This is a genomic window from Curtobacterium sp. VKM Ac-1376 (assembly GCF_015351025.1).
Taxonomy (GTDB): Bacteria; Actinomycetota; Actinomycetes; order Actinomycetales; family Microbacteriaceae; genus Curtobacterium.
Map to the genome: position 1 here is coordinate 223,043 of NZ_JADKRV010000004.1, position 57,671 is coordinate 280,713.

47 protein-coding genes and 1 other RNA gene (2 of these 48 running past the window's edge) are annotated in these 57,671 nt (G+C 71.0%); 20 read left to right on the plus strand and 28 right to left on the minus strand.

Translation table 11 applies throughout. From position 1 onward, the window contains the following. A protein-coding gene (locus ITJ56_RS07810; RefSeq protein ID WP_017886098.1) for a DUF4193 domain-containing protein crosses the window boundary here: on the minus strand, positions 1-285 show its 5' portion. 15 nt of this gene lie to the left of the window's left edge; the window shows 285 of its 300 coding nt (coding positions 1-285); it begins with the start codon at positions 283-285; its stop codon lies beyond the left edge, outside the window. A 296-nt stretch (positions 286-581) separates the two neighbouring features. Here ITJ56_RS07810 and sepH point away from each other — a divergent pair, with 296 nt between their 5' ends. Beyond that, complete coding sequence (sepH, locus tag ITJ56_RS07815) at positions 582-1,610, plus strand: septation protein SepH (RefSeq protein WP_323749752.1); 1,029 nt, start codon at positions 582-584, stop codon at positions 1,608-1,610. 33 nt (positions 1,611-1,643) lie between these two features. Here the strand turns inward: sepH and ITJ56_RS07820 are convergent, their stop codons facing one another. Next, on the minus strand, positions 1,644-2,810 hold the full coding sequence (locus ITJ56_RS07820; protein ID WP_194629370.1) for an alkaline phosphatase family protein: 1,167 nt from the start codon (positions 2,808-2,810) through the stop codon (positions 1,644-1,646). Positions 2,811-2,871: 61 nt separating this feature from the next. On the opposite strand from ITJ56_RS07820, the gene ITJ56_RS07825 reads away from it, so the two are divergent. Continuing rightward, positions 2,872-5,358, plus strand: coding sequence for a DNA gyrase/topoisomerase IV subunit A (locus ITJ56_RS07825; RefSeq protein WP_194629372.1), 2,487 nt, complete (start codon positions 2,872-2,874; stop codon positions 5,356-5,358). A 106-nt stretch (positions 5,359-5,464) separates the two neighbouring features. Here ITJ56_RS07825 and ITJ56_RS07830 read toward each other — a convergent pair whose 3' ends face one another. Next, positions 5,465-7,591 carry a DNA gyrase/topoisomerase IV subunit B gene (locus tag ITJ56_RS07830; RefSeq protein ID WP_194629374.1) on the minus strand — a complete coding sequence of 709 codons (2,127 nt, stop codon included), beginning with the start codon at positions 7,589-7,591 and terminating at the stop codon, positions 5,465-5,467. Positions 7,592-7,758: 167 nt separating this feature from the next. Here ITJ56_RS07830 and ITJ56_RS07835 point away from each other — a divergent pair, with 167 nt between their 5' ends. Then, positions 7,759-7,983, plus strand: coding sequence for a hypothetical protein (locus tag ITJ56_RS07835; RefSeq protein WP_111235923.1), 225 nt, complete (start codon positions 7,759-7,761; stop codon positions 7,981-7,983). Between the two features lie 93 nt (positions 7,984-8,076). On the opposite strand, the gene ITJ56_RS07840 is transcribed toward ITJ56_RS07835, so the two are convergent. From ITJ56_RS07840 to ITJ56_RS07860, 5 genes are all read right to left on the minus strand, one after another. Beyond that, the gene (locus tag ITJ56_RS07840; protein ID WP_194629376.1) at positions 8,077-8,850 is read right to left on the minus strand and encodes a type 1 glutamine amidotransferase; all 774 of its coding nucleotides are present in this window, start codon (positions 8,848-8,850) and stop codon (positions 8,077-8,079) included. Beyond that, positions 8,847-10,106 carry a MurT ligase domain-containing protein gene (locus ITJ56_RS07845; protein ID WP_194629378.1) on the minus strand — a complete coding sequence of 420 codons (1,260 nt, stop codon included), beginning with the start codon at positions 10,104-10,106 and terminating at the stop codon, positions 8,847-8,849. Before ITJ56_RS07845 ends, ITJ56_RS07840 begins: the two co-directional genes overlap by 4 nt. Positions 10,107-10,110: 4 nt before the next feature. After that, the gene (locus ITJ56_RS07850; RefSeq protein ID WP_194629380.1) at positions 10,111-11,370 is read right to left on the minus strand and encodes an RNA polymerase sigma factor; all 1,260 of its coding nucleotides are present in this window, start codon (positions 11,368-11,370) and stop codon (positions 10,111-10,113) included. A 195-nt stretch (positions 11,371-11,565) separates the two neighbouring features. Then, positions 11,566-12,885: an MFS transporter gene (locus ITJ56_RS07855; protein ID WP_194629382.1), complete on the minus strand. Its 1,320-nt coding sequence runs from the start codon at positions 12,883-12,885 to the stop codon at positions 11,566-11,568. A 157-nt stretch (positions 12,886-13,042) separates the two neighbouring features. Next, positions 13,043-13,972, minus strand: coding sequence for a proteasome assembly chaperone family protein (locus tag ITJ56_RS07860; RefSeq protein ID WP_194629384.1), 930 nt, complete (start codon positions 13,970-13,972; stop codon positions 13,043-13,045). Between the two features lie 76 nt (positions 13,973-14,048). Here ITJ56_RS07860 and ITJ56_RS07865 point away from each other — a divergent pair, with 76 nt between their 5' ends. The 3 genes from ITJ56_RS07865 (at position 14,049) to sucB (ending at position 18,675) form a co-directional block, all read left to right on the plus strand. Next, the gene (locus tag ITJ56_RS07865) at positions 14,049-15,563 is read left to right on the plus strand and encodes a leucyl aminopeptidase (protein WP_194629386.1); all 1,515 of its coding nucleotides are present in this window, start codon (positions 14,049-14,051) and stop codon (positions 15,561-15,563) included. Positions 15,564-15,716: 153 nt separating this feature from the next. Next, a complete protein-coding gene (lpdA, locus tag ITJ56_RS07870) occupies positions 15,717-17,090 on the plus strand; it encodes a dihydrolipoyl dehydrogenase (protein ID WP_194629388.1) in 1,374 nt (457 codons plus the stop codon). A 73-nt stretch (positions 17,091-17,163) separates the two neighbouring features. Continuing rightward, positions 17,164-18,675, plus strand: a complete 1,512-nt coding sequence (sucB, locus tag ITJ56_RS07875; RefSeq protein WP_194629389.1) for a 2-oxoglutarate dehydrogenase, E2 component, dihydrolipoamide succinyltransferase — start codon at positions 17,164-17,166, stop codon at positions 18,673-18,675. A gap of 101 nt (positions 18,676-18,776) precedes the next feature. On the opposite strand, the gene ITJ56_RS07880 is transcribed toward sucB, so the two are convergent. Then, positions 18,777-19,565 (minus strand): hypothetical protein, encoded by a 789-nt coding sequence (locus ITJ56_RS07880; RefSeq protein ID WP_194629390.1) that lies wholly within the window; start codon positions 19,563-19,565, stop codon positions 18,777-18,779. A 128-nt stretch (positions 19,566-19,693) separates the two neighbouring features. Between ITJ56_RS07880 and ITJ56_RS07885 the strand changes: the two genes are divergently transcribed. Next, positions 19,694-20,410 carry a DUF4191 domain-containing protein gene (locus ITJ56_RS07885; protein ID WP_194629392.1) on the plus strand — a complete coding sequence of 239 codons (717 nt, stop codon included), beginning with the start codon at positions 19,694-19,696 and terminating at the stop codon, positions 20,408-20,410. A gap of 254 nt (positions 20,411-20,664) precedes the next feature. On the opposite strand, the gene ITJ56_RS07890 is transcribed toward ITJ56_RS07885, so the two are convergent. Then, positions 20,665-21,120, minus strand: a complete 456-nt coding sequence (locus ITJ56_RS07890) for an RDD family protein (protein ID WP_194629394.1) — start codon at positions 21,118-21,120, stop codon at positions 20,665-20,667. A 142-nt stretch (positions 21,121-21,262) separates the two neighbouring features. Here ITJ56_RS07890 and glnA (ITJ56_RS07895) point away from each other — a divergent pair, with 142 nt between their 5' ends. Next, entirely contained in the window at positions 21,263-22,687 is a 1,425-nt protein-coding gene (glnA, locus tag ITJ56_RS07895; RefSeq protein WP_194629396.1) for a type I glutamate--ammonia ligase, read from the plus strand. Positions 22,688-23,037: 350 nt separating this feature from the next. Here the strand turns inward: glnA (ITJ56_RS07895) and ITJ56_RS07900 are convergent, their stop codons facing one another. The 6 genes from ITJ56_RS07900 to ITJ56_RS07925 all read right to left on the minus strand — a co-directional run bounded on the left by ITJ56_RS07900 (position 23,038) and on the right by ITJ56_RS07925 (position 32,781). Beyond that, positions 23,038-24,465: a UDP-glucose dehydrogenase family protein gene (locus ITJ56_RS07900; protein WP_194629398.1), complete on the minus strand. Its 1,428-nt coding sequence runs from the start codon at positions 24,463-24,465 to the stop codon at positions 23,038-23,040. Then, the gene (locus ITJ56_RS07905; protein WP_194629400.1) at positions 24,462-26,030 is read right to left on the minus strand and encodes a glycoside hydrolase family 26 protein; all 1,569 of its coding nucleotides are present in this window, start codon (positions 26,028-26,030) and stop codon (positions 24,462-24,464) included. The genes ITJ56_RS07900 and ITJ56_RS07905 overlap by 4 nt, the downstream gene beginning before the upstream one ends. Next, positions 26,023-27,645, minus strand: a complete 1,623-nt coding sequence (locus ITJ56_RS07910) for a glycosyltransferase family 2 protein (RefSeq protein ID WP_194629402.1) — start codon at positions 27,643-27,645, stop codon at positions 26,023-26,025. The genes ITJ56_RS07905 and ITJ56_RS07910 overlap by 8 nt, the downstream gene beginning before the upstream one ends. A gap of 526 nt (positions 27,646-28,171) precedes the next feature. After that, on the minus strand, positions 28,172-31,123 hold the full coding sequence (locus tag ITJ56_RS07915) for a bifunctional [glutamine synthetase] adenylyltransferase/[glutamine synthetase]-adenylyl-L-tyrosine phosphorylase (RefSeq protein WP_194629404.1): 2,952 nt from the start codon (positions 31,121-31,123) through the stop codon (positions 28,172-28,174). Positions 31,124-31,159: 36 nt separating this feature from the next. After that, positions 31,160-32,497, minus strand: a complete 1,338-nt coding sequence (gene glnA / locus ITJ56_RS07920) for a type I glutamate--ammonia ligase (RefSeq protein WP_194629406.1) — start codon at positions 32,495-32,497, stop codon at positions 31,160-31,162. A 104-nt stretch (positions 32,498-32,601) separates the two neighbouring features. Beyond that, positions 32,602-32,781 (minus strand): SPOR domain-containing protein, encoded by a 180-nt coding sequence (locus ITJ56_RS07925; protein WP_111023013.1) that lies wholly within the window; start codon positions 32,779-32,781, stop codon positions 32,602-32,604. 150 nt (positions 32,782-32,931) lie between these two features. Between ITJ56_RS07925 and map the strand changes: the two genes are divergently transcribed. The 3 genes from map to rnpB all read left to right on the plus strand — a co-directional run bounded on the left by map (position 32,932) and on the right by rnpB (position 35,128). Then, entirely contained in the window at positions 32,932-33,795 is an 864-nt protein-coding gene (map, locus tag ITJ56_RS07930; RefSeq protein WP_194629408.1) for a type I methionyl aminopeptidase, read from the plus strand. A 76-nt stretch (positions 33,796-33,871) separates the two neighbouring features. After that, positions 33,872-34,621, plus strand: a complete 750-nt coding sequence (gene ppgK / locus ITJ56_RS07935; protein WP_194629410.1) for a polyphosphate--glucose phosphotransferase — start codon at positions 33,872-33,874, stop codon at positions 34,619-34,621. Positions 34,622-34,767: 146 nt separating this feature from the next. Further along, an RNA gene (gene rnpB / locus ITJ56_RS07940) (RNase P RNA component class A) lies at positions 34,768-35,128 on the plus strand. Between the two features lie 252 nt (positions 35,129-35,380). Here rnpB and ITJ56_RS07945 read toward each other — a convergent pair. Beyond that, positions 35,381-35,812 carry a hypothetical protein gene (locus ITJ56_RS07945; RefSeq protein ID WP_194629412.1) on the minus strand — a complete coding sequence of 144 codons (432 nt, stop codon included), beginning with the start codon at positions 35,810-35,812 and terminating at the stop codon, positions 35,381-35,383. Positions 35,813-36,074: 262 nt separating this feature from the next. On the opposite strand from ITJ56_RS07945, the gene ITJ56_RS07950 reads away from it, so the two are divergent. Continuing rightward, positions 36,075-36,323, plus strand: a complete 249-nt coding sequence (locus ITJ56_RS07950; RefSeq protein ID WP_194629414.1) for a WhiB family transcriptional regulator — start codon at positions 36,075-36,077, stop codon at positions 36,321-36,323. A gap of 176 nt (positions 36,324-36,499) precedes the next feature. Here the strand turns inward: ITJ56_RS07950 and ITJ56_RS07955 are convergent, their stop codons facing one another. Next, positions 36,500-38,017: a sensor histidine kinase gene (locus ITJ56_RS07955; protein WP_194629416.1), complete on the minus strand. Its 1,518-nt coding sequence runs from the start codon at positions 38,015-38,017 to the stop codon at positions 36,500-36,502. A 118-nt stretch (positions 38,018-38,135) separates the two neighbouring features. Here ITJ56_RS07955 and ITJ56_RS07960 point away from each other — a divergent pair, with 118 nt between their 5' ends. Continuing rightward, positions 38,136-38,576 carry an Rv3235 family protein gene (locus ITJ56_RS07960; protein ID WP_194629418.1) on the plus strand — a complete coding sequence of 147 codons (441 nt, stop codon included), beginning with the start codon at positions 38,136-38,138 and terminating at the stop codon, positions 38,574-38,576. Between the two features lie 135 nt (positions 38,577-38,711). Here ITJ56_RS07960 and secA read toward each other — a convergent pair whose 3' ends face one another. The 6 genes from secA to mtrA all read right to left on the minus strand — a co-directional run bounded on the left by secA (position 38,712) and on the right by mtrA (position 47,390). After that, positions 38,712-41,492, minus strand: a complete 2,781-nt coding sequence (secA, locus tag ITJ56_RS07965) for a preprotein translocase subunit SecA (RefSeq protein ID WP_194629425.1) — start codon at positions 41,490-41,492, stop codon at positions 38,712-38,714. Positions 41,493-41,663: 171 nt separating this feature from the next. Continuing rightward, positions 41,664-42,362: a ribosome hibernation-promoting factor, HPF/YfiA family gene (gene hpf / locus ITJ56_RS07970; RefSeq protein ID WP_194629432.1), complete on the minus strand. Its 699-nt coding sequence runs from the start codon at positions 42,360-42,362 to the stop codon at positions 41,664-41,666. A 160-nt stretch (positions 42,363-42,522) separates the two neighbouring features. Next, a complete protein-coding gene (locus ITJ56_RS07975) occupies positions 42,523-43,185 on the minus strand; it encodes a ComF family protein (RefSeq protein ID WP_194629434.1) in 663 nt (220 codons plus the stop codon). Between the two features lie 154 nt (positions 43,186-43,339). Next, positions 43,340-45,022, minus strand: coding sequence for a GerMN domain-containing protein (locus ITJ56_RS07980; RefSeq protein WP_194629436.1), 1,683 nt, complete (start codon positions 45,020-45,022; stop codon positions 43,340-43,342). After that, on the minus strand, positions 45,022-46,710 hold the full coding sequence (mtrB, locus tag ITJ56_RS18725; RefSeq protein WP_323749753.1) for an MtrAB system histidine kinase MtrB: 1,689 nt from the start codon (positions 46,708-46,710) through the stop codon (positions 45,022-45,024). The genes ITJ56_RS07980 and mtrB overlap by 1 nt, the downstream gene beginning before the upstream one ends. A 5-nt stretch (positions 46,711-46,715) precedes the next feature. After that, the gene (gene mtrA, locus ITJ56_RS07990) at positions 46,716-47,390 is read right to left on the minus strand and encodes an MtrAB system response regulator MtrA (protein ID WP_194629438.1); all 675 of its coding nucleotides are present in this window, start codon (positions 47,388-47,390) and stop codon (positions 46,716-46,718) included. A 342-nt stretch (positions 47,391-47,732) separates the two neighbouring features. Between mtrA and ITJ56_RS07995 the strand changes: the two genes are divergently transcribed. The 5 genes from ITJ56_RS07995 to ITJ56_RS08015 are packed head-to-tail and all read left to right on the plus strand — an operon-like array spanning position 47,733 to position 53,215. Further along, positions 47,733-48,983 carry a glycerophosphoryl diester phosphodiesterase membrane domain-containing protein gene (locus ITJ56_RS07995; RefSeq protein ID WP_194629440.1) on the plus strand — a complete coding sequence of 417 codons (1,251 nt, stop codon included), beginning with the start codon at positions 47,733-47,735 and terminating at the stop codon, positions 48,981-48,983. After that, positions 48,980-49,621: a DUF4129 domain-containing protein gene (locus ITJ56_RS18905; protein ID WP_194629442.1), complete on the plus strand. Its 642-nt coding sequence runs from the start codon at positions 48,980-48,982 to the stop codon at positions 49,619-49,621. The genes ITJ56_RS07995 and ITJ56_RS18905 overlap by 4 nt, the downstream gene beginning before the upstream one ends. Further along, entirely contained in the window at positions 49,618-50,835 is a 1,218-nt protein-coding gene (locus ITJ56_RS08005) for a DUF4350 domain-containing protein (protein ID WP_194629444.1), read from the plus strand. Before ITJ56_RS18905 ends, ITJ56_RS08005 begins: the two co-directional genes overlap by 4 nt. Positions 50,836-50,894: 59 nt before the next feature. Beyond that, a complete protein-coding gene (locus ITJ56_RS08010; protein ID WP_194629503.1) occupies positions 50,895-51,863 on the plus strand; it encodes an AAA family ATPase in 969 nt (322 codons plus the stop codon). Then, positions 51,863-53,215 (plus strand): DUF58 domain-containing protein, encoded by a 1,353-nt coding sequence (locus tag ITJ56_RS08015; protein ID WP_194629446.1) that lies wholly within the window; start codon positions 51,863-51,865, stop codon positions 53,213-53,215. The genes ITJ56_RS08010 and ITJ56_RS08015 overlap by 1 nt, the downstream gene beginning before the upstream one ends. 13 nt (positions 53,216-53,228) lie before the next feature. Here the strand turns inward: ITJ56_RS08015 and ITJ56_RS08020 are convergent, their stop codons facing one another. Then, entirely contained in the window at positions 53,229-54,227 is a 999-nt protein-coding gene (locus ITJ56_RS08020) for a stage II sporulation protein M (protein ID WP_194629447.1), read from the minus strand. Positions 54,228-54,269: 42 nt separating this feature from the next. Here ITJ56_RS08020 and ITJ56_RS08025 point away from each other — a divergent pair, with 42 nt between their 5' ends. Beyond that, positions 54,270-55,139: an RDD family protein gene (locus ITJ56_RS08025; protein WP_194629449.1), complete on the plus strand. Its 870-nt coding sequence runs from the start codon at positions 54,270-54,272 to the stop codon at positions 55,137-55,139. 46 nt (positions 55,140-55,185) lie between these two features. On the opposite strand, the gene ahcY is transcribed toward ITJ56_RS08025, so the two are convergent. Next, positions 55,186-56,664, minus strand: coding sequence for an adenosylhomocysteinase (gene ahcY / locus ITJ56_RS08030; RefSeq protein WP_194629451.1), 1,479 nt, complete (start codon positions 56,662-56,664; stop codon positions 55,186-55,188). A 105-nt stretch (positions 56,665-56,769) separates the two neighbouring features. Continuing rightward, on the minus strand, positions 56,770-56,985 hold the full coding sequence (locus ITJ56_RS08035; RefSeq protein WP_194629453.1) for a DUF3499 family protein: 216 nt from the start codon (positions 56,983-56,985) through the stop codon (positions 56,770-56,772). Between the two features lie 59 nt (positions 56,986-57,044). On the opposite strand from ITJ56_RS08035, the gene ITJ56_RS08040 reads away from it, so the two are divergent. Continuing rightward, a complete protein-coding gene (locus ITJ56_RS08040) occupies positions 57,045-57,485 on the plus strand; it encodes a metallopeptidase family protein (RefSeq protein WP_194629455.1) in 441 nt (146 codons plus the stop codon). 46 nt (positions 57,486-57,531) lie between these two features. Here the strand turns inward: ITJ56_RS08040 and ITJ56_RS08045 are convergent, their stop codons facing one another. Then, positions 57,532-57,671: the 3' end of a DUF5719 family protein gene (locus ITJ56_RS08045; RefSeq protein ID WP_194629457.1), read on the minus strand. 1,264 nt of this gene lie beyond the right edge of the window; only the last 140 of its 1,404 coding nucleotides appear in the window; its start codon lies off the right edge, out of view; its stop codon occupies positions 57,532-57,534.

Below are 57,671 nucleotides of genomic sequence, written 5' to 3' on the forward strand. Positions count from 1 at the left end.
CTCCGCGCAGACCGGTCCGAGCTTCGACTCGTGGTCGAGCTGGGAGCGGTGCTTCACGAGGAAGCACTCGACGCAGGTGAACTCATCGACCTGCGGGGGCAGCACGACGACGTCGAGGTCGACGTCGCTGAGGTCCTGCCCGGCGAGTTCGAAGCTGCCGGGGTTGTCGGAATCATCGTCGACGACCCCCGACATCTTGTCGGGAACGCGCTCCTTGAGGGCCTCGATCGACTCCGAGTCGGAGTTGTCGTCGGTCTTCCGGGGGGCGTCGTAATCGGTGGCCATGCCCATCCATTTCTCGTATCGAGAGGTCGTCGCCGGGTGATCGGCGGCGACAGTTTGCACCACGCCCCGCCAGAGCGCAAACCGAGCACCGCGGCGGGTCGTCCTGGCGCTGCAACCCGCGACCGCATCCGGACATTCCCGACACCCGTTGCCGGCCCGCGCGGCCCGGGACGCCGGGCTCGGGGAGTCCGCGGCACGCCCGTGCGCCTCCCGGCAAACGGTCCGCGCTCACTGCATACTCACGGGGTACGACGCACGACCGTACGAAACGCTGGGAAGGCGGAACCATGCAAGACGTGAGAGTCATCGGAGTCGAGTCCGGCGCACTCCTCCTGGCGACCGACGGCGGCACCGAGTTCCGGTTGCCCGTCACGTCGTCGCTGGCGGGCCAGGTGCGCCAGGCGAACCCGGACGCCGGTCCGCAGAAGCGTGTCTCCCCCAAGGACGTCCAGGCACGCATCCGCGGTGGCGCCGATGCCGCCGAGGTGGCGGCCGCCCTGGACGTCGACGTCGAGTACGTCCGCCGCTTCGAGGGCCCGGTCCTCGCCGAGCGCGCATTCATCCTCGACGCCTCGCACCGCGTCCCGGTCACCCCGGTCGACGACGAGTCCCCTGACACCTTCGGCCCGGCGATCACTGCCAAGCTCGAGGCCGGCGAGGCCACCGCGATCGCCTGGGGCTCCTGGAAGCACCCGGAGAACGGCTGGCAGGTCCGCGTCCGGTACACCGCCGGCGAGGTCGAGCACGACGCCCAGTGGCGCTTCGACCCGAAGACCTCGACGCTCGCCCCGGACAACGGCGACGCGCACCGCCTGTCGCACACGGACGACGAGGGCATCGCCCCGCGTCTGCGAGCGGTGGAGTTCGACCAGCAGGACGACGACGACACCCGCTTCGACTCCGGCGCGTTCCGGGTCGACGAGCCGGACGAGGCCAGCACGAACCCGGAGGTCGCGGACCGCGCCCCGCTCCGCGCGCCGCTGCCCCGGATCGGGCAGGCGCAGGTCGAGGAGCGCGCGCCGGGGAACGAGACCGCGGACCTGCTCGAAGCCCTCCGTCGGCGCCGAGGGGAGCGCGAGGCAGCGTCCTTCGGCGAACAGCGCGACGAGCCTGCCCGTGGGACCTCGATCAGTGTGGTCGACATCCCGCTGCACGGCTTCGACGAGGGAGCCGACGGGGACACCGCGCCGCAGGCGGCCGACTCGGGTCCGGCTTCGGCGCCCGAGCCCGAGAGCCGCGGGGAGCGCAAGAAGCGCAACCGTCGCTCGATGCCCAGCTGGGACGAGATCGTCTTCGGCACCCGTCCGGACGACGACCCGGCCTGATCCGCCGGACCACCGCTCGTCGGCGCTCGCCCCCTAGTGGGCGAACGCGCCGGCGAGCCGGAGCGGGACGATCGTCTCCTCGTCGGTCATCGCGCCGTGCTGGCCGATCATGCGCTTCGGCACCTCGTCGTCACCGAGCGCCCGGTCGTCGTTGAACGCCCACGACCCGCGTGCCACCACGATGACGTCCCCGATGCGGGGGACCACCCGCGCGTCGACCGCGCCGAACCAGCCGGCCTCGATCGCCTCGTCGCGGCTGGCGACGAACGCCTTCTTGCCGTAGCGCGCTCGGAACGCGCCGACCAGGCCCCGGACGTCGGTACCGGGGGCGACCGTCAGCTGGCGGCAGCGCGGATCACCAGCGACCCCGACGACGTCGGTCAGCAGCAGCGGGTCGATGGCGATGTTCGCGTGGTCCGGCACGTCGAGCACGCCGTGGTCCGCCGTGACCAGGACACCGACGTCCGCGGCGGCGCTGGCATCGAGGCGCGCGAGCTCCCCGTCGAGCAGTTCGAGCGCCGCGGTCCACCGGTCGGACTGCCAGCCGTGCTTGTGCCCGATCGAGTCGAGCTCCGGAACGTACAGGTACACGAGCGACCGACCGGCGGCGGTCTCGGCCAGCGCTGCGTCGACCCGCTGCGGGATCGTGTCCGCGGAGACGTACCGGGCACCACCGAGGACGTTCGCCGTCATGCCGGAGGTGCGGTAACGGTCGGGGCCGACGACGACCGGGTCGAGGCCGAGCGACGCGGCCCGCGTGAACAGGGTGTCGGCCAGGAACCAGTCGGCGGGCACCTCGGTGTCCCAGCCACCGAGCAGGTTCATCACGGCGCGGGTGTCCGGGTTCCAGCCGCTGTACCCGACGACGCCGTGGGTGCCGGGCGAGCGACCGGTGGTCAGGGTGCTGAGCGCCGCCGCGGTCGTGGTCGGGAAGCCGCTGCGCAGCTTCTTCGCCGTGCCGGTCCCCTTCGCTGCGGTGAGCCATCGCGCATGCCCGGCGCGGGCCGCCAGCGGGCCGGAACCGAGGCCGTCGACCAGCACGACGATCGCGGAACGGGCGGGGCGGAGGGCGATCCGGGCCTCCAGGCCGTTGTCACGCAACCACGGTGCGTCCGCAGCGCCGAGCGCGACGAGGCAACTCGGGAAGACGTCGGCGAGGTTCGCGACGCCGTCGGGGGCCGTCGGTACGCTTGTTCCCATCCCATGAGTCTTCCAGACGGCTCCGGTCTTCCGGACGACTCCGCTCTCCCAGAAAGGTGCCATGGCACGCACGGACGCAGTCGGCCTCCCCGACGGTGAGCGCATCGAGGACGTCGACGTCTCCGAGGAGATGCAGGGCTCCTTCCTCGAGTACGCGTACTCCGTCATCTACTCGCGGGCGCTGCCCGACGCCCGCGACGGCCTGAAGCCGGTGCAGCGTCGGATCCTGTACCAGATGGCCGAGATGGGCCTGCGACCAGACCGCGGACACGTCAAGAGTGCCCGCGTCACGGGCGAGGTCATGGGCAAGCTGCACCCGCACGGCGACGGCGCGATCTACGACGCGCTGGTCCGGATGGCGCAGCCCTTCACGATGCGCGTGCCGCTCGTCGACGGCCACGGCAACTTCGGCTCCCTCGACGACGGCCCCGCCGCAGCCCGGTACACCGAAGCACGGCTGGCCGAGCCGTCGATGGCGATGACCGAGGGCCTGGGCGAGGACGTCGTCGACTTCGTCCCGAACTACGACAACCAGATCATGCAGCCCGGTGTGCTGCCGGCGGCCTTCCCCAACCTGCTCGTCAACGGCGCCTCCGGCATCGCGGTCGGCATGGCGACGAACATGGCGCCGCACAACCTGGGCGAGGTCATCGAGGCAGCGAAGCACCTGCTCATGAACCCGCAGGCCACCCTCGACGAGCTCATGGAGTTCGTGCCGGGGCCGGACCTGCCCTCCGGCGGCACCATCGTCGGGCTCTCCGGGGTCCGCGATGCCTACGCGACCGGACGCGGCTCGTTCCGCACCCGCTCGAAGGTCAGCGTCGAGAACCTCACTCCGCGCAAGGTCGGACTCGTCGTCACCGAGCTGCCGTACCTGGTCGGCCCCGAGCGCGTGATCGAGAAGATCAAGGACGGCGTCCAGTCCAAGAAGCTCGTCGGCATCTCGGACGTCAACGACCTGACCGACCGCAACCACGGGCTCCGGCTCGTCATCGGCATCAAGAGCGGGTTCAACCCCACCGCCGTGCTCGAGCAGCTCTACAAGCACACCCCGCTCGAGGACGGCTTCGGCATCAACAACGTCGCCCTCGTCGGTGGGTCGCCCCGCACCCTCGGCCTGCGCGAGCTGCTCGACGTCTACGTGCAGCACCGCCTCGACGTGGTCACCCGCCGATCGCAGTACCGCCTGGCACGTCGCAAGGAGCGGCTGCACCTGGTCGAGGGGCTGCTCATCGCGATCCTCGACATCGACGAGGTCATCCAGGTCATCCGGACCTCGGACGACTCCGAGGCGGCGCGCAACCGGCTCCGGGACGTGTTCGACCTGTCCGAGGTGCAGGCCGAGTACATCCTCGAGCTGCGCCTGCGCCGCCTGACGAAGTTCTCGCGGATGGAGCTCGAGGCCGAGCGCGACCAGCTGCTCGCCGACATCGCCGCCCTCGAAGAGCTGCTGGCGTCCGACGAGCGGCTCCGTGCGCAGGTCGCCCTCGAACTGACCGAGGTGTCGGACAAGTTCGCCACCCCGCGCCGCACCCTGCTCACCGAGGCCGACGCCCCCGTCAAGGGTGGCCGGAAGGCCGCGGTCGACCCGGAGTCCCTGCAGGTCGCCGACTCCCCGTGCCGGGTGCTGCTCTCCACCACCGGCCGACTGATCCGCGTCGACATCCCCACTTCGGAGCTCGGCATCGTCCGGGTGCCGAAGCGCTCGAAGCACGACGCCGTCCGGTCCGCGGTGGTGAGCACCGTCCGCGGCCAGGTCGGGGCGCTGACCTCGACCGGCCGGGTGCTCCGCCTCTCCCCCGTCGACGTCCCCGCCGTGCCGCCCGCAGCGGTCCGCCTCGATGCCGGGGTCCGGGTCACCGACTTCCTGGCGCTGACCAAGGGCGAGACCGTCGTCGCACTCGTCGACCTCTCCGGCGCATCGTCGGACTCCCTCGCCATCGGCACCGCGCAGGGCATCGTGAAGCGCGTCGTGCCGGGTGCGTGGCCCGACAAGCCGGAGTTCGTCGCCATCGGCCTCAAGCCAGGCGACACGGTCGTCGGAGCAGCCCAGGCGTCCGAGTCGGACGATCTGGTGTTCATCAGCTCGAACGCCCAGCTGCTGCGCTTCCCGGCGTCCGGCGTCCGTGCGCAGGGGCTCCCCGCCGGTGGTGTAGCCGGCATAGCCCTCGCAGACGGCGCCTCGGTGATCTGGTTCGGGTCGGTCGCACGCTCCGACGACGCCGTGGTCGCCACCGTGTCCACCACCTCGACCGCCCTGCCCGGCACCGACGCGGGCCGCGCGAAGGTCTCCGCGCTGTCGGAGTTCCCGGTGAAGGGTCGCGCGACCCAGGGTGTCCGGGCGCACGCGTTCCTGAAGGGCGAGGACGGCCTGACCGTGGGCTGGGCCGGCATCGCGCCACCGCACGCGGTCGGCACGGACGGCGCGGCCCGCACCCTGCCCGACTGGCTGTCGAAGCGCGACGGTTCGGGGGCACCGCTCGAGGCCGTCATCGGCTCGATCGGCGGCAGCGCCGCAGCGCTCGACGGCACCGCCGGCGACGCGTAGGCGCGCGCTGGTTTCGCGCCTGGCGACACCTCACGCACTTCGGGGCCCGTGAGGTGTCGCCCAGCGCGTGACGTCGCGCAGCGCGAAAGGCCGCGTGGCTACGCGGCTACGCGTCGATGCGGTCGCGGTCCAGGCCCTCGCCGGCGAGGATGAACTCCTTGCGCGGCGCCACGTCGTTGCCCATGAGCAGCTCGAAGACCTTCGCCGCACCCTCGGCATCCGAGACGTTCACCCGGCGCAGGGTCCGGTGCGTCCGGTCCATCGTCGTCTCGGCCAGCTGGTCCGCGTCCATCTCGCCGAGGCCCTTGTACCGCTGGATCGGCTCCAGGTACTTCTTGCCCGACTTCTCGAGCTTCTTGAGCACCCGCTGCAGCTCCTGCTCGGAGTACGTGTACAGCGTGTCGTTCGGCTTGCCGCGGTTGACCACGACGACCCGGTGCAGCGGCGGCACAGCGGCGAACACCCGGCCCTGCTCAATCATCGGCCGCATGTACCGGAAGAACAGCGTGAGCAGCAGCGTGCGGATGTGGGCGCCGTCGACGTCTGCGTCGGACATGATGATGATCTTGCCGTAGCGGGCCTGGTCGATGTCGAACGTGCGGCCGGACCCCGCGCCGATGACCTGGATGATCGAAGCGCACTCGACGTTCGAGAGCATGTCCGACACGGACGCCTTCTGCACGTTGAGGATCTTCCCGCGGATCGGCAGCAGCGCCTGGTACTCGCTGTTGCGAGCGAGCTTTGCGGTGCCCAGGGCCGAGTCGCCCTCGACGATGAAGAGCTCCGTGCCCTCGGTCTCCTGCGACCGGCAGTCGGCGAGCTTCGTCGGCAGCGAGGAGTTCTCGAGCGCGTTCTTGCGTCGCTGGGTCTCCTTGTGGGCACGGGCCGAGATCCGTGTCTTCATCTCTGACACGACCTTCTCGAGCAGGGCGGCGGACTGCGCCTTCTCGGTGCGCTGCGTCGAGGTGAGGATCTCGGTGATCCGCTTCGAAACGACCTGGTCGACGATCTTCCGGACCGCCGGCGTGCCGAGGATCTCCTTCGTCTGTCCCTCGAACTGCGGCTCCGGCAGGCGGACGGTGAGCACGGCGGTCATGCCGGCGAGCACGTCGTCCTTGTCGAGCTTGTCCTGCCCGACCTTGAGCTTGCGGGCGTTCGCCTCGACCTGGGCTCGGACGGCCTTCACGACGCCGGACTCGAATCCGGCCTGGTGGGTCCCACCCTTCGGCGTGGCGATGATGTTCACGAAGCTGCGGAACACGGTCTCGTAGCCGCTGCCCCAGCGGAGCGCCAGGTCGACCTCGCACTCGCGCTCGACCGAGGTGGACACCATGTGCCCCTTGTCGTCGAGCATGGGGACGGTCTCGGTGAAGGTCCCCGTGCCCTGGACTCGCCAGACGTCGGTGAGGGGACTGTCCACGGCGAGGTGCTCGACGAACTCGGCGATGCCACCCTCGTACCGGAAACGCTCCACGACCGGGCCCGCGGCCACGGTGGTGCCGGTCGCCTCGGCCCGGGTCGCCGCGGCCTCGATCGAGGCAGCACGCTCATCGGTGATGGTGAGACCGAGGCCGGGCACGAGGAACGCCGTCTGGCGCGCGCGGGTGACCAGGTCGTCGGTGCTGAACCGGGCGTCGGCGGTGAAGATCTGCCGGTCCGCCCAGTAGCGGATGCGCGAGCCGGTCACGCCCTTCTTCACCTTGCCGATCACACTGAGCTCACTGCCCGAGGTGAAGGGTGCGAACGGCGCGTCCGGGCCGATGCCCTGCGCGTCGTCGAAGATGCCGGGCTCGCCGCGGTGGAACGACATCGCGTAGGTCTTGCCGCCGCGGTCGACCTCGACGTCGAGGCGCTCGGACAGCGCGTTCACGACCGAGGCGCCCACGCCGTGCAGCCCGCCGGAGGCCGCGTACGACCCCGAACCGAACTTCCCGCCGGCGTGCAGCTTGGTGAACACGACCTCGACCCCCGTCAGGCCGGTCTTCGGTTCGACGTCGACGGGGATGCCACGAGCGGTGTCGCGGACCTCGACCGAACCGTCGGCGTGCAGCACCACGCCGATCTCGTCCCCGTGCCCCGCCAGGGCTTCATCGACCGAGTTGTCGATGATCTCCCACAGGCAGTGCATCAGCCCGCGGGAGTCGGTCGACCCGATGTACATGCCGGGACGCTTCCGGACCGCCTCGAGCCCTTCGAGGACGGAGAGATGGCGTGCGGAGTAGTCGGAGCTCACCGTCGGAGTTTACCGAGCGGCACCGACAGCACCGCGTGGACACTCGCACTGGGGCCAAGCGATCCGCGCTGAGCGAAACAGGCCCGGACAATGCGTCGCTCTCAGGCATCACGTGTTGAAATGGTGCAACCACCCGGCACAACCTGCGATCCGTGAGGAGCACAGCAATGACCCAGACCGTGCAGGACCCCTCCATCGACGAAGTCAGCAACCACCAGCTGACCGCCGCTGACCGTTGCGACAGCTGCGGGGCGCAGGCCTACATCCGAGCCACCATGGCCAGCGGCGAACTCTACTTCTGCGCCCACCACGGCGCCGAGTTCAAGGACAAGCTCGCAGCGACCGCCATCGAGTGGCACGACGAGAGCAGCCGACTCTACGAGTCGAAGTAGACCCCACCACCAGCAGACGGGAGGCGCGGTGCCATTTGGCACCGCGCCTCCCGTCTTTGCGTGGTCACGTCCGACGTCCGCAGCGCGCGGGCGTCACGCGATGCGCTTGAACGCCTTGTCGACGTAGCGATCGACCGTGGCGCGCGCCTCGCGGGCGTAGCGGTCGATGGTGGCCGTGCGATCGGGGTCCGGCGCGTACTCGCGGCCGAGCCGTGCCGTCGCGGCGGCCAGGACACCGTCGGTGAGCTGCGGGTTGAGCGGCAGGATCGGGCCTTGCGTGTGGGTCCCGAACGAGGTGCCCACGATGGCCCCCTCCACCGGCGAGCCGGCCTGGTTGCCGCCACCGGAGACGACGTCCGCGAAGGGCGTGACCTCCGGCGGCAGTTCGATGCGGGTCGCGTGGTCCTCGAAACCTGCGAGACGGGTCGGAGCGCCGGCCAGCAGCGGGTACCGGGTCTCGAGCACGAAGTAGTTCACCCGGCGCTCAGCACCACGGACGGCACGGGCGTCGAACACTCCGAAGCCCGCCAGCGGAGCACCGTCCGTGGGCACCACCTCGTTCGTGGCGAGGTCGAAGCCGCCACCGACCGCGACGACCGGCACGCCGTCCGCCGCGAACGCGCGGATCGGTGCGCCGAGGCGCGTGACGTCGTCGGCGAGCGACCGCATCGCGCTGAGCGGTCCGTTGCCGATGACGACGATGTCGGCAGTCGTCGGCAGCTCGCCGCCGGGCGCGTACTCGAGCACCTCGGTGTCGATGTCCGCGGCGGCCGCACGGCGCACCAGAGCGGCGACGTTGCCACGGTCACCCGAGACGCCCATCTGGCGGGGGTAGACGTGCAGGATGGTCAGCCGATCGGCCGTCATGCGGTCTTCTCCATGTCCGGGTGGCCCAGGGCCTTGCGGGCGATCATCATGATCTCGTAGTTGACGATGAAGTTCTTCGTCCCGCGGTTCGTCGAGCCGAGCTGCTCCATGTGCTTGATCGCTGCATCGACGTCGGGCTCGACCCGGCCGATGCGGACGCCGGCGTGCTCGAGCGCGATCGCGATCTGCCAGGCCTTGTCGCCGGAGACGACGTCGACGTGGTCGAGCTTCGAGAAGTCGATGTCGTAGATCCACGAGATGTCCGGCGTGCCCTCGTCGATCGCCATGAGGACCTGCTCGGGCTGGTCGGGCAGGGCATCGAGGTTGAGCTGCAGACTCGCGGCGTTCTTGAACATCGTGAACTCGGCGGACTCGCCCGCGATCGGCAGCCGCTCGCCACGCCCGTAGGCGGGCTTCATGGTGCCGAAGGCCTTCGTGACGGCCTCGGGGCGGAACTGGGCGCCGAGGGCGGCAGACGCCGTGGCCGTGGCCGCAGCGGCGTCGACCGCGTAGTGCAGCCCGCGGGCCGGCAGCCGCACGGGGATCTCGGCGTCGTCGAACCGGATCGTCGCGCCGTCGCCGGTGTGGGCGACGACCTCGGAGTCGGCAGCGGTCTGGGCACGATCGCCGGCGCCGAACGAGTCGGCGTTCTGCAGCCCGTTCGGTGCGGCGGCGATGACCTCGTCACTCGCGCCGAAGCGGAGCACGCGCTGCCCGGGGGTACCGGCGTAGGCGTCGAGGAACTGGTCGTCGTGGTTCGTGATGACGTTCGCCGTCGACAGCGCCGCGGTGTCGAGCATCATCGTCGCCACGCGCTCGGTCTCGAAGAACCGGTAGAGCTGGTCGACCTGCACGTTGAGCATCGTCACCGTGGACGGCGACAGGATGCCGGCGAGCTCGACCGCGAAGGCCTCGTCCACCTCGAGGATGCCGATGTCCGCCTTGAGGCGACCCGTCAGCGAGACCTCGGACAGCAGGGCGGACGCGATGCCCTGCGGCAGGTTCGCACCGGACGGGTTCGTGAACACCCGCAGGCCGTGCGCACGGACGATGTCGGAGATCATGTGCGTCGTCGTCGACTTGCCGTTCGATCCGAGCACGAAGACGACGCCGTTCGGGAACTGCTTCGTCACGTGCTGCAGGAAGTCCGGCACGAGCTTGAGCACGATGAACCCGGGGTAGGCGGACCCGCCGCCCCGCGCACGGGCGAGGGCGCGCAGGACCCGCCCGATGAGGATCGGGATGAAGAAGCGCATCGGCCTACTCGAGGTAGTCGCGCAGCGACTGCGACCGCGACGGGTGGCGGAGCTTCGCCATCGTCTTGGACTCGATCTGACGGATGCGCTCACGCGTCACGCCGAACGTGTCACCGATCTGGTCGAGGGTCTTCGGCTGGCCGTCACCCAGGCCGAACCGCATGCGGATCACGCCCGCCTCGCGCTCGGACAGGGAGTCGAGCAGGCTCTCGAGCTGCTTCTGCAGCATCGTGAAGCCCACCGCGTCGGCCGGCACGACCGCCTCGGTGTCCTCGATGAGGTCACCGAACTCCGAGTCGCCGTCCTCGCCCAGGGGCGTGTGCAGCGAGATCGGCTCGCGGCCGTACTTCTGCACCTCGACGACCTTCTCCGGGGTCATGTCGAGCTCGCGGGCGAGCTCCTCCGGAGTGGGCTCGCGACCGAGGTCCTGCAGCATCTGGCGCTGGACGCGGGCGAGCTTGTTGATGACCTCGACCATGTGCACCGGGATGCGGATGGTGCGGGCCTGGTCTGCCATGGCGCGGGTGATCGCCTGGCGGATCCACCACGTCGCGTAGGTCGAGAACTTGAAGCCCTTGGTGTAGTCGAACTTCTCGACCGCACGGATCAGGCCCAGGTTGCCCTCCTGGATGAGGTCCAGGAACTGCATGCCACGGCCGGTGTAGCGCTTGGCGAGCGACACCACGAGGCGGAGGTTCGCGCCGAGCAGGTGCGACTTCGCACGCTGACCGTCGCGAGCGACCCACCGCAGCTCGCGCTCGGCGGGCTTGGTCAGCCCGGTCGAGTGCTGCAGCTTGTCCTCGGCGAACAGGCCGGCCTCGATGCGCATGGCGAGCTCGACCTCCTGCTCGGCGTTCAGCAGGGCGACCTTGCCGATCTGCTTGAGGTAGTCCTTCACCGGGTCGGCGGTCGCACCCGTGATGGTCGTGGAGTAGACCGGCGCCTCGTCGTCGTCGGTCTGCGAGATGACGAGCGCACCGGCGGCGACCGCTGCTGCGGCGTCCGGCTTGACCGTCTTGTCGTCGGTGTCGTCAGCGTCGTCGGCCGGCTCCTCGACGGGCTCGTCGGAGGCGATGGCCTCGTCGACGGCGTCGGTCTTCTTCGCCTTCGGGGCAGCCTTCTTCGCGGGTGCCTTCTTGGCGGGGGCCTTGGTGGCGCGCTTCTTCGGCGCCGTGGTCCCTTCGGCGTCGGTGGCGTCGTCCGCCACCGCGCCCTCGGGCTCGGTGTCCTTCGTGGGATCGATCGTCGTGCTCCGGGCAGCCATGCGATCACCTCTCTCGTCGTGCCACGTTCGTGGGGTCGTGGCCTCCCTCGCCGCCCCAGGCCCCGCGCCGCAGTCCCCCGCGTCGTACGAGTCCTACCGTTCCGGGCAGCACTAGGACCCATGTCAAGTCCCCCGAGTTCACCGGCGCACCGAAGTGCTCCGACAGACAGGGGGTCCCGAACGGGTCCGTGATCATTATTGCACGTGCCGCTTCCGCAGGCGTGCAACGAGTGCAACCCAGAGCGGCCCGACGCGTATTCCCTCCTCCGCGTGCAGGGCGCGACGGGTCCGGCGGCGGGCGTGCAGCAGCATCCCGACCCCGAACCCGATCACGACGTACTGCACGGTGAGGGCGATCCGGAAGTTCTCCCAGGCGAAGACCGTGGTGCGGCTGGCCTGCGACGCCACGTCGAGCACCAGCCCGATGAGGTACATCATCACGAAGGCCGCCAGGAACCCACCGACGTTCACGACGCCGTTCGCCGAGCCGAGCGACCCCACCGGGTTGAACGTGCGCGCGAAGTCGAACCCGATGAGGGATCCGGGTCCGCCGATGCCCATCGCCACGACGAGCAGCACGAGGAGCCAGGTCGGCGGGTGGCCGGGCCAGAGCAGGATCGCGGTCCAGATGACCGCGAGCAGGACCACCACCCCGAGCACCAGGTTCGACCGGCGCATCGGGAACCGGGCGCACAGCAGTCCGAGCACCGGACCGGCGACGAACCCGACGGCGACGATCACCGTGAGGAACCCCGCGGCCTCGCCCGGTGAGTACCCGAGCCCGCGGAGCATCGGCACGCCCCACAGCAGGGAGAACACCGTCCCCGAGGACTGCGTGACGTAGTGCGACCAGAACCCGAGCTGCGTGCCGGGTCGTCGGAGCGCGTGGCCGAAGGTGCTGAACGCGGCACCCCACGAGTGCGGCAGCGGGATCGTGTCGGTGCGCACCGGGACGGGACCGTTCCGCACGAAGACCACGGCGAGGACGAGACCCACCGCGCTGGCAGCGGCCGCGACCCCGAACGCCGGCGTCCACCCGACGGTGTGCAGGAGCACCGCGAAGGGGAACGCGGACAGGATCTGGCCGATCTGCCCGAGGTTGCCGGTCCACTGCGAGATCTGCGGCAGGATCCGCCCGCTGAACCACATCGGCACCAGACGGATCACCGAGATGAAGGTCATCGCGTCGCCGGCACCGACGAGCACGCGCCCCGCGATCGCCGGTCCGATCGAGGGCGAGACCGCGACGACGGCCTGACCGACGACCAGCAGCACGGCGCCGAGCAGCACGAGCTTGCGCGGCCCGACCCGGTCGAGGGCGATCCCCACCGGGATCTGGAGTCCGGCGTAGACGGCGATCTGCACCACCGCGAGGGTGGAGAGCACGGCCGCGGAGACCGCGAACCGGTCCTGCGCGTCGACTCCGGACACGCCGAGGGACGACCGCTGCACCACGGCGAGGACGTAGGCCAGCACCGCGACCGCCCAGATCACGAAGGCACGACGGGAGTTCACCACGACAGGCTACCGATGGGCTCCCGGATCGACACGCGACGTGCGCCCCTGACGCACGCGCCGGCCTGGTCGCGACCCGGTGGCGGACAGGAGGCGCAGTGCGGCGCCGCCACGAGCCTCCTGTCCGTCCGTCCGGAGCGTCCAGATCACGCGACGGCTAGTCGGTGGCGTCGCCCTGGGTGCGGCGGTCGGCCAGGAAGCGCTCGAGCTCGGCCGCGATCGCATCGGCGGTCGGGACCTCGCCGTCGACGCCCGTGAGCGGCGACCCGACGGGGTTGCCCTCCATGTACGTGTCGTGGCGCTCCTCGAGCACGGACACCAGGCGCTGCAGTTCGCCGTTGCCCGCCACCTGCTCGTCGACGCGGGTCAGGAACTCGCGACCCGATTCGCGCAGGGGGTCGGTCGGGAAGATCAGGCCCGTGGCGGCGGCGATTCCGGACAGCGCGGCAACCGCGGCGTCCGGGTACTCGGTGTCCGACAGGTAGTGGGGCACGAGCAGCACGAGCCCCGTGACCTGCTTCCCCGTCTCGGCCAGGCGGTGCTCGACGAGGTGCAGGACGTTCGCCGGAGCCTGGGTCTCGGGCTTCCACACGCTCATCTGCTCGATGAGGTCGGCCCGCGTGCCGGACACGGTGAGGCTGATCGGACGGGTGTGCGGGACGGGCATCGGGATGGCCTGCAGCCACGTCGTGTCGGCGACCTGCAGCTCGGCGGCGAGCTCGGTGACGGCGCGCACGAAGCGGTTCCACTGGAAGTCGGGCTCGTAGCCGGAGAGGAACAGGAACGGCTGCCCGATCTCGTCACGGACGAGGTGCAGTGCGAGGCGCGGCGGGTCGACGGCCGTGATGTGGTCGTGCTCGAAGGTGATGACGGGCCGACGCGCACGCCAGTCGAGCAGGGCGTCGGGGTCGAACTCGGCGAGGAGCTCGGTGTCGAGGTCCTCGAGGATCGACGCCGTCACCTGCGCGACGGCCGACCCGGCGTCGGCGAAACCGGTGAGACCGGCGACCAGGTGCAACCCTGCCGGGACGGTCGGGGCGTCCGCGTCGAACGTGTAGAGCTCCTCAGGGTGGTTCACCGTGCCCATGCTAGGCGGGGGGTCGGACGTCCCCGGTGCGCGGCGACGACGCCGACAGCGAACAGGGCGTCGGTAGGGTTGGAGGATGGTCCGACCGACGCTCTCCACCACCAGTTCCTCCCCCGAGACCACCACCACCGACGTCCTCGTCGTCGGGGTCCGCCCGGGCTCGTCCGACGACGCGGGCGGTGAGACGGCCGGTGCCGCGGCTCCCGCCGCTTCGCTCGCCCCGAGCGCGCTCGGGGCCGTCCAGGCCCTCGCTGACCTCGACCTCGCCGCGATCGGCGTCACCGGGGCGAAGGACCAGCTCGTCCGCCTCCCCGGCACCGGCGTCGGCGCGAAGTCCGTCGCGCTGATCGGGCTCGGGTCCGGCACCGGCGTCGCCGCGATCCGTGCGGCCGCGGGCAGTGCCGTCCGCCAGCTGCCCCAGGTCGACTCGATCACGCTGGCCCTGCCCACCGACTCGGCCGAGCTGGTCGACGCAGCGCTCGAGGGTGCTGCCCTCGGCGCCTACGCCTTCACCCGCCACAAGGGCACCGGCACCAAGGCTCCTGCCCGGGGCGACCAGCGCATCGAGGTCGTCGCCCCGGCCGACGTCGCCGCCGACGCCGCCGTGCGTCCGGCGATCGTCGCCGACGCCGCGTCGCTCGTGCGAGACCTCGTGAACACCGCGGCTGGTGACCTCGGGCCGCAGGACGTCGCCGACGTCGCGACCGGGTTCGCCTCGGACCTGCCGCTCACCGTCGAGGTCCTCGACGAGCAGGCGCTCGAGGAGCAGGGCTTCGGCGGCATCCTCGGTGTGGGCCGCGGCTCGGCCCGTCCACCGCGTCTGGTCGTCGTCCGGTACGCACCGGAGTCGGCGACGAAGCACCTCGCCCTGGTCGGCAAGGGCATCACCTTCGACTCGGGCGGCCTCTCCCTCAAGCCCGCCGCGTCGATGCTCGGCATGAAGACCGACATGACCGGCGCCGCGACCGTCCTCGCCGCGACCGTCGCCGCCGCCCGCCTCGGTCTCGACGTCCGGGTCACCGCGTGGCTCGCGCTCGCCGAGAACATGCCTTCCGGAACGGCGACCCGCCCGGGCGACGTCCTGACGCTGAAGAACGGCACCACGGTCGAGGTCACGAACACCGACGCCGAGGGTCGCCTGGTGCTCGGTGACGGGATGGCCGCAGCATCGCTCGAGCAGCCCGACGCCCTGGTCGACGTCGCCACGCTGACCGGTGCCCAGGTCGTCGCGCTCGGCGACCGCACCACCGGCCTGATGGGGAGCGACGACCTCGTCGCCAGGGTCCGCGCAGTCGCCGAGGGCGTCGCCGAGCCCATCTGGCCGATGCCGCTGCCCGAGGAGCTCGACGCCCGACTCGCCAGCGAGGTCGCCGACATCGTGAACGCGACGGTGGGCAACCCGGCGGGCGGCATGCTGCTCGCGGGCAAGTTCCTCGAGCGCTTCGTGGGCGAGGGTGTCCCCTGGGCGCACCTCGACATCGCGGGTCCGTCGGAGAACAAGGGCGGCGGGTACGGCTGGTTGGGCAAGGGTGCCACGGGCGTGATGGTCCGCACGCTCATCGCTCTCGCAGAAGACCTCCAGTCCGAGTAGTAGGTTTGGTATCGGTGGGAACAGCGCATCGCCGCGCTTCCCACCGGTACTGCACGGGACGGGACCGGAACCATGCGGTCCGACCGTCGGACGCCGCCACCGCGGTGTCCAGTGGGCCCGATCGGCCCGACACGCACGAGGGAGTTGCACCAGGTGACGGAACAGACTTACGACGTCGTGGTCCTCGGTGGCGGGAGCGGTGGGTACGCCGCAGCGCTCCGGGCCGCCGAACTCGGCATGAGCGTCGCGCTCATCGAGGGCGACAAGCTCGGGGGGACGTGCCTGCACCGCGGCTGCATCCCGACGAAGGCACTGCTGCACGCCGCGGAGATCGCCGACGGCGCGCGTGACGCGGGGAAGTACGGCGTCATCGCGGAGTTCACCGGTGTCGACGTGCCGAAGGTCATCGACTACCAGCAGGGCGTCATCAACTCCAAGTACAAGGGCCTGCAGGGCCTGATCAAGGCCCGCGGCATCACCGTCGTCGAGGGCTGGGGGCGGCTGACCTCGCAGAACACCGTCCAGGTCGGCGACCGGACCGTGACCGGCAAGAACATCGTGCTCGCGACCGGCTCCTACTCGAAGTCCCTGCCCGGGCTCGAGATCGGTGGCCGCGTGATCACCTCCGAGACCGCGCTCCGCATGGACTACGTCCCGAACAAGGTCGTCATCCTCGGCGGTGGCGTCATCGGCGTCGAGTTCGCCAGCGTCTGGAAGTCCTTCGGCGCCGAGGTCACGATCGTCGAGGGCCTCCCGCACCTCGTCCCCGCCGAGGACGAGTCGATGTCGAAGCAGCTCGAGCGCGCGTTCCGCAAGCGCGGCATCGAGTTCTCGCTCGGCGTCCGGTTCCAGGGCGTCGAGCAGCACGAGAACGGCGTCGTCGTCACCCTCGAGGACGGCAAGACCTTCGACGGCGACGTCCTGCTCGTCGCGGTCGGTCGTGGCCCCGTCACGCAGAACGTCGGGTACGACGAGGTCGGCGTCGCGATGGACCGCGGGTTCGTCACCACGAACGAGCGCCTCGCGACGAACCTGCCGAACGTCTACGCCGTCGGCGACATCGTGCCCGGCCTGCAGCTCGCGCACCGCGGCTTCCAGCAGGGCATCTTCGTGGCCGAGGAGATCGCCGGCCTGAACCCGGTGGTCATCGAGGACAAGAACATCCCGAAGATCACCTACTCCGACCCCGAGGTCGCGTCGGTCGGACTCTCGCAGGCCAAGGCCGAGGAGCAGTACGGCGCCGACAAGGTGGACTCGTACGAGTACAACCTCGCCGGCAACGGCAAGAGCCACATCATCGGGACCTCCGGCTCCGTCAAGGTCGTGCGCGTCGTGGACGGTCCCGTCGTCGGCGTGAGCATGATCGGTGCCCGCGTCGGTGAGCTCATCGGCGAAGCCCAGCTCGCCGTGAACTGGGAGGCCTACCCGGAGGACGTCGCTCCGCTGGTCCACGGCCACCCGACCCAGAACGAAGCCCTCGGCGAGGCGTTCATGCACCTCGCGGGCAAGCCGCTCCACGCGCTGTGATCGCCACGGGTCCGCGCACTGTGACAATGACATCACCAACCACTGCAATCCCCCGCGAAGAGGAGTCCACCCGATGAGCGAATCCGTCAGCCTCCCGGCGCTCGGCGAGAGCGTCACCGAGGGCACGGTGACCCGATGGCTGAAGAACGTCGGTGACCGGGTCGAGGTCGACGAGCCGCTGCTCGAGGTCTCGACCGACAAGGTCGACACCGAGATCCCGTCGCCGGTCGCCGGCGTCGTCGAGGAGATCCTCGTCCAGGAGGACGAGACCGTCGAGGTCGGCACTGCCCTCGTGAAGATCGGTGACGGCACGTCCGACTCCGGTTCGGGCTCGTCCGTCGACGCCAACGCTGACGACGCCAACGCGGCCGCCGCCGAGGCCGAGAAGCCCGAGACCGCTCCGAGCACCGAGCAGGAAACCGAGACCCCGGCGCCGGAGCCCACCGAGCCCGAGCCGGCTCCGGCCGGCCAGACGCAGCCGGCCGCCCCGCAGGCACCGTCCGCGCCGCCCGCCGCCGCTCCGGTCCCCGCCGCCGCTCCGGTCCCGCCGCCCGCAGCCGCTCCCCCGGCAGCCGTGCCGGCCCAGGCCGCTCCGGCTGCCGAGCCGGCTCCGTCAGCCGCCCCCGGCACCACGGCAGCCGCTGCAGTACCCAACCCGACGCAGGACGGCGCTGTCTCCGGTTACGTCACCCCGCTCGTGCGCAAGCTCGCCAACGAGCAGGGCGTCGACCTGTCCACCGTCACCGGTTCGGGTGTCGGAGGACGCATCCGCAAGGAGGACGTCCTCGCCGCCGCCGCGAAGGCCCCCGCCGCCACCGGTGCAGCAGCACCCACCGCGACGTCCGGCCCGTTCGTCGCCGAGGTCTCGCCGCTGCGCGGCACCCGCGAGAAGATGACGCGCCTGCGCAAGGTCGTCGCGGAGCGTGCCGTGCAGTCGATGACCTCGACCGCGCAGCTCACGAGCGTCGTCGAGGTCGACGTCACGAAGGTGGCGCAGTTCCGCGACGCCCACAAGGCGGAGTTCGTCGAGAAGACCGGCTCGAAGCTCTCCTTCATGCCGTTCTTCGCGCTCGCGGCGTCCGAGGCGCTCAAGGCCCACCCGAAGATCAACTCGACCGTCGAGGGTGACGAGATCGTCTACCCGGAGACCGAGAACGTCTCCATCGCGGTGGACACCGAGCGCGGCCTGCTGACCCCGGTCATCAAGGACGCGGCGTCGCTCGACCTCGCGCAGTTCTCGAAGTCCATCGCGGACCTCGCCGAGCGCACCCGGAACAACCAGCTCAAGCCCGACGAGCTGGCCGGCGGGACGTTCACGCTGACCAACACCGGTTCGCGTGGCGCGCTCTTCGACACCCCCGTGGTGTTCCTGCCCCAGTCGGCGATCCTCGGGACCGGCATCGTGACGAAGCGCCCGGCAGTCGTGAAGGTCGACGGCCAGGAGGCCATCGCGATCCGCTCGTTCGTCTACCTCGCGCTGTCGTACGACCACCGGATCATCGACGGTGCGGACGCGTCGCGCTACCTCGTCGCGGTGAAGAACCGCCTGGAAGAGGGCAACTTCGCTCCGAACCTCGGGTACTGAGCCCAGCAGCACGGCCGACGGCCCCGGTTCCCCTCGTGGGAGCCGGGGCCGTTCCCGTTCCGCCGCACACTCGGTCCGTCACTCGCCGCGCGCCCGGTCCGTCACCCGCTGCCGACCGCGGTCAGGGCGGCGACGACCGCCCCGACCGCGACGACGACGCCGACCAGGACGCGGCGGAGCGGCAGGCGTCGCCCCGGACCGAGCGGGATCCCGCGCTCGACCACGTCACGGAATCGCTCGACCAGCGCGACGGGAGCGTCCGGCGGCGACGGTGCGGCGAAGACGAGGTCGCTCGGGACCGGACTCCACCGGAACGGCCGGGGCGCAGCGCTGCCACGGACCACGTCGAGCGCTGCCCGGACGGCGGTGCGGTCCCCCTCGAGCGCATCCTGCACCGCCGTGAGGACCCTGTGCCTGACCGGATCACCGGGGTCGACACGGTCCCACACCGTGCGGGCCGCGAGCACGAGGGTCATGGCGGCGTCGAGGTCCGACGCCGACGCCGTGCTGCCGTCCGCCCCCGTCGGGTGGTCGCACACGACAACTGCTCCGGCGTCGTCCACGATGACGTCGTCGATGCCCGCCGTGCCGAGGCGGACCGCTCCGTCGTGTGCGGCGACCAGGAGTTCGAGGAGCGGCACGGTCAGGGTCACCGCGACGCCCGTGGTCGGCGTGCCGAGCCGGTCGAGCGCAGCGGCCAGCGGTGTCCCGGTCGGGCGCTCGAGATCGACCACCAGTCGGCCGCTCGTCGTCCGACCGACGTCGGCGACGGGCACGAGGTGCCGCTCGCCGGCCGCGCTGCGGTCGGCAGCCCAGCCGAGCAGGGCGGACTCGTCATCGGTCGCGATCCAGCGGTCGGGGTGATCGGTGTGGACGGGAGTCGTCGGCATGGCCACCAGCGTGGCGGAGGTGGGCGGGCCTCCCGTGCCGTCCTGCGCCACCTGTGGACAGGGCGTGTTCGCGCACAGCCGGACACGGGGCGGTCTCCCCAGGTGCGAGGAGGCCGTATCCTGTTCGCATGGCACGCAGCTCTTCCACGGACAAGAAGGCGAAGGAGCCGGGGCGTCTCAAGCAGATGTTCCAGGTCTTCCAGATGACCCGCAAGGCCGAGCCGTCGTCGGTCTGGTGGTTCGCCTTGGCCTTCGTCGGCCCGGTCGTCCTCGGTGTCCTGCTCGCGCTGCTCCTGCCGGGGCAGAACTGGCTCGCGATCATCCTGTGGATCGTCGCCGGCGTCCTGCTCGGAGTACTGCTGTTCCTGATCGTGCTGGGTCGTTTGGCCGAGCGTGCCGCGTACTCGCAGATCGAGGGCCAGCCCGGTGCCGTCGGTGCCGTGCTGTCGAACTCGCTCCGCCGTCAGTGGCGTTCGAGTGAGATGCCCGTCGCCGTGCACGGCCGCTCGCAGGCCGCTGTCTACCGCGCCGTCGGTCGTCCCGGGGTCGTGCTCATCACGGAGGGGCAGCGCGGCAACCTCAACCGTCAGGTCGACGAGGAGCGCCGCAAGGTCCAGCGCATCGTCCCGAACGTCGCCGTGCACGTGCTGCACGTGGGTGACGGCACCGGGGACAGCCTGACGCTGCACAAGCTCCCCCGCGCGATGAACAAGCTGAAGAAGTCGCTCAACCGCAACGAGGTCCTGGCCGTCGCCAACCGTCTCGACTCGCTGACGCAGAGCCCTGCGGCCGCGATCCCGAAGGGCATGGACCCGATGCGGGCCCGCGCCGGACGGCCGCGCTGACCGAAGCCCGCCGTACACCAGGACGCCCCCGACCAGATCTGGTCGGGGGCGTCCTCGTGCGTGCGAGCCGGCCAGCCGACCCTGCACCGTGCGACGTCGCTCGAAGCCGGTCGTGAATGGTGCGCGGTTCCGTACTCGGTGCGAGAAGCGCAGGCGCGCACCGAGTACAGAACCTCGCACCAGACGGATGACCTCGCACCGTGCGAGCCTCCAGGCCGCTCCGCCGCGCCGCCGACGTGGCGACCAGCAACACCTCAGCGCCGGACGAGCACCGTCCCCGCGATGCGGTCGTGCGCACCGCGACTGTCCCGGTCGATGATGAGCGCCGGCACCACGAGGCACAGCAGCACCGTCCGGACGATCGGACGCCACACCCCGACGTACCCTCCACGCATCGGCACGACCCGCAGGCCGACGCAGACGTGCCCGAAGGACCCGGACAGCAGGCAGATGAACACGACCTGCAGCGCGGCGAAGATGGCGAGCTGGATCCAGGTGTGCGCGATGTCACCCGAGCCGCTCACCGGCGACCACACGCCCGTCACGTAGGCGACCAGGTCGGCCAACGCCCCGTCGATGAGCAGGGCGACGATGCGGCGTCCGATCCGCCCCACACTGCGGGGCCCGGTCTCCGGCAGGCCGAGGTCCTTGCCCGGCCACCCGTCCGGGTGATCGGACGGCGCGGACGGACTGGGAGTGTTGCGGGCCATGCTCCCCAGGGTAGGCGACCGGCCGGGCGTAACACGCCCGAAACAAACCAGTCATGTCCGGGAAACCCCGTGTCAATAGCCTCGTCGGAGGGTTCCTTCACCGGTGCCTCCGACATCACCCAACCCATTGGAGATCGGCCCCATGTTCAGCGATTCCTCCGAGGTCCTGGCCTTCATCAAGGACACCGACGTCAAGTTCCTCGACATCCGCTTCACGGACCTGCCGGGTGTGCAGCAGCACTTCAACATCCCCGCTTCCACCGTCGACGAGGACTTCTTCTCGGTCGGGCAGCTGTTCGACGGCTCCTCGATCCGTGGGTTCGCGTCGATCCACGAGTCCGACATGCAGCTGATCCCCGATGTGACGACGGCGTACGTCGACCAGTTCCGCGCCGAGCGCACGCTCATCATGATCTTCGACATCTACAATCCGCGGAACGGCGAGATCTACGGCCGCGACCCGCGCCAGGTGGCGAAGAAGGCCGAGAAGTACCTCGCGTCGACGGGCATCGCGGACACGGCGTTCTTCGCCCCCGAGGCCGAGTTCTACATCTTCGACGACGTCCGCTACTCCGTCACCCAGAACCAGTCGTTCTACGCGGTCGACTCCGAAGAGGGCGCCTGGAACACCGGCCGTGACGAAGAGGGCGGCAACCTCGCCAACAAGACCCCGTACAAGGGCGGCTACTTCCCCGTGTCGCCGGTCGACAAGACCGCCGACCTGCGCGACGACATCACCCTCAAGCTGATCGACGCGGGCTTCGAGCTCGAGCGCTCGCACCACGAGGTGGGCACCGGCGGCCAGCAGGAGATCAACTACAAGTTCGACACGATGGTCCATGCCGCGGACGACATCCTGAAGTTCAAGTACATCGTCAAGAACACGGCCGATCAGTGGGGCAAGGTCGCCACGTTCATGCCGAAGCCGCTCTTCGGCGACAACGGTTCGGGCATGCACACTCACCAGTCGCTCTGGTCGGACGGAAAGCCGCTGTTCTACGACGAGAACGGCTACGGCGGCCTCTCGGACCTCGCCCGCTGGTACATCGGCGGCATCCTGAAGCACGCCTCCGCGCTGCTCGCCTTCACCAACCCGTCGATCAACTCGTACCACCGTCTGGTCAAGGGGTTCGAGGCCCCGGTCAACCTGGTCTACTCGGCCGGCAACCGCTCGGCGGCGATCCGCATCCCGATCACGGGCACGAACCCGAAGGCCAAGCGCATCGAGTTCCGCGCGCCTGACGCCTCCGGCAACCCGTACCTCGCCTTCGCTGCACAGCTGATGGCAGGCCTCGACGGCATCCAGAACCGCATCGAGCCGCACGAGCCGGTCGACAAGGACCTCTACGAGCTCCCCCCGGAGGAGGCCAAGGGCATCCCGCAGGTCCCCGGCTCCCTCGACGAGGCGCTCGACGCGCTCGAGGCGGACCACGAGTTCCTCACGAAGGGCAACGTCTTCACCGAGGACCTCATCCAGACCTGGATCGACTACAAGCGTGAGAACGAGATCCTCCCGCTGGCGCAGCGCCCGCACCCGTTCGAGTACGAGCTGTACTTCGGCGTCTGAGTCCCGCTGACCCCGAAGGGCCCCGCACCGTCAGGTGCGGGGCCCTTCGCCGTGCCGGCCACGTTTCCGGGTGGGCGGCACCTTACGGGCTGCGCCGCCCGTGAGGTGTCGCCCGGCGCGTGCCGACGCGGCCACCGTGAGCGCGGGGTGCGGAGGCGACCGCCTGGAGGCCCGGCGCCCGTCCGGCGGGCGGGCGCCGGCCCTCCAGGCGGTCGCGACGCACGTTCCTTCCCATCGCACGTGGACTGGAAACCGGAATCGGGCGTACCTGGTCAGAACTCCCGACCAGGTACGCCCGAATCGACCAGGCAGGCCCGAGACGACCACGGACCCCGTCTCGCGGACGGTGACTAGCGGCTCGTGGCCAACGCGTCGTTCGTCCCCGCCGCGACGCTCATCGGCGCACCCGCGACCGGTGTGGGCCGTCCCAGGGAACGGACGGCCCACCCCGCTTTCACCCAGTTCTGGACCGGCAGGCAGTTGCGCGCATCGATGACGACGCGGCGGCCGACGAGGTCTCCGAGAGCGGCCGGGTCGGCGGTGATGATGTCGTCCCACTCGGTGAGCACGAGGACCACGTCCGCACCCTCGATCGCATCGTTCATCGAGGCGGCGTAGCTCAGCGTCGGGAACGAGCGCTTCGCTGGCTCCATGGCCTCGGGGTCCCAGAGCGTGACCTGGGCACCGCGGAGGTGCAGCGCAGCGGCGACGTTGAGCGCCGGGGAGTCCCGCACGTCGTCGGTGAGCGGCTTGAACGCGGCGCCGATGACGGCCACGCGACGGTTCAGCACCGATCCCCCGGCCGACTCGATCGCCATGTCGATGACCCGCTGGCGCTGGCCCATGTTGATCTCGTCGACCTGCTGCATGAGGCCGACGACCTGACCGGCGCCGATCTCGTTCGCGCGGTACATGAGCGCCCGGATGTCCTTCGGCAGGCAACCCCCGCCGAAGCCGAGGCCGGCGTTCAGGAACTTCCGGCCGATTCGGGCGTCGTGACCCAGGGCATCGGCGAGCGTCGTCACGTCGGCCCCGGTGATGGCGCACATCTCGGAGATCGCGTTGATGAACGAGATCTTCGTGGCGAGGAACGCGTTGGCGCTGACCTTGACGAGCTCGGCGGTGGCCAGGTCGGTCGTGATGACCGGCGTGCCCTCGCTGATCGGTGCCGCGTAGACCTCGCGGATCACGCCGTCGGCGGCCTCGGACGCACCGCCCCAGACCAGGCGGTCCGGGTGCAGGGTGTCCTCCACGGCCTTGCCCTCACGCAGGAACTCCGGGTTCCAGATGAGTTCGGCGTCGATCCCCGACGGCGTGAACTCGCGGACGATGCCGCGGAGCCGTGCCGCCGTGCCGACCGGCACCGTCGACTTGCCGACGATGAGCCCCGGGTGGGTGAGGTTCTCGGCGACACCGCGGGTGGCGCTCTCGACGTAGGCCAGGTTCGCGGCGTGCGACCCGGCCTTCTGGGGGGTGCCGACGCAGACGAAGTGGACGTCCGCTGCGGCCACCGCGGCGGCGATGTCCGCCGTGAAGCGGAGCTTGCCGCTGGCCACGTGCTTCGTGATGAGCTCGGGCAGCCCGGGCTCGAAGAACGGGACCTCACCGGCGGAGAGGGCGGCGAGCTTCGACGGGTCGATGTCGACGCCGATGGTCTCGAAGCCCATCTCGGCCATGGCAGCCGCGTGGGTGGCACCGAGGTAGCCGGTGCCGATGACGCTGATGACGGGTGCGGGGCGGGTGTCGGCCGATGCGGTCGACTTCTCGGACTCGCTCATTGCGTGACCTCCTGCAGGTCGTAGTCGATGTCGTTGCGCTTGATGCCCTGGGCGAATGCCTGCAGGGAGTCGGCGCGGGAGTTGAGTCGCCAGTCGTTCGTGGTGCGCTTGCCGTCGACGATGGTCGTCGCGGTCTCGCTGAAGTACGCGAACCCGATGACGTCGGCGTTGGCGGGGTCCGCCAGCGCATCGAACAGCGAGTTGATCCACTGCGTCTTCTGGGGGTCCGAGACGCTGGTCCCGGTCTCGGTCGCCCCGATCTCGTTGAGCATGATGCCCTTGCCCGGCGCGATCTGCCGGAGCTGCGCGAGTGTCGCTCCGAAGGTGGTCGCGAACGTCGGCTGCTCGGTGGCGTCGCGGTAGTAGCCGCTCATGCCGACCCAGTCGACGTAGTCCGCGCCCGGGTAGTACTGCCGCATGTAGTCCAGCGTCTGGTACTTCGGGTTCCCGAGCTTGTCGATGCGGCTCGGGGACCAGTCCCAGATGACGTAGTCGTTCGCGCCGTTCGCCTGGAAGACGTCGTGCACGTGCTGCCACATCGTCACGTAGGACCCTGCGGCATTCTGCTGGGCATCCCCCTCGGCCCAGTTGTACCAGGAGCCGTTCATCTCGTGGTCGAGACGGATGACCATCGGCTGCCCGTTGGCCGCGAGCGCCTTGGCGTATGCGGTCAGGTAGGCATCGAACGCACCACCGGAGATGTCCTCGTTGGTGTACCCGGGGACGTACTTCTGGTCGTTCCCGGTCTGCGCCGGGACCGTCTCCCACGTCATGAGCGGGACGCGCCCGTTGGCCCACGACCGCTGCACGGCGGTGGCGTTGAAGTCCTGGTCGAAGCCCTGGAAGAAACCGGTCATGTTCGACGCGGTCCCGACCTGCCGGGAGACCTCGTCGTACTCCGCCCAGTTGAAGGGCGACTGCTCGGTGTACAGGCCGTACCAGCGCGACTGCTGCGCGAGGACCTCGGCCTTCGTCGGCGTCACGACCGGGGTGGCACCGGGGTCGGTCGAGGGGCCGGGGTTCGGCTTCGTCGCACCGCCGTTGCCGGAGCCCGACCCGTTGCCGGAACCGGATCCGCTGCCAGACCCGTTGTCCGACGAACCAGACCCGGTCCCGTTGCCGGAACCCGCGCCGGCCCCGCCGGAACCCGAGCCACCGTTGCCGGAACCCGCGGCGTTCACGGTGGACGAGCCTCCCGAGCCCTTCGCGGCACCGAGCTGGGACTGGAGCGACGCGATCTGCGCCTTGAGCTCCGTGATCTGGTCACCACGCGACCCGGCCTGGGCCGTGCGGGAGTCGAGCTTGCCCTCGAGCGCCCAGATGCGCTCCTGGGCGGCGTCGAGCTGCGTCTGCAGCTCGGCAGCAGAGACCTTCTTGGCCTTCGGGGGATCGACGCCGAGCGCGTGGTGCACGGCGGTGGAGACGGGGCCGGCCGGCGAGATCCAGACCGACCAGGTGATGAGTGCCAGGGCGAGCACGATGGCGGTCGTGCCGACGGCCGTCCAGCGGGCGTGCTTGCTCGACTGCGCCCACCAGGTACCCGAGGAACGGATGAAGTCAGACAATGAGGAACGCCTCCAGGGCGAAGATCGCGATGCCGATGCAGTACGGGATCGCTGCGTACGGGTTGTACCGGCGGGCTCGGGCCGCGGCCGGCGCGGCTGCTCGCTGGGCCTCCTGCTGCGCGACCGCGGCTGCGGCCTCGCGGCGGGTGGCGAGCACGGTGGTGGTGGAGTTGGTCGCCGCGTCGGCGCCGAAGAGCTCGTCGAACGCACGGTCCACGGCCACCTGGTCGACGGCCTCGAGCGGGGCGACAGAACCCGACCCGGACGACCCCGCCGCGCGGGCCCGTTCCGCGTCGATCGGGCTCACCGGGACCTGCGCAGTGGACGCGATCGGCTGGGCGGCATCCGCGGGGTCCTCCTGCATCGGGCCACCGGCGTAGGCGCCGGCACGGGTCCCCCAGCCGGACGCGTGCGCCAGGCGGAAGAAGCCGATGAGGCGGATCGGCATGAGGAAGAACGTCGACACGATGATGAACATCGGCAGGCGGAAGAAGTCGCTCGGCTTCTCGGCCAGGTGTCGCATCTGCCGGATCGCCATGCTCAGCACGCTCGAGATCACCATCAGGGCGGCGACGTACACGAAGCCCGTGGAGAAGCCGTACTGGGACAGGATGCCCTGGTACAGGTTCTCGCCCTGACCGGTGAAGGCGCGGTAGATCCAGCCCGCGATCACGCCGAAGAGCATGAACGGCAGGATGATGTCAGTGATGAAGAAGGCCGCCAGGATCGGGGCGTGTCCGAGCATCCACGGGAGCATCCGCAGGGTGTTGTACTGCGAACCGCGTGCCCAGCGGAGCTGCTGCTTGAAGAGCTTCTTCACCTGGAGCGGGGCGTCCGTGTAGACCAGCGAGGTGTACTGGTAGACCGTGCGGTACCCCTCCTTGAGCGTGAGGTTCGTCAGCGTGCGGTCGTCGGAGACCTCGAGGAACACGCCCATGAACTTCTCGTGCATGAACCGGTCCATCACTCGCACGAGGATGTTCCGGCGGAACGCGATGGTGCGCCCGGGCAGGCAGCCGATCTGCCCGAGGACGCTCTGCGCCGGCATCGAGTAGAGCGCCCGCGAGTTCTCGAGCCAGTCGGCCCAGCGGGTGATCCAGCTGCGCTCCGGTTCGAGGATGCGCTGCCGGGTGGTGACACCACCGACGGACTCGTCGGCGAACGGCCGGAGCAGCTCCTCGAGTGCGCCGGGCGTCCAGACCGTGTCCGAGTCGACGAGCACCGTGATGTCGCCGTTCGACATCTCGGTGCCGACCTTGACGGCGTTGCGCTTGCCCGGGATGGGCGTGTGGGTCCAGCGGACGAGCGGGGCGAACTCGTCGCAGACCGCTTCGAGCGCCTCGTTGCGGGCTCCGTTGATGACGACGATGATCTCGCCGGGTCGCTGCTCGACCATGCGCCCGATGACGTCGCGGAACAGGTCGAGCGGTTCGTCCACGACGGGGACGACGACGCTGGTGGTACCGACGAAGGTGCCGGTGAAGGGGCGGTAGCGGGCGGAGATGACGACCTTGAGCAACCAGAGCAACCAGATCACCGCGGAGTACACGGCGAACAGGTAGAACTCGGGATGCCCTTCGACCATCTGCCTGATCTGCAGAATGAAGGTGAACACTGATCCCTGCTTCAACGTTCGAGGTGGAGATTCCGCTTCATCGAGAAATCGGGGCCGGTTCGGGTGAGCCAATTGACGCAAAAGCTGAACGCCGGCGCAACGCGGCCCCCGTCCGGGGGTGTTGCCGGCGCGTTACGGGGTACACACTGGTCCACCTATCGGCGGAGCTGCGCGGTCCCCCGTCGTGCTGACAGCACTCCTGTGGACCGGCTCCGCGTCGTCTCGCGTCCGGAAGGACGACAGGTGCGGCCTGGAGGCACGAATCGTGCGGAAAGGAAAGTCCTGTTCAGGGAGAGGTCACCAGGCGCGTCGGGGGCACCGGAAAAGGTCCCGTTGCGGTCCGGTGGGACTTCGGTCACGGAGCGGTGACGGCGGGCGGCGCGCTTCGAACAGGGGTACGAACGTCGGCCGATCGGGGGACGGAGCGCGACGCGGAGAATTCACCTTCGACGGCTGCTCACCCCGGGCCGTTCCGACGAACCCCGGGCGTGTCGCAGCCCCCGTCCGTGGCGTGCGGGACGGGGTCTCAGGCGCCGTAGAACTCGCGCTCGAACACCTGACGTGCGCGGCGCGTGACGCCGAGGTAGTCGTCCTCGAGCTGGCTCGCGGACCCCGGCGGGTACTCCAGCAGGCGCGCGACCCCTTCGAGCTGCACCCGGGCGATCGGCAGCACGTCCGTGGTCTTGCCGGACCACAGGACGAGCGCGCTGCGGGTACGGGAGGCGAACCGCCACGCCGCACCGAGTCGCTCGCCGTCCTCGGGGGCCACCAGCCCCGCGGCGACCGCTCCGTCGAGCGCTTGGAGCGTCGAAGTCGTGCGGAGTGCCGGGATCTCGAGTGCGTGCTGCAGTTGCAGGAGCTGCACGAACCACTCGACGTCGCTGAGTGACCCGCGGCCGAGCTTGAGGTGTCGCGCCGGGTCGGCACCGCGCGGCAGCCGCTCCGACTCGACCCGGGCCTTGATGCGGCGCACCTCGCGCACCTCGTGCTCGTCGATGCGTTCCGGGTACCGGGTGCGGTCGGCGAGGTGCTCGAAGTCGCGGAGGAGCTGGGCATCCCCCACGGCGCCGCGGGCACGGAGGAGCGCCTGCGCCTCCCACGTGAGCGACCACCGGGCGTAGTAGGCGCCGTAGGACTCGAGCGTGCGCACCACTGGGCCGTTCTTCCCCTCGGGGCGCAGGTCGATGTCGAGGTCGAGCGGGTGGATCGTGTCCTCGGTCAGGCGGTTGAGCTCGCGCACGACGGTCTGGGCTGCGCGGGATGCGACCTCGGTCGGCAGGTCCGGCGCACGGTACACGTAGAGGACGTCGGCGTCCGAGCCGAAGCCGAGCTCCCGGCCGCCGTACCGTCCCATCGCGATGACCCCGAACTCGAAGCCGTCGGGGGCATCGCGGCGGGCAAGGGCGAGGGCACCGGCGAGCGTCGCCTCGGTGACGTCGCTCAGTGCCGGACCGAGGCCGTCGACGTCGAGGTGCCCGAGCACGGCGGCCATGCCGAGCCGCAGGGTCTCCCGCCGGCGGGCCGACCGCAGCAGGGCCGCCGCGCCGTCGACGTCGTTGCCGTGGCGAGCGGTGGTGGCGGTCATCTCGGCCAGGAGCGAGTCGATCGGCCGCGGACGCAGGAGGGCCTCGGGCTCATCGAGCCAGGCCACGGCCTCGGGGAACCGCTCGAGCAGCCCGGACAGGAACGCCGACTCCGACAACACCGTGGTGAGGGAGTGGGCGGCCCCGGACGAGTCACGGAGCATGCGGAGGAACCAGCTCGACTCCCCCAGCGCGTCACTGAGCCGCCGGAAGGCCAGGAGCGCCCGGTCCGGCGCCGGTCCCTCGGCCATCCACCGCAGCAGGACCGGCAGCAGGTTCCGCTGGATGGCGGCGCGCCGGCTCGTGCCCTGCGTGAGCGCCCGGATGTGCCGGACCGCCCCGGCCGGGTCGACGAAGCCGACGCCGGACAGCCGGTCGACCACCTGGTCGTTGGTCAGGACGATCTCGTCCTCGGTCGACGCCACGGCGGAGAGCAGCGGCCGGTAGAACAGCCGCTCGTGCAGCCCGCGGACCTCGAGCTTCACCTGGCGCCACCGGGCCTCCAGCGCCGAGGCCGAGGTCCCCACCCGGCTCGACCGGGCGAGCACCCGCAGTTCTTCCTCGTCGGTGGGCATGCGGTGCGTGCGCTGGAGCCGACGGAGCTGGATCCGGTGTTCGAGCACGCGCAGCAGGGCGTAGTCCGGGCCGAACCGAGCCGCCTCGGCACGACCGACGTACCCGGCGTCGGTCAGCGCGTCCATCGCCTCGAGCGTGGAGCGGACCCGCACCGACTCGTCGTCACGCCCGTGCACGAGCTGCAGGAGCTGCACGGTGAACTCGACGTCGCGCAGGCCACCCGGGCCGAGCTTGAGCTGCCGGTCGACGTCGGCGTCCGGGATGTGTTCGGTGACCCGCTCGCGCATGCGCTGGACCGACTCCACGAACCCGGGGCGCGTCGACGAGTTCCACACGAACGGCGCCACGGCCTCGGCGTAACGGGCGCCGAGGTCGGCGGACCCGGCGATCGGGCGGGCCTTGAGCAGCGCCTGGAACTCCCACGCCTTCGCCCACCGCTCGTAGTAGGCCACGTGCGAGTCGAGTGTGCGCACCAGGGCGCCGTCCTTGCCCTCCGGCCGGAGGTTCGCGTCGACCTCCCACAGGGCGGGTTCGGCGGCGAGGTCGGTGATCACGTGCGTCGCTGCGATCGCGATCCGGGTGGACACGAGCACCGCCCGGTCGGTGGGGACCGCGTTGGTGCCCTCGGTCACGAAGATGACGTCGACGTCGCTGACGTAGTTGAGCTCGCGGGCGCCGGCCTTGCCCATCGCGATGACCGCGAGCGGGGTGGCGGCGACCTCGGCCGCCGGGAACGGGACCTCGCGGCGGGCGACGTCCACCGCGGCGTCGAGGGCGGCCCCGGCGAGGTCGGCCAGACCCGCTGCCACGGCCGGGAACGCGTCGGTCGGCACGGGGTGCAGCACGTCGTACAGGGCGATCTGAGCGAGGTGCCGGCGGTAGCGGACCCGGAGGCGCATCCGGGCGTCCTCGCCGGTCGCGCCGTCGATCGCCTGGGCCAGCGAGGCCGTGTACCGCTCCTGCGACCACGGCGCGCCGACGGGTTCGAGCAGCAGAGCGAGCTCGGCCGGACGACGGTGCAGGAAATCCCCGAGCCCGATCGAGGAGCCGAGCAGGCGCACCAGGCGCTCGGTGGCGGCCTCGTCCGTGAGGACGGGCCGGAGCGCGTCCGGCGAACGCTCGAGCAGCCGCTCCAGCATCCGCAGCGCACCGTCGGGATCGGCGGTACCGCCCCAGAGCACGGCAGACCCACCGACCGGCAGCGGCACGTATGGGCCGAACCGGGCCTCCAGGTCGGCGCTCCGCTCCAGGCTCTCCGAGAGCTCGGCGAACCCCAGGCGGGCCAGCTCGGAGCGTGACGTCGGCGTCCGACCGGTCATGTGGAACGTGCTCCCGAGGGGTCAGGGCGCTCGGTTCTAGAGCGCGCCGAGGTTGGTGTCGAGCTCGAAGGGCGTGACCTGGTCGCGGTAGCGCTTCCACTCCTGCCGCTTGTTGAGCAGCACGAAGTTGAAGACCTGCTCGCCGAGGGTCTCGGCCACCAGCTCGGAGTCCTCCATCAGGCTCAGCGCGTGGTCGAGGCTCGACGGCAGCTGGCTGTAGCCGAGGGCCTTCCGCTCCGAGTCACTGAGGCTCCAGACGTCGTGCTCGGCCTCGGCGGGGAGTTCGTACTCCTCCTCGATGCCCTTGAGTCCGGCTGCGAGCAGCAGCGAGTACGCCAGGTACGGGTTCGCCGCGGAGTCGATGCCGCGGTACTCGATGCGCGACGACTGGCCCTTGTTCGGCTTGTAGAGCGGGACACGGACCAGGGCCGAGCGGTTGTTGTGGCCCCAGGTCACGAACGACGGGGCCTCGTCACCGCCCCAGAGGCGCTTGTACGAGTTGACGAATTGGTTCGTCACCGCGGTGATCTCCGGCGCGTGCTTGAGCACACCCGCGATGAAGTGCTTGGCGGTCTGCGAGAGCTGGTACTCCCCGCCGGCCTCGTAGAAGGCGTTCTGATCGCCCTCGAAGAGCGAGACGTGGGTGTGCATGCCGGACCCGGGCTGACCGGAGATCGGCTTCGGCATGAACGTCGCGTAGACGCCCTGCTCGATCGCGACCTCCTTCACCACGGTGCGGAAGGTCATGATGTTGTCCGCCATGGTCAGCGCGTCGGCGTAGCGGAGGTCGATCTCGTTCTGTCCGGGGCCGGCCTCGTGGTGGCTGAACTCCACCGAGATGCCGAGGTCCTCGAGCATCCGGACGGAGCGGCGCCGGAAGTCGTGGGCGCTGCCGCCGGGGACGTTGTCGAAGTAGCCGGCCTGGTCGACGGGCTGCGGGCCGCCGTCCTTCCACTCGCGGCTCTTGAGCAGGTAGAACTCGATCTCGGGGTGCGTGTAGAACGTGAACCCGCGGTCGCTCGCCCGGGCCAGCGTGCGCTTCAGCACGTTGCGGGGGTCGGCCACGGCGGGCTGCCCGTCCGGCGTCGTGATGTCGCAGAACATCCGGGCGGTGGGGTCGATCTCGCCGCGCCACGGGAGGATCTGGAACGTCGAGGGGTCCGGGTGCGCCAGCACGTCGGCCTCGTACGAGCGGGTCAGGCCCTCGATCGCGGAGCCGTCGAACCCGATGCCCTCGGCGAAGGCGCCCTCGACCTCGGCCGGGGCGATCGCCACCGACTTCAGCGTCCCGATGACGTCCGTGAACCAGAGTCGGATGAACTTGATGCCGCGCTCCTCGATGGTGCGGAGCACGAAGTCCGTCTGCTTGTCCATGCACGACCTTTCCGTGGATCGGGTGGCCGCTGGAGGGCCAGGTCCCAGGCTAGTGGTCGGGCGCTGTCAGCGGGGGCGTGCGACGCGCCGTCACCGTGCGGTCGTCAGCGGTCCTCGGCGTCCCACTTCTCGTTGTTCGCGGCGATGCGGTCGAGCGCGTGCTGCGCCTCCTCGCGCGTCGCGAACGGACCGATCCGGTCGCGCTGCGGGGACTGCGGGCCCTGCTCGACCTGACCGGTCTTGTCGTTGAACCACCACTGGGACTCGATGCGTTCTTCGCTCATGTCGCCCACCGTACCCAGGTCACGGCCGGGAGGCCCGGTGCCGGTCCGGCGGGACCGGCACCGGGCCTCCCGGGGGTCGCGCCCACCACGTCGGGCCGCACCGTGGGGCCGTTGCGCTCGGCGCGTCGCGCCGCGGCTAGAGTGGTCCGCATGCCCCGGGACGAACACGGACACCTGACCGCCGGCCGTATCTCCCCGCACCGCGCCGTCCCGAAGGACATCGAGCGTCCGGAGTACGTCGGGAAGGTCGCGCCCCACGAGCACGGACTCGGTGACACCTACACCCCGGACGAGGTCGAACGCATCCGCGTGGCCGGGCGCATCGCGTCGCAGGCCATCGACGCCGTCGGGGCCGCCATCCGTCCCGGCGTCACCACCGACGAGCTCGACCGCATCGGCCACGAGTACGTCGTCGCGCACGGGGCCTACCCCTCCACCCTGGGCTACCGCGGGTACCCGAAGTCGCTGTGCTCCAGCCTGAACGAGGTCATCTGCCACGGCATCCCCGACGACACCGTCCTGCAGGAGGGCGACCTCGTCAACATCGACATCACCGCCTACAAGGACGGCATGCACGGTGACACGAACCGGACGTTCGTCGTCGGCCAGGCCGCTCCCGAGGTGTCGGACCTGGTGACACGGACCGAAGAAGCACTGCGCCGCGGCATCAAGGCCGTCGCCCCCGGTCGCCAGGTGAACGTCATCGGCCGCGCGATCGAGGCGTACGCGAAGCGCTTCGGCTACGGCGTCGTCCGGGACTACACCGGCCACGGCGTCGGTCGGGCCTTCCACTCGGGCCTGATCATCCCGCACTACGACGCGCCGCAGTACGACACGGTGATCGAGCCGGGCATGGTGTTCACCATCGAGCCCATGCTCACGCTCGGCGGCATCGAGGCCGACATCTGGTCGGACGACTGGACCGTCTCGACGCGCGACAAGTCGTGGACCGCGCAGTTCGAGCACACCCTCGTCGTCACCGAACGCGGCGCGGAACTGCTCACCGTCTCCTGACCGGCCCCTCTTCCTGACCGGGCACCTCTTCCTGACCGGGCACCTCCGGCAGGCAACCGAAAGGCACGACAACCTCATGACCTCCCTCGCAGTCGGCGTCGACATCGGTGGTACGGGCATCAAGGGCGCGATCGTCGACGTCGCCTCTGGTGCACTCACCACGGACCGCATCAAGAAGGCCACCCCGGAGGGCGGCAAGCCCCAGGACATCACCGCGGTCGTGAAGGAGATCATCGGCGAGCTCGCTCCGGCCGACGACGTCGCCGTGGGCGTGTGCTTCCCCGCGATCGTGCGGGACGGCAAGACGATGTCCGCCGCGAACGTCTCGAAGAAGTGGATCGGCTTCGAGGCCGAGGCCCTGTTCGAGAAGGAGCTCGGCCGCCCGATCCACTTCGTGAACGACGCCGACGCCGCCGGGTTCGCCGAGCAGCAGTTCGGCGCCGCGAAGGGCCGGGCCGGCCTGGTCATCGTGACCACGCTCGGCACCGGCATCGGCACCGCGCTCATCAACGACGGCGTCCTGATCGTCAACTCTGAGCTCGGGCACCTGGAGATCGAGGGGCACGACGCCGAGTCCCGCGCCTCGTTCGCCGCCAAGGAACGCGACGACCTGTCGTGGAAGCACTGGGCGAAGCGGCTGCAGAAGTACTACTCGACCCTCGAGGCGCTGCTCTCCCCCGAGCTGTTCGTCGTCGGCGGCGGGGTCTCGAAGCAGTACGAGGAGTTCCTCCCGCTGCTCGACCTGCAGGCGGAGATCATCCCGGCGACGCTCCGCAACAACGCCGGCATCATCGGCGCTGCGACCCTCGCCGCGCGCAGCGTCTAGTCCTGGTCGAACCGGGCGTACCTGGTCGAATCGGGCGTACCTGATCGGAACTTCCGACCAGGTACGCCCGTTCTCATCAGGTACGCGTGTGCGTCGGGTGCCCCTCGCATCGGGCACCGCGAGCCGGGTAGACTCACTGCAGCGAATGGGTCGGTGAGACGGTCGCGTCGCTCCCCCGGGAGCGCCGAGGAACGTCCGGGCTCCACAGAGCAGGGCGGTGGGTAACACCCACCCGGAGCAATCCGCGAGACAGTGCCACAGAAAGCAGACCGCCGGCGGCAACGTCGGTAAGGGTGAAACGGTGGTGTAAGAGACCACCAGGGGTCCGGGTGACCGGATCCGCTCGGTAAACCTCGCCCGGAGCAAGGTCAGACAGAGGACGCTGAGGCTGCTCGCCGAGTCCTCGGGTAGACCGCTGGAGGCCGACGGCAACGTCGGTCCGAGAGAGATGGCCGTCACCGCCGTGCAAGCGGCGGGACAGAACCCGGCGTACGGCCGGCCCATTCGCCCTTCTCCGTGCCGCGTTGTCCTGCGCGAGCGGCGCGCGCGGTCACGACTCCCCGCTCAGCTTCGCCGAGTGGTCACCAACTGTCGGCCGGCGCCACCACAGCCGACAGTTCGTGACCTCTCGGAGCGACGCGAGCGACGCGTTGCGACCAGCCTCCGACGGACGGGAGGCGCGGTGCCAGCTGGCACCGCGCCTCCCGTCCGTTCGGGTCGGGTCGGGTCGGGTCGGGTCGGGTCGGGTCGGGTCTGGTCTCAGTCCACGGGACGCGCCAGCGCGGCCGTCACCGACTTCGAGAGCACGAGGGTGATGCCGAGGAGCGCCGGGATGAGCAGGACCCAGCCGACCGCGGCGACGCGGAAGACGCCCTGGAACGCGCCGATCGCGACGGCGCCCTGCAGGACCTGCCACACGATGATGCCGGATCGCACCCACGACCGGCTCCACCACAGGCCGTTCAGCAGCGCACCGAGCCAGAGCGCGGCGAGGGCCACGAGGACCGTGAGCGCGATCCCCGAGGCGATGCTCGCAGCCGGGGCGACGAGCAGTTCCACGATCAGGACGACCGTCACCACCACGAGCGCGAGGAACTCGAGGCCGACCACGGCGAGCAGCCCCAGCAGGGCGGGTGATCGCGACGCGGCGCGGGCGGAGGGATCGACGTCGTTCGGGATGTCGTCGTGCACAGTGATCCTCCAGCATTGCAACCCTTGATTTGGCCCTACCAGTATGGAACGATATTGGAGGTCGTTTGGACGGCACGATGTGGTGTGCGTCTCCCGTGGTTCATCGCTCCTCCCCCGAGCGTCACGCGGGCGTCAGACTCGCTTCCAGCGGACTCCTCCCCCACAGTTGTCCCCTTCATGCCGCATGCATGTACAGCGTTCCGATCCCCCGAACCACGGCCCCGGCCTGCCGTTCGAGCATCGACATCAAGGAGCACCACACATGGACTGGCGTGACAAGGCTGCCTGCCTCACCGCGGACCCCGAGCTCTTCTTCCCCGTCGGGAACACCGGGCCCGCCGTCGACCAGATCGAGAAGGCCAAGTCGGTCTGTGCTCGCTGCACGGTCACCGAGATGTGCCTGCAGTACGCTCTCGAGAACAACCAGGATGCCGGTGTCTGGGGCGGCCTCAGCGAGGACGAGCGTCGTGCGCTGAAGCGTCGCGCCGCCCGTGCCCGCCGAGCCTCCTGACCCGGACCGTCCGACACCACGACGCCCGCCGCCCCCTTGGGACGGCGGGCGTCGTCGTGCGCGCGGCGGCGGGGAGCGGGGAGCGGCTAGCGGGGAGCGCAGATGGAACCAGGTTCCGGGCACAGCACCGTGGAATCCCGCGGTGCAGTGTCCGGAACCCGGTTTCCGGAGGGGTGCTACTGGCCGGCGGATGACTCCGCGGGGGCGGTCAACCAGCGGAACGGGATGCTGATCGTCACCTCGGTACCGCTGCCGGTCAGGGTGTGCCAGTCGATGGTGCCGCCGAGCTCGCCCTGGATGAGCGTGCGGACGATCTGAGTACCGAGGCCGGAGCCGACCTTGCCCTCCGGCAGCCCGACACCGTTGTCGCGGACCTCGATCTCCAGGTGGTCCTCGAAACGGCGGGCCACGATCTCGACCTCGCCGTCGCGGCCGTCGAGCCCGTGCTCGACGGCGTTCGTGACCAGCTCGGTGAGCCCGAGGGCGAGCGGCGTCGCGGCCTCGGAGGGCAGCACCCCGAACTCGCCGGTCTTCTTCGGGTGCACGGTGGTGTTGTGCGAGGCCGCGACCTCGGTGACGAGCTTCAGCACCGAGTCGAAGACCTCGTCGAAGTCGACCGTCTGACTGAGTCCGCTCGACAGCGTGTCGTGCACGACGGCGATCGCAGCGACCCGGCGCATGGCGTTCTGCAGCGAGGTCCGTGCCTCGTCCGAGTGCGTGCGGCGCGCCTGGATGCGGAGCAGTGACGCCACCGTCTGCAGGTTGTTCTTCACGCGGTGGTGGATCTCGCGGATCGTGGCGTCCTTGGTGATGAGCTCGCGCTCCTGGTGCCGGAGCTCCGACACGTCGCGGCAGAGCACGATCGCACCGATGCGCTCACCGTGGTCACGGAGCGGGATCGAGCGGAGCGACACCGTCACGCCCTTCGACTCGATGTCCGCCCGCCACGGGGCGCGGCCGGTGACCACGAGCGGAAGCGACTCGTCGACGTCGAGCTGCGCGCCGATGAGCTCGGTGGTGACCTCGGCCAGGGACTTCCGCTCGAGTTCGCCCTCGAAGCCCATGCGGTTGAACGCGCTGAGCCCGTTCGGACTCGCGAAGGTGACGATGCCGGCGGTGTCGAGCCGCAGCAGGCCATCGCTCGCGCGGGGCGCACCGCGACGGGGACCCGCGGGTGCGCCGAGGTCGGGGAAGTCTCCGGTCGCGATCATGCCGAACAGGTCGTTCGCGCTCGCGGTGAAGTTGAGCTCCTGGCGGCTCGGGGTCCGCATCTCGTCCTGGTTGGAGTGCCGGGTGACGACGGCGATCGGGCGCTCGGTCGTCTCCGCGCTCTTCGCACTCAGGCGGCGGAGCACCGGGATCGCACGCACGCGGGTCGGGGTGTCCTCGTACCAGTCGGGCTCGGCGGAGTCGACGACCTTCGCCGCGGCGAAGCTCTCCGTCACCTGTCCGCGCCACTCCTCGCGGATCTCCTGTCCGACGATGTCGCGGTAGAACAGCGTCGCCGCGGAGCTCGGTCGGGCGTGTGCGACGGCGACGAACGAGCCGTCCTCGGCCGTCGGGACCCAGAGCACCATGTCTGCGAAGGACAGGTCGGCGAGGAGCTGCCAGTCCCCCACCAGCAGGTGGAGCCACTCCACGTCTGCTTCCGAGGAACGGCCTTGCGCGAGGACGAGGTCACTGAGGGTCGACACCCGGCCAGTCTAGGTCCGCCGCCTTGTGGAGAATGTCGCACTGTCCACAGGACCAAGGCGTGCAAATATCGTATGTTGCACGCCGCATACGCTCGCTGCACCGACGGAAGGGGTACGGGTGGCAGAGCAGGCACGCCGGATGGAAGAGGCGACGACGACGGCGCACCCACCACCGCTCCGGATCGTCGGCCCGGAGTCCGAGACCGCGCCGGCGGCTGATCCCCCCGACCCGTCCGCGACCGCGCGTGCGCTCGGTCTCTGCGTCGCCGAGGTCCTGACGGGATCGCGCGAGGTCGACAGCATCGCGCGGTGGATCACCGACGACGTGCAGCGGCACCTGCAGCAGCGAGCAGCGGTCGCCGCGCACGCCAGGTCCGCGGGTCGCCGTTCACGGGCACGTCCGATCCTGCGGGTGGGCAGCGTCATCGTCTGTCGCCCGGCGGACGGCGTCGCCGAGGCGACGGTGGTCGTGCACACCCGAAGCCACGCCCGGGCGGTGGCCATGCGACTCGAGGAACGGCATGGCAGGTGGCGGGCGACCGCGATCGGGGTCCTGTAGCGCAGGCGTTCCGACGGACGCGGGCGCCCCGCTCAGCGGCGATGCGAAGAAGCATCGCGCGGGGCGCGCCGACCGAGCACGCGAGGGAGGCGCGGTGCCAGCCGGCACCGCGCCTCCCGTCCGTCGCAGCGGACGCTAGTTCTTCTTGGCGGCCTGTCGACGCTCGGCGCGGTTGCTCGCGGCGGCCTGGCCGGATGCGGTGGCCGCGTTGCCGAACGCGGAACCCTGCTCAGGCTCGGCGGCTGCCTCAGCCTCGGCCTGGGCGCGCTGCGCACGAGCAGTCGCTGCCTGCTCGAGACGGCCCTGCTCGTCACGGACCTCGACCTCGCCGTCGATCGACGGTGCCGAGTACTCGAGGCCGGACACCTCGTCCTCGCCGAGGCCCTTGGCCTCGATGACGGCGTTCTCGCCGTCGGACTGCACCTGCACCTCGAGGTTGAACAGGTAGCCCACGGACTCTTCGCGGATCTGTCCCATCATCGTCTGGAACAGGGCGTACCCCTCGCGCTGGTACTCGACCAGCGGGTCACGCTGTGCCATCGCACGGAGGCCGATGCCGTCCTTCAGGTAGTCCATCTCGTACAGGTGGTCGCGCCAGCGGCGGTCGATCACCGAGAGCACCACGCGACGCTCGAGCTCGCGCATCGCCTCGTCGCCGAGGAGCTCTTCGCGCTGCTGGTAGGCGAGCTTCGCGTCGGAGAGGATCTCGCGGGCGAGGAAGTCACGCGACGCCTTGCCCTTCGAGCCGGCCTCGGTGATGACCTCGTCGATGGAGATCGAGATCGGGTAGAGCGTGCCGAGCTCGGTCCACATCGCGTCGAGGTCCCAGTCGTCCGGCGAGCCCTCTCCGGTGTGGGTGTCGATGACGTCGTCGATGACGGCCTTGAGGAACGACTGCGCGCGGTCGTGCAGGTCGTCGCCCTCGAGGATGTGCCGGCGGTCGCTGTAGATCGCCTCGCGCTGGCGGTTCAGCACGTCGTCGTACTTCAGGACGTTCTTGCGGATCTCGGCGTTCCGGCCCTCGACCTGCGCCTGGGCGGAGCGGATGGCGCGCCCGACGAGCTTGTTCTCGATCGCCAGGTCGTCCGGCACGTTCGAGCGGCCCATCAGGCTCTCGGCGGCACCGGAATTGAACAGGCGCATCAGGTCATCGGTGAGCGACAGGTAGAACCGGCTCTCGCCCGGGTCCCCCTGACGGCCGGAACGACCGCGCAGCTGGTTGTCGATGCGGCGCGACTCGTGGCGCTCGGTCCCGAGCACGTACAGGCCACCGACTTCGCGGACCCTGTCACCCTCGACCTCGACCTCGGCCTTCACCGCCGCGAACACGTCGTCCCACGCGGCCTCGTACTCGTCGGGCGTCTCCGTCGGCGAGAGCCCCTTGGCGTGCATCTCCTGCACGGCGAGGAACTCCGCGTTGCCACCGAGCATGATGTCGGTCCCGCGACCGGCCATGTTCGTCGCGACGGTGACGGCACCGAAACGACCGGCCTGGGCGACGATCGCGGCTTCACGCGCGTGGTTCTTCGCGTTGAGGACCTCGTGCTTGACGCCCTTCTTCGCGAGGAGCTTCGACAGGTACTCGGACTTCTCGACGCTCGTGGTGCCGACGAGGACGGGCTGACCCTTCTCGTGGCGCTCCGCGATGTCCTCGGCGACCTGCTCGAACTTCGACTTCTCGTTCTTGTAGACGAGGTCGGTCTGGTCGATGCGCTGCATCGGCTTGTTCGTCGGGATCGGGACCACGCCGAGCTTGTAGGTCGACATGAACTCGGCCGCCTCGGTCTCGGCGGTACCGGTCATGCCGGAGAGCTTCTGGTAGAGGCGGAAGTAGTTCTGCAGCGTGACCGTGGCGAGGGTCTGGTTCTCCGCCTTGACCTCGACACCTTCCTTCGCCTCGATCGCCTGGTGGATGCCCTCGTTGTAGCGGCGACCCATCAGGATGCGGCCGGTGTGCTCGTCGACGATGAGCACCTCGCCGTTCATCACGACGTAGTCCTTGTCGCGCTTGAACAGGGCGACGGCCTTGATGGAGTTGTTCAGGAACGAGATGAGCGGGGTGTTCGCCGACTCGTACAGGTTGTCGATGCCGAGGTAGTCCTCGACCTTCTCGATGCCGGGCTCGAGGACACCGACCGTGCGCTTCTTCTCGTCGACCTCGTAGTCCTCGCCCGGGGTGAGGCGCTTCGCGATGGAGGCGAACTCGGTGAACCAGCGGTTGGCCTCGCCCGAGGACGGGCCAGAGATGATGAGGGGCGTGCGGGCCTCGTCGATGAGGATCGAGTCGACCTCGTCCACGACCGCGAAGAAGTGTCCGCGCTGCACCATGTCGGAGGACTGCCACGCCATGTTGTCGCGCAGGTAGTCGAAGCCGAACTCGTTGTTCGTGCCGTACGTGATGTCCGCGGCGTACTGCTCGCGGCGCTCCGCCGGAGTCTGGTTCGCGATGATGCAGCCGGTCGTCATGCCGAGGGCGCGGAAGACGCGGCCCATGATCTCGGACTGGTAGGACGCCAGGTAGTCGTTCACGGTGATGACGTGCACACCGCGCGACGGGATCGCGTTGAGGTAGGCGGCCGTGGTGGCGACGAGGGTCTTGCCCTCACCGGTCTTCATCTCGGCGATGTTGCCGAGGTGCAGCGCAGCGCCACCCATGAGCTGCACGTCGAAGTGCCGCATGCCGAGGGTGCGCTTCGCCGCTTCGCGCACAGCGGCGAAGGCCTCGGGCAGGAGGTCGTCGAGGGTCTCGCCGTTGGCGTACCGCTCGCGCAGCTCCTTGGTCTCGTCGTGGAGTTCCTCGTCGGTGAGGCTCGAGAAGTCGTCCTCGAGGTCGTTGATCGCCGAGGCGTACACCTTCAGCCGACGGAGGGTTCGTCCTTCGCCGATGCGGAGGACCTTCTCCAACACGTTTGCCACGTGAGCTCCTTACGAGGTCGTCGCGCGCGACCTGCGCGCCCGATCGACCAGTCATGCTAGCAACCCGCGGCCACCCTGCGCTGTGAGCGCCGCTGGTCGGGGTGACACAGGTGTGCGCGGCCCGCGAACGGACCGCGCACACGGTGCGGAACGGCGTCCGCGTCGTTCGGGTCAGGCCGTCGCCGCGGCCCGCTCCGCGTCAGCCGGGGCCTGGGAGCGGGGCACCTCGTCGATGCCGATCACGCCGTAGTCCCAGCCCTTGCGGCGGTACACGACGCTCGGACGGTGGGTCTCGGCGTCCACGAACAGGTAGAAGTCGTGCCCGACGAGCTCCATGAAGTAGAGGGCGTCGTCGACGGTCATCGGGGCGGCCTCGAACACCTTGTGCCGGATGACGACGGGGCTGTAGACCTCGTCCTCTTCGTCGGCACCCTGGTCGTCCACGACCGGGACGGCACCGGTCGCGACGTCCTCGATGAGCTTGCCGTCGGCGGGAACGACCCCCATGCCGTCGAAGCCGCTGCCGGCAGCCTCGGCCACCGAGGTGGGGCGGTGACGACCGTGGTGCACCTTGCGGCGGTCGCGCGCCCGACGGAGGCGCTCCATGATCCGCGCGAAGGCGAGGTCGAAGGCGGCGTACTTGTCGGACGCCGCGGACTCGGCCCGCACGAGCGGCCCCGGTCCGATCAGTGTGAGCTCCACGCGGTCCTCGCCCTGGCTGCCGCTCGACTTCTCGTTGTGGCGGCTGATGCGCACCTCGAACGCGAGGGCGCGGTCGGCGAGCACGTCGATCTTCTCGGACTTCTGTTCGACGTAGGTGCGGAATCGGTCGGTGACCCCGACGTTCCGGCCCGTGATCGTCACGTCCATGTGGCGGCTCCCATCCAGTGTCGGCGCGTCGCCTCCGTCCGGCGACCCGAACGCCTTGCCGCGAGGCTAGCCCCGAGCACCTGTCCGCGTCACGGGCCCGCCGCGAGTCCACCGGACACTCACCGGACGCTCAGGGGACACCGGGTGTTCACCACAGCGCTCAGTCGTCGACGCTCGCGACGGCGACGCAGCGCACGACCCGGCCACCGCCCGCACGGACCGCGCGGACCCCTTCGGCCATGGTGACGCCGGTCGTCACCACGTCGTCGACCAACACGACGTCCTGCCCGGTGACGCCGGACGCCCGGAGCGTGCCGACGGTGGCCGCGACCCGTTCGACCGCCGAACGCTCCTTCTGTCCGTGACCGGCTCGGGCGCGACCGGCACGCGTCCGTCGGAGCTGCCCGGTGCGCCGGGCCCCGCCGCGGGCGAGCAGCAGCACCACCGGGTCGAACCCGCGGCGCCGGGCACCGGCGGGCGACGGCGGTATCCGGAGTACCACGGCACCCGCCGGGGCCTCCGCGAGCGCCGCCCGGAGGAGCGCGCCGAACCGGACACCGAGCGGGCGGGCGACGTCGACGCGGCCGCGGAGCTTCAGCTCGAGCAGCAGGATGCGGACGAGCCCCTCGTACTCGTACGCCGCATCGAGCCGGACGCCGGCGACGAGCCGGACCCGGCGGGGCGTGGCGGCGAGGACGGCACGGCACGGTGGACAGAGCGCGTGGTCCGGCTGCCCGCACCCCAGGCAGGCGACCGGCAGGAACAGGCCGAGCACGGCGAGCAGCGCGTCGCGCCACGGGGTCGGAACGTTGTGCTGGGGCATGTCACGAGTGTGCAATCGACCACGGGGTGGCGGGGAGCGGCCTGGCGGAACGTGGACGGGCCTCCCCGCCGGGTCGGGTGTGGAGGACCGGCGGCCGTGCCGGACCGCGCGCGCCTCGGCCCCGGTTCCTGCACCCGCGCTGCACCCGCACCCGTCAGCGCTGGACGCCGAGTACGTCGGCGCTGACGCCCGTCGAGTCCCACCCGCCGCCGGTCGACTGCAGCACCGATCCGTTCGACATCCGCAGCAGCAGCGACCCGCCGCTGCCACCGCTGATCGCGGTCGCACGGCCGTCCGGCTTCGGCAGGGTGCTCGACTTCCCACCGATCGTCGTCCTGACGATGTTCGGTCCGGCGGTGGTCTGCCCGACCGAGGCGACGTCGGTGTCGTTCACCCATGCGGCGCCGACCGCGGTGCCGCTTGCCGACTGCACGCGCACGGGGGAACCGAACGACGTCGGTGAGCGGTCGGAGCCGCGGAGGATCGCCATCACATACAGGCCGGGGCCGTCGTCCGTCTCGATGAGCGCCAGGGCCCTGGTGGAGTCACGGGAGACCTGGAACGACACGAGGTCGCCGCGCGGGAGCGTGGTGGTCACCTGGTGGGGGTCGCCGCCCAGGCCGTAGGCGGTGATGCGGCGGGTGTCGGACTGCTGCCCGACCCAGACGAAGCCGAGGTCGTCGACGGCGGGGGCGACGAGGTCCTCGCGGGCGTCGATGCGCAGGCGGTCCTTGCCACGGACGACCACGACGCCGTCACGGTTGCCGACGGCGGCGGTGGTGCCGGACGCCGACAGGGAGATCGACGCCGGGTCGAGACGCGCGATGGCCTCTCCGACGCCGCTGCCGAGTTCGGCGACCTTCCCCGTCCCCGCTGCCGCGTAGCCGACGACGCCGTCCTCCTCGACGAGGGGCCGGGGGTCGACGTCGGGGTTCTGCTGCGCGTCGGCACCGCCCGAGTCGGAGACGGAGAGGGCGGCACCCTCGATGGTCATCGAGACCGACGAGACGGTGGCGACCGAGGCGAGCGACTTGCTGAGTTGCTCGCGCATCCGCACCTTGTCCACCGTGCTCGCGCGGAGGGCGTCGCTCGACAGGTCGACGAGGGCGGTGCCGCTGTCGACGGTCACGGCGTTCAAGGACAGCTGGGTGCCCTCCGGGAACGAGGAGACGACAGCACCCCTGAGCCAGTCGGCGGGGCCGGCGAGCAGCGCGCTCGCGATGCGGGTGCTCGTCGAGGACCGCGCGAGGAACCACCGTTGGTCGGGCACGAGGTACCGGTAGGTGGGGTCGTAGAAGTACAGGGCGTGCGGCTGGAACACCGACTCGAAGCTCACCGGCGACAGGATGACGCCGTCGGGGGCGTAGGCGATGCGCCACTCGCCGTCCTCGCGGACGAACTGGAACGTCAGGGTCGACGAGGTGGGGCGGACCGCCTGGGTGTACTCCCCCTCGGAGTCGACCGTCGCGCTGGCCGTCAGCGTGTAGGTCAGCTCACGGTCGTCGGCTCGCTCGACGGTGCCACTGCCGTCGCGGATCGTGACGCCCTGGCGCGGGTTCCACTGCTGGGAGAAGTCCGAGGCGAGGAACTGCCGCGCGATCGCGTAGTCGTCCTGGGCGCCGGTGGCGGCGGCGATGAACCCGCGGAGGATGGCGGTCTGGTCCGACCCGGTGATCGGCTTGTCCGGACGGAAGTCGACGCCGGACAGCGACTCGTCCTCGATCGTCTGACCGGTGCGCACCGCCCCGTCGGTGGGGATGGCCGCGCAGGCGGTGACCGCGAACAGGCTGACCGCCGCGAGCGCGACGGCGAGGACGTGGCGGATCCGGTGGCGCATCAGGGCTCCTCTCGCACGGCGCGGGGGCCGTCGTACGACTCGTCGAGCGCGGGCAGGGGGATCGCCGACGTGGCGGTGGTCCCCTGCTCGTTGCGGGGAAGGGTGAGGACGAACGTCGACCCTGCACCGGGGCGCGACCACACGTCGATGCGGCCGCCGTGCAGCTTGGCGTCGCCCAGGCTGATCGCGAGGCCCAACCCGGTGCCGCCGATGGTGCGCTTGCGGCTCGGGTCCGCGCGCCAGAACCGGTCGAACACCCGCGCGGCGTCCTCGGGCGGCATCCCCACGCCCTGGTCGCGGACCGCGATCGCGACGGTGCGGGCGTCGCTGTCGACGACGACCTGCACGGGCTTCGCGTCGCCGTGCTCGATGGCGTTGCCGACGAGGTTGCGGAGGATGCGGCGGACGCGCTTGGCGTCGAGGCGCATGGTGGTGTGGCCGCCGGGGGTGGCGAGCTGTAGGCCGATCCCCGCGCGTTCTGCGAGCGGCCGGAACTCCTCGACGATGTCGGCGGCGAGCGCCGCCGGCAGGACGGGCTCGGTGTCGAGCTGCACGGCCTGCGCGTCGTACCGGGAGATCTCGAGCAGGTCGGCGAGGAGCAGCTCGAACCGCTCCACCTGGGCGTGCAGGAGCTCGGCGGACCGGCCGACCGAGGGTTCGAAGGCGTGCCGGGAGTCGTAGAGCATGTCCCCGGCGAGCCGGATCGTGGTGAGCGGCGTGCGGAGCTCGTGTGACACGTCGGACACGAACCGCTGCTGCACGCGGGACAGCTCGGCGAGCTGGGTGATCTGCCGGCTCACGGCCTCGGCCATGCCGTTGAAACTCCTCGCCAGCGTCGCGAGGTCGTCCTGGCCGCGCACCGGGATGCGTTCGTCGAGCCGCCCCGCCGCGATCTTCCGGCTCGTCTCCGCCGCTCCGCGGATCGGCACGACGACCAGACGGACGACGAGCGAGGTCACCAGGGCGATGAGCACCATGAGCGCGACGCCGCCGATGGAAAGCGTCTGCGACACGAAGTCGAGGGTCTGCTGCGCGTCCGACAGCTCGTAGACCAGGTAGAGCTCGTACTGGCCGGCGCTGGGGATCTGCAGCGTGGACCCGACGGCGAGACCCGGCACCTTCCGCCCGTCGTCCTCGAGCTGCACCGGTTGCAGGCTGAGGCGACCGGTGTTCTTCCCCACCTCTCGCCGCAGGGCGTCGGTGATCACCGCGTCCGGGAAGCCCTGGCTGGCGATGGTCTGCAGTGCCTGCGGGGTCGACTGGTCCGGGCTCCGCTCGATAGCGATGCTCGTGCCGCCCGGGCTGGTGGTGTTCGACAGGATCGCCTGCTGCGCCTCGTTCTGCAGGGTCTCGAGTTCGGACTGGTTGTTGTCCTCGGCGGCGGTCGCTGCGTCGAAGATGCCCTGCGCCACGATGGTGGCCCGGGCCGACTCCGACTCGATCTGGTCACGGCGCTGCGAGTAGACGTTCGTCGAGATGCTCACCATGACCGCGGTGCCGATGATCCCGACGGCGAGCCCGGTCGTCATCACGGTGATCGCGACGGACCGGAACATGAGGGAGCGCCGCCACAGGAACGCGACGGGCCGCCATCCTCGACGCAGCCAGCGCCGCAGGCGACGCCGGCCGCGCCCCACCACGCCGATGGAGACGGTGGCGCCGCTGGCCGAGCGCGACGAGCGCGGCACGGGCTTCAGGCTCCTCCGGCGCGGTACCCGACGCCGCGGACCGTGGTGACGGTCTTCGGGTTGTCCGGGTCGTGCTCGATCTTCGCGCGGAGGCGCTGCACGTGCACGTTCACCAGCCGGGTGTCGGCCTTGTAGTGGTAGCCCCAGACCTGCTCGAGCAGCATCTCCCTGGTGAACACCTGGTTCGGCTTCTCGGCGAGTGCCCGGAGCAGGTCGAACTCGAGCGGGGTGAGCGCGATGACCGTGTCGCCGCGGCGGACCTCGTGCCCGGCGACGTCGACGGTGACGTCCCCGACGTGCAGCACGGTGGCGTCGGTCGCGCTCGGCCGCAGCCGGGTGCGGATGCGTGCGACGAGCTCCTTCGGGTTGAACGGCTTCACGACGTAGTCATCGGCGCCGTTCTCGAGGCCGGCGACGACGTCGGCGGTGTCGCTCTTCGCCGTGAGCATGATGATCGGCGTGCCGCTCTCGGCACGGATGCGCTTGCACACCTCGATGCCGTCGATGCCCGGGAGCATCACGTCGAGCAGCACCAGGTCAGGCTTGGTGGCGTGGAACGCGTCGACCGCGTCGTTGCCGTCGGCGCTGAACTCGGGCTCGTACCCCTCGGAGCGGAGCACGATGCCGATCATCTCGGAGAGGGCCTGGTCGTCGTCGACGACGAGGATGCGCGGTGTCATGTGATCTGGACTCCGGGTGGCGTGCGGCGGTGCCGGGATCGGCACGTGTCCCCTCACGATAGCCGAGGCCCCGTCGCGCAGCGTTTTCCGCCAGGATGGGGGCGGACCGCACGTCGCAGCGCGGTCCGACACGACGAGGGGGCTGAGGTCATGTCCGATTGGCACACACCGGGTGGGCAGCAGGGTGGGCAGACGCCGCCCGCGTCCGGACCGGCGCAGGGCGCTGGACCCCAGCCTGGAGGCCCGCCCCGCTTCTCCGTGCCGCCACCGCCCGCCACGGTGCCGAGCGGGCACGGGCCGGGTTTGCCGGGTCATGCCCGCCCGCCCGCCGGCTCGCGTCCGGTGATCCCGCTGCGCCCGCTCGGGCTCGGCGACGTGCTCGCCGGCGCGTTCACCGTCTTCCGACGGAACGCCCGCGTGCTGCTGCTGTGGAGCGTGCTGCTGAGCGGCGTGCTCGGCCTGCTCTCGACGTTGGCCAGCACCTTCGGCCAGCAGGCCCTGCAGTCGCGGATGTTCTCCGCCCTCGACGGCGGCAGCGGCGCGGAATCGGTCATCGCCGGCTCGGTCACGCTCTGGGCGCTGCTCGCCGTCGGGCTGCCGTTCCTGGCGTACCTCGGCCGTGGGTTCCTCGTGGCTCCGGTCGCCGCCGACACCGGGCAGCGGGTCCTCGGGCGCCGCGCGACCTTCCGCGGCCTGTGGGCGCTGCTCGCCGGGCGCCGTTGGCCCGTCGTCGGGTGGATGTTCGTGCAGATCGGTGCGGGACTCGTCGTCGGCATCGTCGCCGGACTCGTGTTCTTCGCCACGTTCGCCGCGATCGGCGCCGGGAACTCGAGCGCCGGTTGGTTCGTGCTGGCGCTCGTCCTGCTCGTGCTCGGGTTCGGCGTGGTCATCACCTGGCTCGCCACGCGGTTCGTCCTGACCGTCCCGACGATCGCGCTGGAGGGCCGGTCCGTGTTCGCCGCAGCCGCGCAGTCGTGGCGGCTGACCCGCGGGGCGTTCTGGCGCACCTTCGGGATCCTGCTGCTCGTGCAGCTGATGTTCGGCTTCGCAGTGTCGATCGCCTCGGCGCCCCTCACCATCGGCGCCGTGCTCATCGGCGGCACCTTCGACCCGCTCGGGCAGACCGGTGGTTCGTCGGGCGTCGGGGTCGGAGCGACGGTCGCGATCGTCGTCGGTAGCCTGCTCGCCATCGCGGTGCAGTGCATCACGGACGTCCTGAGCGCGTCGGTGACCACGTTCCTGGCGATCGACCGGCGGATCAGGACCGAGGCGCTCGACCAGCGGATCGCGTCGCACCTCGACACGGGGCGGCCGACCGACCCGTTCGCACCGTCGGAGCCCGTCGCCCGGCAGCCGTGGCCGCCGCAGCAGCAGCCGTGGCCGGGGCAGCAGCAGTGGTCCGGCCAGCCGGGCCCGGGGTGGCAGCCGCAGCCCGGACCGAGGCAGTCGTGGCCGACGCAGCAGCCGCCCCACCAGCAGTGGCCGACGCAGCAGCCGCAGCAGTCGTGGCCGACGCAGCAGCCGTGGTCCGGCCAGCAGCCCGAGCGACCCCGGGAGCGCCCCGGCCAGGCCCCACCGGACGGTCGCGCGTGACGGCGGTCGACCCGGACGAGGCCCGTCGGCTGCTCGAACACGAACTCGACCGGTCCGCCTACGACGGTGCGCAGCCGACGTGGTGGGACCGCGCGTCGCAGTCGTTCCTCGACTGGCTCGGGTCGCTCCGCGCCGACGGTCTGGACTCACCGGCGGCGGCCCGGACCGCGCTGGTGATCGCGATCGTGGTGCTCGTCGCCGTGATCGTGCTCGTCGTCGTCGCCCGCGGGCTCCCCCGCCGCCGCGCGCGCACCGGTGACGGCGCCACGGGTGGCGTCTTCGACGACGACGACCTGCGGTCCGCCCGGGAGCTCCTCGAGGCCGCGCAGGACGCCGCCCGCCGCGCCGACTGGTCCGCGGCGGTGCTCGACGGCTTCCGTGCGATCGCCAGAGGCCTCGGCGAACGCGACCTGGTCCCCGACGTCCCCGGTGCCACGGCCCGCACCATCGCGAGCCGCGGCGCCCTGCCGTTCCCGGCGGCAGCCGGTGCCCTCGACGACGCCGCGAGCACGTTCGACGCCGTCCGGTACCTCGGCGCCGCGGCCGACACGGCCACCGCACGCCGGGTGCTCGACACCGAGCGCGACGTGCGCCAGGCACGCCCGGCCCGGTCCGGTGAGCCGGTGGGCCCGGCATGACCACCGACACCGCGGTCCGCCCCGCAGCCGGTCCGACTGAGCGCGGAGGCCGCCGAACCCGGATCGGCTTCTGGGTCGCGATCGCCCTGGTCGGCGTGGTCCTCGCCGTCCTGACGGCGGTCGTGCAGGGAACCGACCGGACCGCACCACGACCGCTCGACCCGACCTCGACGACCGCCAGCGGTTCCGCCGCCCTGGTCCGTGTGCTCGAGCAACGAGGCACGGCCGTCCGGATCACCGACACCGCGGACGGGATCGACGGCGGAACTGTGTTCGTCGACGACTCCGCCGGGGTCCTCGACCCGGACGTCGCCGCACGGATCGCCCGGACGGCCCGACACGTCGTGCTCGTCAGCACCAGCGGCGCCGGGTTGGAGGGGCTCGGGCTCGACGTCGAACCGGCGACGCCGGTCGACGGCGGCGCGACCGTTTCGACCGGCTCCTGCGCGATCCCGGCTGCTGCATCGGCGCGACGCGTGTCGAGCGGCGGGTCCGGCTACACCGTCCCCGACGGCGGAGCCGACCGCTGCGCACCCACGGGGACCGGCGCCGATGGCGTCTGGGGACTCGTCCGCACCGAGACCCCGGCCGGGGACGTCACCCTGCTGGGCACGACCGACGCGCTGCGGAACGACACGATCGCCACGGCCGGCAACGCCGCGCTCGCCCTCGGCCTGCTCGGCGCCGACGAGCGGCTGACCTGGTACACCCCGGCGGTCGGCACCCCCGACGCCGCCCCGACCCTCGGCGAGCTCGCGCCGCCGTGGGTGCCGAGCGCCCTCGCCCTCCTCGCCCTGGTGGCCGTGGCCGCCGGTGTCTGGCGCGGACGACGACTCGGGCCGCTGGTCGTCGAGCGGATGCCCGTCGTGGTCCGCGCCGCCGAGACCACCGAGGGTCGCGCCCGGATGTACGCCCGGACCCGTGACCGGACGCACGCGCTGGACACGCTCCGCGTCGCCGCGGTCCGGCGGATCGGTCGCCTGCTCGGCCTCCCCCGATCGGCCCACGTCGACGAGGTCGTCCGCGCGGCGGCCCAGGCGACCGGCATCCCGCACCCCCGCGTCGGTGCCGTGCTCGTCGGCGGGACCACCGACGACGACCGTGCGCTCGTCGACGGCACCGCGGCGCTCGACGACCTCGAACGCGCCGTCCGCCGCGCCACCGCCGGCGACCGCACCACCACCGACCCCGACCGACCAGGAGCACGACCGTGACCGACCTGCCCCCTGCCACGACCGAGCACGACCGTGCCCAGCACGGCGCACCCACCACGATCCCGTCCGCCCCGGCCGACGCCGACCTGCGGGACGCGTTCGGGCGGGTCCGAACGGAGGTCGCGAAGGCCGTCGTCGGCCAGGAGGGCGCGGTCTCCGGCATGATCGTCGGACTCCTCGCGCAGGGGCACGTGCTGCTCGAGGGCGTGCCCGGCGTCGCGAAGACGCTGCTCGTCCGGAGCCTCGCCGCCGCGATGTCGCTCGACACGAAGCGCATCCAGTTCACCCCGGACCTGATGCCCGGGGACGTCACCGGTTCGCTCGTCTACGACGCGTCGACCGGCACGTTCCCGTTCCGCGAGGGACCCGTGTTCACGAACGTGCTGCTCGCCGACGAGGTGAACCGCACGCCGCCGAAGACGCAGTCGGCCCTGCTCGAGGCGATGGAGGAACGCCAGGTCAGCGTGGACGGCGACGCCCGCCCGCTGCCCGATCCCTTCTTCGTCGCCGCGACCATGAACCCGATCGAGTTCGAGGGCACCTACACGCTGCCCGAGGCGCAGCTCGACCGCTTCCTGATGAAGCTGACGCTCGACATCCCGCCGCGCGACGTCGAGTGGCAGATCCTGCGCCGCCACGCCGACGGGTTCGTACCGCGCGACGTCCGCTCCGCCGGCATCACCCCGGTGGTCGGCGTCGACGAGGTCGTCCGTGCGCAGCGCGCCGTCCGCGCCGTCGGCGCCCGCGACGACGTCCTCGCGTACGTCGTCGACCTCGCCCGCGCCACCCGCCAGGCGCCGTCCGTCCGCGTCGGCGTCAGCCCCCGCGGTGCCACGGCGCTCCTCGCCGCCGCCAAGGCGTGGGCGTGGCTCACCGGCTACGACGCCATCACGCCGGACCACGTGCAGGCCATGACCCTGCCGGTCTGGCGACACCGGCTGCGGGTCGCCGCCGATGCCGAGCTCGAGGGCGTCGGCGCGGACGGCGTGCTGCAGCAGGTGCTCGAGCAGGTGCGGGTGCCGATCTAGTGGCGGTCTCCGGCCGGTTCGTCGCGCTCCTCGCCGCCGCGATCGTGCCCACCGTGCTGCTCGCCAGCGGGTGGGCCGGTCTCGCGTGGGTCGGGGTCGTGCTGCTCGCCGCGGTGCTCGACGTCCTGCTCGCCGCCGACCTCCGGCAGGTGCGGGTGGACCGACGGATGCCGCGGCTCGCGCGACGCGACAGCACCGCGGACGGCACGCTCGTGCTCGCGAACGACGGTTCCCGCACGGTGCGCGGCGTGGTCCGCGACATGTGGGAGCCGTCTGCTGGGCACCTCCCCCGCCGGATCCGGATGACCGTCCCCGGCGGGGAGCGGCGAACAGCACGGATGCGGTTCACTCCGTTCCGGCGCGGCCGACGAGGGACCGCCGGCGTCGCGGTGCGCGCGTTCGGGCCCCTCGGGCTCGCCGCACGGCAACGCGTGCTGCCGGCGCCCGGTGAACTCGTGGTGACGCCGCCGTTCCGCTCGCGGCGACACCTGCCGTCACGGCTGGCGCGGCTCCGGGAGCTCGACGGCGAGACCACACTGCAGCTCCGGGGGCACGGCACCGAGTTCGACTCGCTGCGCGACTACGTGCGCGGCGACGACGTCCGCTCGATCGACTGGCGCGCGACCGCCCGACGGCAGGACCTCGTCGTCCGCACGTGGCGTCCGGAGCGCGACCGCCGGGTCGTCATCGTCGTCGACGCCGGACGCGCCGGCGCCGGACGGGTCGACGACGAACCCCGGCTCGACACCTGCATCGAGTCGGCGCTGCTCCTCGGCGCGCTCGCGGCCGCGGCGGGCGACCGGGTCGACCTGGTGGTCCTCGACGACGGCGTCCACGACCGCGTGCACGGCGCCACCCGCGCCGACGTCGTGCAGCGCTTCGGCGAGGCGCTGGCGATGGCCGAACCCGGGCTCGCCGCGACCGACTGGGACGCGGTGCCGGGGGTCGTCGACTCCGTCACGACCTCGCGCGCGCTGGTCGTGCTCGCCTCCAGCCTCGACTCGGTCGGCGCCTCGGGCGACCTGCTCGCGGTGCTGCCCCGCCTCACCCGACGGCACGCGGTCATCGTGACGAGCATCGAAGACCCGGCGGTGCAGCGGATGGCGCGCGGCGGGCCGGACGCGAGCACCGCGATCCGGACCGCGCGTGGCGGACGGGTGCCGGGCCTCCCGACCGGCGCGGAGCGCGACGTGTACCGGCGCGCCGCCGCGGAACGCACCCTGCTCGACGCCGACGGCGCGGCCGACGTCGCACGCCGGTCCGGCGCTGAGGTCGTGCGCGGCACGCCGCAGGACGTGCCGCCCCTCGTCGCCGACGCGTACATCCGCGCGAAGGCCTCCGGGCGGCTCTGACCCCGGACGGACGCTACCCGGCGACCAGGGCGGTGGAGCCGCGCTCGAACTCGTCGAGGTCGCCGCGCTCCCCCGCGCGGTGGGCACGACCGCCGAGCACCCACTGGTAGGCCAGCACGGCGACGAGTGCCACCGTGCCGATGCCGATCTTGATCGGCCACGGCCAGTCCTGACGGGTGACCGTGCCCTCGACGATGCCGGAGAGCAGCAGCGTCATCGTCAGACCGATCGCGATGGTGATGAGCGCGCGCCCGTCCTCGGCGAGGGCCTGTGCGCGGGTGCGACCGGAGCCGGGGGCAACCCACGACCAGAAGATCATCAGGCCCGCACCGCCGGCGAGGAACACCGAGTACAGCTCGAGCTGCCCGTGCGGGGAGATGTAGAGGAAGAAGTCGGCCAAACGGCCCTGCGAGTGCATGATCGCGGCGGACACCCCGAGGCTGACGGCGTTCTGCATGATCGAGAACGGCACGAAGACCCCGGTGATGCCGAACGCCACCATGGTCGCGGCGATGTAGGCGTTGTTCGTCCACACCTGGGCGGTGAACGCCCCGAGACCGCGGTCGGAGTAGTAGTCGACGAAGTCCTGCGTGGCGTACTGGCGGAGCGCCTCCGGTGTTCCGAAGGTCGCGGTCGCACCGGGGGTCGTCGTGATCCACACCGCGACGATCGCGCCGATCGCCACCGTGGCGAGTGCGACCCAGATCGTCACCCAGCGGATCCGGTACAGCGCCGCGGGGAGCTGCCGGGTGAAGAAGACCGCGGCCGCGGTGAGCGGGTCGACGGGGGTGCCGGTGAACCGCAGACGTGCGCGGAACAGCGTGAGCGACAGGCGGTCACCCGTCGCGGTGCGTGGTGCGGCGCCCCGGATGCGGGCGAGGTCGGTCGCGGCCTCCTGGTACCCGGCGAGGAGCCGATCGACGTCGGCACCGGACCGGTGCCGAGCACGCGCCAGCCGGTCGAGCTCCTGCCATCGGTCGCGGTGCACCTCGGCGTAGGCGTCCAGGTCCACGTGTTCCCCCTCGTGTCGGCCGACTTCCGACAGAATGATCGCATGCCGAAGCCCCGCACGACGCGCGACCTCGCCGACGCCCGGTTCTCCCGCGAACTCGACGAGACCTCCGACGAACTCGTCGTCGGCGAAGCGGTCGCGCTCGACGTGCAGCCGGCCGGTCTCGTGCTCCGGCTCGCGGCGGCGCTGCTCGACGGGCTGTGCGTGCTCGTCCTCTTCGTCCTCGCGCTGTTCGGGGTGTCGCGACTGTGGCCACGAGGACTCGACCCGGCATGGGGCGCGGCGCTGGACATCGCGCTGCTCGTGGTGGTGCTCGTGCTCGTGCCGGCCGCGGTCGAGACCGTGACGCGCGGCCGGAGCGTCGGACGGTTCGCCACGGGGACCAGGGTCGTCCGCCTCGACGGCGGGGCGATCGGCTTCCGGCACGCCTTCACACGCTCGCTCGTCGGTCTGTTCGAGCTCTGGATGACCTTCGGCTCGGTCGCGTTGCTCGTCGCCCTGTTCGGCTCCAGGCCGCGTCGGCTGGGCGACCTGCTCGCGGGCACGATCGTGCAGCACGAACGCCTGCCGAAGCACCGGGACCCCGAGGTGCTGCTGCCGCCGGAGCTGACGGCCTGGGCCGAGGTCGCGGACGTCCCGGCGCTGCCGCAGCGGCTCGAGAACCGGCTCGGCGCGTTCTTCCGCGGGGCTGCCGTCATGCGCCCCGAACTCCGCGAGGCGGCGGCGCAGTCCCTGGCGGCCGACGTCTCCGCGTTCGCGCACCCGGTGCCGCCCGTGCCGCCCGAGGTGTTCCTGGCAGGGGTCGTGGTGCTGCGGCGACGACGGGACGTGCGGGCGCTGCGCTCACGGAGCGAGTTGCTCACCGCCGCGGGTGCGACGGCGTCGGCACGACCTCCGGGCTTTCCGCGCTGACGGCGCGCGGCCGCTCACGCCCCGTCACCTGCCCGCCCGCTGCAACTCAGTAGCGGTAGTGGTCCGGCTTGAAGGGGCCCTCGACCGGCACGCCGATGTACGCGGCCTGCTCGGGGCCCAGCGACGTCAGCTGCACCCCGAGGGCGTCGAGGTGCAGCCGGGCGACCTTCTCGTCCAGGTGCTTCGGCAGCACGTACACGCCGGTCGGGTACTGGTCGCGACGGGTGTGCAGCTCGATCTGCGCGAGCACCTGGTTCGTGAACGAGTTGCTCATCACGAACGACGGGTGTCCGGTCGCGTTGCCGAGGTTCATCAGCCGCCCCTCGGACAGGACCAGGATCGAGCGACCGGTCGGCAGGCGCCACTCGTGCACCTGCGGCTTGATCTCGACCTTCTCGACGCCGGGCAGCGCCTCGAGCCCCGCCATGTCGATCTCGTTGTCGAAGTGGCCCACGTTCGCCACGATCGCCAGGTGCTTCAGCCCGAGCATCTCCTCGACGCCCACGACACCGAGGTTGCCCGTGCAGGTGACCACCATGTCGACGGTGCCCACGACGTCGGCGAGACGCGCCACCTGGTAGCCGTCCATCGCGGCCTGCAGCGCGCAGATCGGGTCGACCTCGCTGATGATGACGCGGGCGCCCTGCCCGCGCAGAGCCTCGGCCGCACCCTTGCCGACGTCGCCGTAGCCGACGACGAAGGCGACCTTGCCGCCGATCAGGACGTCGGTCGCACGGTTCAGGCCGTCGGGCAGCGAGTGCCGGATGCCGTACTTGTTGTCGAACTTCGACTTGGTGACCGAGTCGTTGACGTTGATCGCGGGGAACTTCAGCGCGCCGTTCCGGAACAGCTCGTACAGGCGGTGGACGCCCGTCGTGGTCTCCTCGGTGACGCCCTCGATGTCGGCGGCGATCCGGGTCCAGCGGTCCGACGAGGTCTCGAGCGACCGCGCGACGGTGTCGAGCACGATCCTCCACTCGGCACTCGCGTCCGGCTCGGCCACCGGGGCGGCGCCGGCGGCTTCGGCGTCGGCACCGGTGTGCACGAGCATCGTCGCGTCACCGCCGTCGTCGAGGATCAGGTTCGGGCCCGTCCAGGACGCGCCGTCGGCAGCCGCCTCGTCGCTCCAGTCGAAGATGCGGCTGGTGCACCACCAGTACTCCTCGAGCGTCTCGCTCTTCCACGCGAACACCGGGACGCCGGCGGGGGCGTCGGGGGTGCCGCTCGGTCCCACGGCGACGGCGGCAGCCGCCTCGTCCTGCGTCGAGAAGATGTTGCAGCTCGCCCAGCGGACGCGCGCACCGAGTGCGACGAGGGTCTCGATGAGCACCGCGGTCTGCACCGTCATGTGCAGTGATCCGGCGATGCGCGCGCCCGCCAGCGGCTGCGCCTCGCCGAACTCGTCGCGCAGGGACATCAGCCCGGGCATCTCGTTCTCGGCGAGGCGGATCTGGTGACGGCCCGCCTCCGCGAGGGTGAGGTCGGCGACGCGGTACGGTGCTGCGATCTGGGCTTCGGTGGGCATGCGCATCAGTCTTCCATGCCGGGAGGCGCGGACCCCGAGCCGATTCCGGCCACGCTCCACGGGCCTCCCGTGTCGACCCCCGCGGTGCGTCGCGGACGCGACCCGTCAGTCCGCGTCGCGCGGCAGCGGCTCGCGCCGCACCACCTGCCACCCGCCCGGCACGCGCAGGGACGCAGCGTGCCGCGCGCAGAGGTCGTACCCGTGCGGCTCGACACGGGTCGAGAGCGGACCGATCACGACCATGGAGTCGGCGTAGTCGTACGTCAGGGTCGACGAGGCGCTGTTGGCACACGCCACCTTGCTGCAGATCCGCACGTCCATGTCGTCAGGGAGCCTAGCGGAGCGCTCGGCACGCATCCGTCCGCGCGTACGATGTGGGGATGCGTCGCAAGCCCCGCCTCGTCACCCCGGTCGACCGCGGTCGAGGGCGCTCCCGGCACGGTCGCGGTGGGCGCTCGAGCGTCACTGGTCCCGAGCTCGCGCCGATCATCACCCGTGCCGAGGCGTTCGACCGCATCGTCGGGGACAGTGCCCACTACCTGCTCGGGCTCTGGCCCGACGAACTCGCCGGTGTGGTGTTCCAGGTTGCGGACATGCCGAGCGACCCGACCCTGCCGGACGAGATGCCGCGGTGGCGGGTCGACCGCGACACTCGCCGGGTGACCGTCTTCCGGATCCCGGTCGAGCGGGTGAACCGCAGCCCCGAGAAGGACGACCTGGACCGCCGCATCATCATCGAGACCGCGGTGTTCCGTGCCGTGGGCGAGCTGATCGGCAAGGACCCCTGGGACCTCGCGCCGGATCGCTACCGCCACTGGTGAACCGCGGCCACCGCAGCTGTCACGGGCGCGGTGGTGCTGCGCCCGGTCAGGGGTAGACGCGGACCGGCGTGGACACCTCGGTGGCCGGACGGACCGGGAACCCGGCGATGCCGTCGTCCCCGCGGTAGGTGACCCCGGCGACGATGCCCTCGGTGCCCGTGAGCGTGAGCTGCTTCGAGGTCTGGA

Bases quoted from the DNA above. Each gene is read 5' to 3' on its own strand.
- ITJ56_RS07820 (WP_194629370.1), bottom strand. From the start codon at position 2,810: ATGGGAACAAGCGTACCGACGGCCCCCGACGGCGTCGCGAACCTCGCC.
- ITJ56_RS07825 (WP_194629372.1), top strand. From the start codon at position 2,872: ATGGCACGCACGGACGCAGTCGGCCTCCCCGACGGTGAGCGCATCGAG.
- ITJ56_RS07835 (WP_111235923.1), top strand. From the start codon at position 7,759: ATGACCCAGACCGTGCAGGACCCCTCCATCGACGAAGTCAGCAACCAC.
- ITJ56_RS07840 (WP_194629376.1), bottom strand. From the start codon at position 8,850: ATGACGGCCGATCGGCTGACCATCCTGCACGTCTACCCCCGCCAGATG.
- ITJ56_RS07845 (WP_194629378.1), bottom strand. From the start codon at position 10,106: ATGCGCTTCTTCATCCCGATCCTCATCGGGCGGGTCCTGCGCGCCCTC.
- ITJ56_RS07850 (WP_194629380.1), bottom strand. From the start codon at position 11,370: ATGGCTGCCCGGAGCACGACGATCGATCCCACGAAGGACACCGAGCCC.
- ITJ56_RS07860 (WP_194629384.1), bottom strand. From the start codon at position 13,972: ATGGGCACGGTGAACCACCCTGAGGAGCTCTACACGTTCGACGCGGAC.
- ITJ56_RS07865 (WP_194629386.1), top strand. From the start codon at position 14,049: ATGGTCCGACCGACGCTCTCCACCACCAGTTCCTCCCCCGAGACCACC.
- sucB (WP_194629389.1), top strand. From the start codon at position 17,164: ATGAGCGAATCCGTCAGCCTCCCGGCGCTCGGCGAGAGCGTCACCGAG.
- ITJ56_RS07880 (WP_194629390.1), bottom strand. From the start codon at position 19,565: ATGCCGACGACTCCCGTCCACACCGATCACCCCGACCGCTGGATCGCG.
- ITJ56_RS07885 (WP_194629392.1), top strand. From the start codon at position 19,694: ATGGCACGCAGCTCTTCCACGGACAAGAAGGCGAAGGAGCCGGGGCGT.
- ITJ56_RS07890 (WP_194629394.1), bottom strand. From the start codon at position 21,120: ATGGCCCGCAACACTCCCAGTCCGTCCGCGCCGTCCGATCACCCGGAC.
- glnA (WP_194629396.1), top strand. From the start codon at position 21,263: ATGTTCAGCGATTCCTCCGAGGTCCTGGCCTTCATCAAGGACACCGAC.
- ITJ56_RS07900 (WP_194629398.1), bottom strand. From the start codon at position 24,465: ATGAGCGAGTCCGAGAAGTCGACCGCATCGGCCGACACCCGCCCCGCA.
- ITJ56_RS07915 (WP_194629404.1), bottom strand. From the start codon at position 31,123: ATGACCGGTCGGACGCCGACGTCACGCTCCGAGCTGGCCCGCCTGGGG.
- glnA (WP_194629406.1), bottom strand. From the start codon at position 32,497: ATGGACAAGCAGACGGACTTCGTGCTCCGCACCATCGAGGAGCGCGGC.
- ITJ56_RS07925 (WP_111023013.1), bottom strand. From the start codon at position 32,781: ATGAGCGAAGAACGCATCGAGTCCCAGTGGTGGTTCAACGACAAGACC.
- map (WP_194629408.1), top strand. From the start codon at position 32,932: ATGCCCCGGGACGAACACGGACACCTGACCGCCGGCCGTATCTCCCCG.
- ppgK (WP_194629410.1), top strand. From the start codon at position 33,872: ATGACCTCCCTCGCAGTCGGCGTCGACATCGGTGGTACGGGCATCAAG.
- ITJ56_RS07950 (WP_194629414.1), top strand. From the start codon at position 36,075: ATGGACTGGCGTGACAAGGCTGCCTGCCTCACCGCGGACCCCGAGCTC.
- hpf (WP_194629432.1), bottom strand. From the start codon at position 42,362: ATGGACGTGACGATCACGGGCCGGAACGTCGGGGTCACCGACCGATTC.
- ITJ56_RS07975 (WP_194629434.1), bottom strand. From the start codon at position 43,185: ATGCCCCAGCACAACGTTCCGACCCCGTGGCGCGACGCGCTGCTCGCC.
- ITJ56_RS07980 (WP_194629436.1), bottom strand. From the start codon at position 45,022: ATGCGCCACCGGATCCGCCACGTCCTCGCCGTCGCGCTCGCGGCGGTC.
- mtrA (WP_194629438.1), bottom strand. From the start codon at position 47,390: ATGACACCGCGCATCCTCGTCGTCGACGACGACCAGGCCCTCTCCGAG.
- ITJ56_RS08005 (WP_194629444.1), top strand. From the start codon at position 49,618: ATGACCACCGACACCGCGGTCCGCCCCGCAGCCGGTCCGACTGAGCGC.
- ITJ56_RS08025 (WP_194629449.1), top strand. From the start codon at position 54,270: ATGCCGAAGCCCCGCACGACGCGCGACCTCGCCGACGCCCGGTTCTCC.
- ahcY (WP_194629451.1), bottom strand. From the start codon at position 56,664: ATGCCCACCGAAGCCCAGATCGCAGCACCGTACCGCGTCGCCGACCTC.
- ITJ56_RS08035 (WP_194629453.1), bottom strand. From the start codon at position 56,985: ATGGACGTGCGGATCTGCAGCAAGGTGGCGTGTGCCAACAGCGCCTCG.
- ITJ56_RS08040 (WP_194629455.1), top strand. From the start codon at position 57,045: ATGCGTCGCAAGCCCCGCCTCGTCACCCCGGTCGACCGCGGTCGAGGG.